Origin of the sequence: Methylorubrum pseudosasae, assembly GCF_029504475.1 — a bacterium.
Taxonomy (GTDB): domain Bacteria; phylum Pseudomonadota; class Alphaproteobacteria; order Rhizobiales; family Beijerinckiaceae; genus Methylobacterium; species Methylobacterium extorquens.
In genome coordinates this window covers 7,501-65,171 of the sequence record NZ_JAQGDU010000002.1, presented here as the reverse complement: position 1 = coordinate 65,171, position 57,671 = coordinate 7,501, and the positions used below count along the sequence as shown (strand labels likewise).

Annotated in this window: 45 protein-coding genes (2 of these 45 only partly in view); 23 read left to right on the top strand and 22 right to left on the bottom strand. The window is 70.3% G+C overall.

Going from position 1 to position 57,671, the window contains the following annotated elements:
- From M2437_RS01140 to M2437_RS01125, 4 genes are all read left to right on the top strand, one after another.
- On the top strand, positions 1-516 hold the 3' end of the coding sequence (locus M2437_RS01140; protein WP_253389164.1) for a carbohydrate porin. Its footprint begins 801 nt before the window's first position; the window shows 516 of its 1,317 coding nt (coding positions 802-1,317); its start codon lies off the left edge, out of view; the stop codon is at positions 514-516.
- A 109-nt stretch (positions 517-625) separates the two neighbouring features.
- Positions 626-2,335, top strand: coding sequence for a methyl-accepting chemotaxis protein (locus tag M2437_RS01135; protein WP_253389163.1), 1,710 nt, complete (start codon positions 626-628; stop codon positions 2,333-2,335).
- 28 nt (positions 2,336-2,363) lie between these two features.
- Complete coding sequence (locus M2437_RS01130) at positions 2,364-3,140, top strand: substrate-binding domain-containing protein (RefSeq protein ID WP_253389162.1); 777 nt, start codon at positions 2,364-2,366, stop codon at positions 3,138-3,140.
- Between the two features lie 24 nt (positions 3,141-3,164).
- Positions 3,165-3,290: a hypothetical protein gene (locus M2437_RS01125; RefSeq protein ID WP_277570177.1), complete on the top strand. Its 126-nt coding sequence runs from the start codon at positions 3,165-3,167 to the stop codon at positions 3,288-3,290.
- Positions 3,291-3,735: 445 nt separating this feature from the next.
- Here M2437_RS01125 and M2437_RS01120 read toward each other — a convergent pair whose 3' ends face one another.
- Entirely contained in the window at positions 3,736-7,230 is a 3,495-nt protein-coding gene (locus tag M2437_RS01120) for a PAS domain S-box protein (protein ID WP_253389161.1), read from the bottom strand.
- Positions 7,231-7,754: 524 nt separating this feature from the next.
- Here M2437_RS01120 and M2437_RS01115 point away from each other — a divergent pair.
- Both M2437_RS01115 and M2437_RS01110 read left to right on the top strand, forming a co-directional pair.
- On the top strand, positions 7,755-9,170 hold the full coding sequence (locus M2437_RS01115) for a cytochrome P450 (protein WP_253389160.1): 1,416 nt from the start codon (positions 7,755-7,757) through the stop codon (positions 9,168-9,170).
- Entirely contained in the window at positions 9,160-11,595 is a 2,436-nt protein-coding gene (locus M2437_RS01110; RefSeq protein WP_253389159.1) for a putative bifunctional diguanylate cyclase/phosphodiesterase, read from the top strand. The genes M2437_RS01115 and M2437_RS01110 overlap by 11 nt, the downstream gene beginning before the upstream one ends.
- 171 nt (positions 11,596-11,766) lie before the next feature.
- On the opposite strand, the gene M2437_RS01105 is transcribed toward M2437_RS01110, so the two are convergent.
- From M2437_RS01105 to M2437_RS01085, 5 genes are read right to left on the bottom strand one after another with little or no spacing between them, the layout of a single operon-like run.
- Positions 11,767-12,606 (bottom strand): DUF1194 domain-containing protein, encoded by an 840-nt coding sequence (locus M2437_RS01105; protein WP_253389158.1) that lies wholly within the window; start codon positions 12,604-12,606, stop codon positions 11,767-11,769.
- Between the two features lie 12 nt (positions 12,607-12,618).
- Positions 12,619-13,599 (bottom strand): FAD:protein FMN transferase, encoded by a 981-nt coding sequence (locus M2437_RS01100; protein ID WP_253389157.1) that lies wholly within the window; start codon positions 13,597-13,599, stop codon positions 12,619-12,621.
- 4 nt (positions 13,600-13,603) lie between these two features.
- Entirely contained in the window at positions 13,604-15,721 is a 2,118-nt protein-coding gene (locus tag M2437_RS01095) for a 4Fe-4S binding protein (protein WP_253389156.1), read from the bottom strand.
- Positions 15,718-16,734, bottom strand: coding sequence for a YVTN family beta-propeller repeat protein (locus tag M2437_RS01090; protein WP_253389155.1), 1,017 nt, complete (start codon positions 16,732-16,734; stop codon positions 15,718-15,720). Before M2437_RS01090 ends, M2437_RS01095 begins: the two co-directional genes overlap by 4 nt.
- A 47-nt stretch (positions 16,735-16,781) precedes the next feature.
- A complete protein-coding gene (locus M2437_RS01085; RefSeq protein WP_253389154.1) occupies positions 16,782-18,008 on the bottom strand; it encodes an ABC transporter substrate-binding protein in 1,227 nt (408 codons plus the stop codon).
- 161 nt (positions 18,009-18,169) lie between these two features.
- On the opposite strand from M2437_RS01085, the gene pedF reads away from it, so the two are divergent.
- The 3 genes from pedF (at position 18,170) to exaF (ending at position 21,530) form a co-directional block, all read left to right on the top strand.
- Complete coding sequence (gene pedF / locus M2437_RS01080; protein WP_003602763.1) at positions 18,170-18,592, top strand: cytochrome c-550 PedF; 423 nt, start codon at positions 18,170-18,172, stop codon at positions 18,590-18,592.
- A 14-nt stretch (positions 18,593-18,606) separates the two neighbouring features.
- Positions 18,607-19,476 (top strand): substrate-binding periplasmic protein, encoded by an 870-nt coding sequence (locus M2437_RS01075; protein WP_253389153.1) that lies wholly within the window; start codon positions 18,607-18,609, stop codon positions 19,474-19,476.
- A gap of 290 nt (positions 19,477-19,766) precedes the next feature.
- Positions 19,767-21,530 (top strand): lanthanide-dependent ethanol dehydrogenase ExaF, encoded by a 1,764-nt coding sequence (gene exaF, locus M2437_RS01070; protein WP_003602767.1) that lies wholly within the window; start codon positions 19,767-19,769, stop codon positions 21,528-21,530.
- A gap of 321 nt (positions 21,531-21,851) precedes the next feature.
- On the opposite strand, the gene M2437_RS01065 is transcribed toward exaF, so the two are convergent.
- Positions 21,852-23,348, bottom strand: coding sequence for an MDR family MFS transporter (locus M2437_RS01065; protein WP_253389152.1), 1,497 nt, complete (start codon positions 23,346-23,348; stop codon positions 21,852-21,854).
- A gap of 182 nt (positions 23,349-23,530) precedes the next feature.
- On the opposite strand from M2437_RS01065, the gene M2437_RS01060 reads away from it, so the two are divergent.
- Both M2437_RS01060 and M2437_RS01055 read left to right on the top strand, forming a co-directional pair.
- Positions 23,531-23,743 (top strand): DUF938 domain-containing protein, encoded by a 213-nt coding sequence (locus tag M2437_RS01060; protein WP_309247845.1) that lies wholly within the window; start codon positions 23,531-23,533, stop codon positions 23,741-23,743.
- Between the two features lie 59 nt (positions 23,744-23,802).
- The gene (locus M2437_RS01055) at positions 23,803-24,045 is read left to right on the top strand and encodes a hypothetical protein (protein ID WP_015821983.1); all 243 of its coding nucleotides are present in this window, start codon (positions 23,803-23,805) and stop codon (positions 24,043-24,045) included.
- Between the two features lie 54 nt (positions 24,046-24,099).
- On the opposite strand, the gene M2437_RS01050 is transcribed toward M2437_RS01055, so the two are convergent.
- From M2437_RS01050 to M2437_RS01035, 4 genes are all read right to left on the bottom strand, one after another.
- Positions 24,100-24,771, bottom strand: a complete 672-nt coding sequence (locus tag M2437_RS01050) for an HD domain-containing protein (protein ID WP_253389151.1) — start codon at positions 24,769-24,771, stop codon at positions 24,100-24,102.
- A gap of 73 nt (positions 24,772-24,844) precedes the next feature.
- On the bottom strand, positions 24,845-25,021 hold the full coding sequence (locus tag M2437_RS01045; protein WP_015950233.1) for a hypothetical protein: 177 nt from the start codon (positions 25,019-25,021) through the stop codon (positions 24,845-24,847).
- A complete protein-coding gene (locus tag M2437_RS01040; protein ID WP_253389150.1) occupies positions 25,018-25,518 on the bottom strand; it encodes a hypothetical protein in 501 nt (166 codons plus the stop codon). The genes M2437_RS01045 and M2437_RS01040 overlap by 4 nt, the downstream gene beginning before the upstream one ends.
- Before the next feature lie 64 nt (positions 25,519-25,582).
- Positions 25,583-26,350: a hypothetical protein gene (locus M2437_RS01035; protein ID WP_253389149.1), complete on the bottom strand. Its 768-nt coding sequence runs from the start codon at positions 26,348-26,350 to the stop codon at positions 25,583-25,585.
- A 61-nt stretch (positions 26,351-26,411) separates the two neighbouring features.
- Between M2437_RS01035 and M2437_RS01030 the strand changes: the two genes are divergently transcribed.
- Positions 26,412-26,738: a hypothetical protein gene (locus M2437_RS01030; protein ID WP_147019658.1), complete on the top strand. Its 327-nt coding sequence runs from the start codon at positions 26,412-26,414 to the stop codon at positions 26,736-26,738.
- An 18-nt stretch (positions 26,739-26,756) separates the two neighbouring features.
- Here the strand turns inward: M2437_RS01030 and M2437_RS01025 are convergent, their stop codons facing one another.
- The 6 genes from M2437_RS01025 to M2437_RS01000 form a co-directional block, all read right to left on the bottom strand.
- On the bottom strand, positions 26,757-27,266 hold the full coding sequence (locus tag M2437_RS01025) for a hypothetical protein (protein WP_003602785.1): 510 nt from the start codon (positions 27,264-27,266) through the stop codon (positions 26,757-26,759).
- The gene (locus M2437_RS01020; protein ID WP_253389148.1) at positions 27,263-29,380 is read right to left on the bottom strand and encodes a M48 family metallopeptidase; all 2,118 of its coding nucleotides are present in this window, start codon (positions 29,378-29,380) and stop codon (positions 27,263-27,265) included. Before M2437_RS01020 ends, M2437_RS01025 begins: the two co-directional genes overlap by 4 nt.
- Positions 29,381-30,408: 1,028 nt before the next feature.
- Positions 30,409-30,807 (bottom strand): (R)-mandelonitrile lyase, encoded by a 399-nt coding sequence (locus M2437_RS01015; protein WP_253389147.1) that lies wholly within the window; start codon positions 30,805-30,807, stop codon positions 30,409-30,411.
- A 33-nt stretch (positions 30,808-30,840) separates the two neighbouring features.
- A complete protein-coding gene (locus M2437_RS01010) occupies positions 30,841-31,587 on the bottom strand; it encodes an SDR family NAD(P)-dependent oxidoreductase (protein ID WP_253389146.1) in 747 nt (248 codons plus the stop codon).
- 119 nt (positions 31,588-31,706) lie between these two features.
- Complete coding sequence (locus M2437_RS01005) at positions 31,707-32,621, bottom strand: LysR family transcriptional regulator (RefSeq protein ID WP_253389145.1); 915 nt, start codon at positions 32,619-32,621, stop codon at positions 31,707-31,709.
- 172 nt (positions 32,622-32,793) lie between these two features.
- Entirely contained in the window at positions 32,794-33,630 is an 837-nt protein-coding gene (locus tag M2437_RS01000; RefSeq protein ID WP_253389144.1) for a 3-oxoadipate:acetyl-CoA acetyltransferase, read from the bottom strand.
- 167 nt (positions 33,631-33,797) lie between these two features.
- Between M2437_RS01000 and M2437_RS00995 the strand changes: the two genes are divergently transcribed.
- On the top strand, positions 33,798-34,610 hold the full coding sequence (locus M2437_RS00995) for a universal stress protein (protein ID WP_253389143.1): 813 nt from the start codon (positions 33,798-33,800) through the stop codon (positions 34,608-34,610).
- The gene (locus M2437_RS00990; protein WP_015822000.1) at positions 34,610-34,936 is read left to right on the top strand and encodes a c-type cytochrome; all 327 of its coding nucleotides are present in this window, start codon (positions 34,610-34,612) and stop codon (positions 34,934-34,936) included. Before M2437_RS00995 ends, M2437_RS00990 begins: the two co-directional genes overlap by 1 nt.
- Positions 34,937-35,011: 75 nt before the next feature.
- Here M2437_RS00990 and M2437_RS00985 read toward each other — a convergent pair whose 3' ends face one another.
- From M2437_RS00985 to M2437_RS00975, 3 genes are all read right to left on the bottom strand, one after another.
- Entirely contained in the window at positions 35,012-35,764 is a 753-nt protein-coding gene (locus M2437_RS00985; RefSeq protein WP_253389142.1) for a Crp/Fnr family transcriptional regulator, read from the bottom strand.
- A gap of 387 nt (positions 35,765-36,151) precedes the next feature.
- Entirely contained in the window at positions 36,152-37,777 is a 1,626-nt protein-coding gene (locus M2437_RS00980; RefSeq protein WP_253389678.1) for an ATP-binding cassette domain-containing protein, read from the bottom strand.
- Positions 37,777-39,420, bottom strand: a complete 1,644-nt coding sequence (locus tag M2437_RS00975; RefSeq protein ID WP_253389141.1) for an ATP-binding cassette domain-containing protein — start codon at positions 39,418-39,420, stop codon at positions 37,777-37,779. The genes M2437_RS00980 and M2437_RS00975 overlap by 1 nt, the downstream gene beginning before the upstream one ends.
- Positions 39,421-39,519: 99 nt before the next feature.
- Here M2437_RS00975 and M2437_RS00970 point away from each other — a divergent pair, with 99 nt between their 5' ends.
- From M2437_RS00970 to cydX, 3 genes are all read left to right on the top strand, one after another.
- Positions 39,520-41,109: a cytochrome ubiquinol oxidase subunit I gene (locus tag M2437_RS00970; RefSeq protein ID WP_253389140.1), complete on the top strand. Its 1,590-nt coding sequence runs from the start codon at positions 39,520-39,522 to the stop codon at positions 41,107-41,109.
- 61 nt (positions 41,110-41,170) lie between these two features.
- A complete protein-coding gene (gene cydB, locus M2437_RS00965; protein WP_253389139.1) occupies positions 41,171-42,325 on the top strand; it encodes a cytochrome d ubiquinol oxidase subunit II in 1,155 nt (384 codons plus the stop codon).
- A 69-nt stretch (positions 42,326-42,394) separates the two neighbouring features.
- Positions 42,395-42,526, top strand: coding sequence for a cytochrome bd-I oxidase subunit CydX (gene cydX / locus M2437_RS00960; protein ID WP_003606082.1), 132 nt, complete (start codon positions 42,395-42,397; stop codon positions 42,524-42,526).
- Positions 42,527-42,562: 36 nt separating this feature from the next.
- Here the strand turns inward: cydX and M2437_RS00955 are convergent, their stop codons facing one another.
- Both M2437_RS00955 and M2437_RS00950 read right to left on the bottom strand, forming a co-directional pair.
- Entirely contained in the window at positions 42,563-43,315 is a 753-nt protein-coding gene (locus M2437_RS00955) for a DeoR/GlpR family DNA-binding transcription regulator (RefSeq protein WP_012252993.1), read from the bottom strand.
- A 167-nt stretch (positions 43,316-43,482) separates the two neighbouring features.
- Positions 43,483-45,066 carry an amidase gene (locus tag M2437_RS00950; RefSeq protein WP_253389138.1) on the bottom strand — a complete coding sequence of 528 codons (1,584 nt, stop codon included), beginning with the start codon at positions 45,064-45,066 and terminating at the stop codon, positions 43,483-43,485.
- 517 nt (positions 45,067-45,583) lie between these two features.
- Here M2437_RS00950 and M2437_RS00945 point away from each other — a divergent pair.
- From M2437_RS00945 to M2437_RS00920, 6 genes are all read left to right on the top strand, one after another.
- The gene (locus M2437_RS00945; RefSeq protein WP_253389137.1) at positions 45,584-48,010 is read left to right on the top strand and encodes a response regulator; all 2,427 of its coding nucleotides are present in this window, start codon (positions 45,584-45,586) and stop codon (positions 48,008-48,010) included.
- 238 nt (positions 48,011-48,248) lie between these two features.
- A complete protein-coding gene (bcsS, locus tag M2437_RS00940) occupies positions 48,249-49,061 on the top strand; it encodes a cellulose biosynthesis protein BcsS (RefSeq protein ID WP_003606498.1) in 813 nt (270 codons plus the stop codon).
- 328 nt (positions 49,062-49,389) lie between these two features.
- The gene (gene bcsA, locus M2437_RS00935; RefSeq protein WP_277570174.1) at positions 49,390-51,870 is read left to right on the top strand and encodes a UDP-forming cellulose synthase catalytic subunit; all 2,481 of its coding nucleotides are present in this window, start codon (positions 49,390-49,392) and stop codon (positions 51,868-51,870) included.
- Complete coding sequence (locus M2437_RS00930; protein WP_253389136.1) at positions 51,867-54,515, top strand: cellulose biosynthesis cyclic di-GMP-binding regulatory protein BcsB; 2,649 nt, start codon at positions 51,867-51,869, stop codon at positions 54,513-54,515. The genes bcsA and M2437_RS00930 overlap by 4 nt, the downstream gene beginning before the upstream one ends.
- Entirely contained in the window at positions 54,515-55,804 is a 1,290-nt protein-coding gene (locus tag M2437_RS00925) for a family 8 glycosyl hydrolase (protein ID WP_253389135.1), read from the top strand. Before M2437_RS00930 ends, M2437_RS00925 begins: the two co-directional genes overlap by 1 nt.
- A protein-coding gene (locus M2437_RS00920) for a hypothetical protein (protein ID WP_253389134.1) crosses the window boundary here: on the top strand, positions 55,789-57,671 show its 5' portion. 169 nt of this gene lie beyond the right edge of the window; the window shows 1,883 of its 2,052 coding nt (coding positions 1-1,883); its start codon is at positions 55,789-55,791; its stop codon lies off the right edge, out of view. The genes M2437_RS00925 and M2437_RS00920 overlap by 16 nt, the downstream gene beginning before the upstream one ends.

The window sequence follows — 57,671 nt, the reverse complement described above, 5'->3', positions numbered from 1 at the left end:
ACCGGCGGCGGCCCCGACCTCTTCCTCAACCGCGACGGCCTGCCCCTGACGTCGGCCGGCGGGCTTCCGATCGCCAACCGCGACCGCAGCGGCGTCTACGGCGTGGCCGTGCAGGAACTCTACCGGCCCGATCCCGACAACGCGCTGCGCAACCTCTCCGTCTTCGTCCGCGTCACGCTGGCGAACGCCTCGACCTCGGTCATCGACCGGCAGGAAACGATCGGCCTCGTCTACAAGGGCTTCTGGGCGGAGCGCCCCCTCGACTGGATCGGCATCGGCATCGGCCAGTCGCATGCCAGCCGTTCGCTCGCTCAGAGCATCCAAACGGCGAACCTGCTCGATGGCGGCTTCCGGCCGGTCCCCGGATACGAGCGCGCGCTCGAGGTCTTCTACAGCCTCGCCCTCTCTCCGGACGTGGTGGTCCGGCCGAACATCCAGTTCATCCACCGTCCCGGCGGCGTCGCCGAACGGGCCGACATCCTCGTCTTCGGCGTCAAGAGCGGTGTCACGTTCTGACCAAGACAGCCATCGGCCCGGCGCAGCAACGTGACCGTGACGACTTCATACAATTCACAGCCTCACAATAACAGCTCAGACGAATACATCTTTCCGAGGATTCACTGTCATGCCGACCGGCAAGAGACTCCGCTCGATCAATCTGCGCTCCATCACATCGAAGATTAGCGGAACGTTCGCGCTCCTCGTGGTGCTGTCCGGCCTCACCGGCGGCTTTGCGATCCTCAAGGTCGATCAGGTCTCGGCGATCGGCATGGCGCTGGCCCGCCAAGTCGAGGCCGTGACGCTGCTCGGCGACCTCGCCCGCCTCAGCCAGCAGCTCCGAGCGCTGACGGCGCTGCAGCACTACGGCCCCCCGGGTGGGACGCAGCGCAGTGCCTATGCGCAGGAAGCCGAGGACAGCCGCATCGCCTTCTCCAAGGCATGGGGCGACTACACCGCCCTGGTCGAGGGCGCGCGCGAGACCCAGCTCGCCGAGACCCTGCGCACCGCCTGGCAGCACTTCCTGGCGGTCGAGGAGGAGATCCTCATCCTCGACAAGGCCGGCCTGACCGAGACCGGAACCGCCGTGCTGCAGGGCGACATGCTCTCGGAGGCTGCCAGCTTCTACGCCGCGGCGCGGGCCGTGCAGGCCTATCGTCAGCAGGAGGTCGAGGCGGCCACGGCCGCAGCCCAGGAGATCCGCACCTCGGCTCGGTTCTGGATCCTCGCGGCCCTGGCCTGCCTGCTAGCGCTCTGCACCCTGGCCGGCTGGCTTCTGACGCTGACGATCTCCAAGCCGATCGGGCGCATGACGACCGTGATGGGCCGCCTCGCGGATGACGATATCGGCGTCGAGGTGCCCGAACAGCGCCGCCGCGACGAGATCGGCCAGATGGCGGTCGCGGTCCAGGTCTTCAAAGACAACATGATCCGCAACAAGGCCCTCGAAGCCGAGGTGGCTGCCCAGCGAGCCGGGGCGGAGGAACAGCGCCGGGTTGCCATGCGGCAGATGGCGGACGTGTTCGATCAGTCGGTCGGCGGCATCGTCACCGCCGTCTCCTCGGCGGCCGTGCAGATGCAGACGACCGCCCGCCTTCTCTCGGTGTCGGCCGAGGCCACCTCGGCGCGCGCCGTGGCGGTCTCCGCGGCGACCGAGGAAGCCTCCGTCAACATTCAATCGATCGCAGGTGCCGCCGAGGAACTCGATGCCTCGGTGACCGAGATCGGCGTCCAGGTCGAGCGCTCCTCGGCGATGTCGCAGGCCGCCGTCCGGGAGGCGGAGGGGGTGAGCACGCTGGTGAACGAGCTGACGGGCGTGGCCACCAGCATCGGCGACGTGGTCGACACCATCGCGAGCTTGGCCGGCCAGACCAACCTGCTGGCGCTCAACGCCACGATCGAGGCCGCGCGGGCCGGGGAAGCCGGCCGCGGCTTCGCGGTCGTGGCCTCGGAGGTGAAGGAACTCGCCAACCAGACCTCCCGGGCGGCTGGCGAGATCACCGCCAAGATCGAGGCGATCCAATCCTCGACCGGCCGCACCGCCTCGGCAATCGGCGGCATCTCGATCTCGATCCGCTCGATCAATGAGACGTCAACCGCCATCGCCTCGGCCGTCGAGGAGCAGGGAGCGGCGACGCGCGAGATCGTTCAGGCCATCGCCCAGGCCTCAAGCGGCATCGGTGAGGTCACCGCCAACATCACCGGCGTGGCGAGCAACGCGGAGGAAACCGGCACGGGCGCCTCGCAGGTGTTGGGTGCCTCGGACGATGTCGCCCAGCATTCCGACCAGCTGCGCCGACAGGTGCAGTCCTTCCTCGACACCGTCCGCGCCGCCTGACGCTCACCGCTCCCCTTCGAGGCTCGCCATGAAGCAACTCACCCGACGTCTTCCCGCCGCCCTGCTGCTGACCGCGCTCGCCGCACCGGCTGCCGCCGCCGAAACAAGAATCGCCCTCCTGATGCCCGAGGCTGGTGACCGTTTTCTCGACAGCCTGCAGGCCTCCCTCGTCAGCACAGCCGCGTCCAAGTTATCCGCCTCGGTCGACGTGGCGCAGGCGGCCGGCAGCAGTGGCACCCAGATCGCTCAGGCCCGGGCCGCCCTCGAGGCGAAGCCGGCGGCCCTGATCGTCAACCCCGTCGACGACACCAGCGCCCAGACGATCCGGGAGATGGCCACGGCGGCCGGAATCCCGCTGGTGTTCGTCAACAGGCGTCCGAGCGGCGCGGTGACCAAACGGATGGCGATCGTCAGCGCGAACCATCTCGTCGCGGGCCGGGTGCAGATGCGGCTGCTCGCGGAGCGCCTCGGGGATCGCGGCAACGTGGCGATCCTGCGGGGCAAGGACAGCGACAACGCCGCCCAGGAGCGCACCGCCGGCATGAAGGAGATCCTGGGGCAACGGCCCAGGTTGAGCCTCCTGGCGGAGGCGAGTGCCAATTGGAACCGGCAGCAGGCGCAGGATCAGGTGAGGGCTTGGCTGCAAAGCGGCCTGAAGCTCGACGCCATCGCCGCCAACAACGACGAGATGGCGCTCGGCGCAGCGGCCGCTCTCAAAGCGGCCGGCCTGTCGGGCAAGGTCCTGGTCGGCGGCGTCGACGGAACGTCGGACGGGATCGCGGCGGTGAAGAGCGGTGAGCTGTGAGTCAGTGTCCTTCAGGATGCCCAGATGCAGGGCTCCCAAGCGGCGATCGACGCCATGAAGCTTGCCCGCGGAGAGTACGTGCAGCCCTATGACTGGGTGCCCCACGGCCTGATCCTGGCGAGCCGCCAAGAGTCGGCAAACGGGCGATAACGCGTCCGTTCGTCGGTATGCGTCCCGGTCGGCGTCCTTTGGGATAGACGGCTCTCGATGTGCGCCTGACCTGCCGCGCTGGGCTTCCGGACGAGGCGAAATCATCGCTCGCGATCGGACTCACAGCGCGGCGTTCAAGCGGCAGGTCGCACAAGCGTATCTCGCGCGGAGCGCTGCGTGGGCTTGCCCAGCGCCACGATCGTTCGCTCGATTTGATGCGAGTCTGGGCGGCGGACGACTTCGAAGAGTGCGTGCAAGCTTCCGACTTCCTGCTCCGACCTGTCGCGCTACGTCAAACCGCCGTGCATGCCCGCTGAGAGCGCATTCCGGCGAAGTGGCCACCGGTTCGTCGAAAGAACGCGCATCAAAACGAAGACCGAGAGACGCCTTCCCGATGCCATCAGGTCGGATACGGCTCTGGGTGCGCGCCGGAAAACGCCGTCGATCAATGTTCGGTCATGAGCTGGGCGAGACTCGAGGCGAGCTCGTCCTTTCGGAACGGCTTGTTCAGCCGCGCCAGGTCTGGGTCCACGCCCTCGCGCTCGGCGTAGCCGGACACCAGCAGGACGGGCATGCCAGGTTTGGCCGTCCGTATCGCGCGGGCCAAGTCGGTTCCGCTCATGCCCGGCATCAGGTGATCGGTCACGAGAAGGTCGAAGTGCTCGCCCGTGTTGACAAGACGGAGAGCCTCCTCCGCGGAGGTGGCTTCCACCACCGCGTAGCCCAGATCGGTCAGCATATCCGCCGTGCTGATCCGCACGACTTCCTCGTCGTCGACGAGCAGCGCCGTTCCGCGCGTCGCCGGCAGCTCGGACGTCCCAGCCGCGGGCCTGACCGCTTCTTGCCCCGCCGTGCTTTGCGGCAGCCACAGCTCGATATTGGTGCCGAGCCCGGGTCGGCTCTGGATCACGAGTGCGCCGCCGAGCTGGGACGCAAGCCCATGCACCATCGAAAGTCCGAGACCCGTCCCCTTGCCGACGCCTTTGGTCGAGAAGAACGGCTCGACGGCGCGCGCAATCGTCGCCTCGTCCATGCCCGTGCCCGTGTCAGCGACCGACAAGCAAAGGTACGGGCCGGGCCGTAGCTTGGTACGATGACCCGCTCTTACGTCTTCCACCCGGGTCGAGATGCGGAGCGTGCCGCCGCCCTCCATCATGGCATCCCGCGCATTCACGGCAAGGTTCAAAAGCGCCATTTCGAGCTGGTTCGGGTCGGCCTTGGCCGGCGGCAGGCCGTCCGGGGCCTCCACCACAATCTTGATCTGCGGACCGGTGGTGCTCGCGACCAGTTCGCCCATGCCGGTGACCAGCTTCGCCACATCGACCGGCACCGGCTGCAGCGGTTGACGACGCGCAAACGCGAGCAGCCGCTGGACCAGCGTCTTCGCCCGCTCGGCCGATTGCATCGCACCGGCGATCAGGCGCTGCTCGCGCTCATTTCCGAGCTGCTTTCGTTGCAGCATGTCGAGCGAGCCGATGATCGGCGTCAGCAGATTGTTGAAGTCGTGCGCGACGCCGCCGGTCAGCTGCCCCATCGCCTCCATCTTCTGCGACTGGCGCAGGGCGTCATGCGCCTCGGCGAGTTGCGCCTCCCGGCGCAAGCGGTCCGTGACGTCGGTCACAAATTGGTAGAAGCCGACCAGCTCGCCGCTTTCGTCGCGTAGGGGCCGGAAGTTCACCTCGTAATAGGGGCGGACACGGGTCGGGTCGCCATAATCCTCAACGAAGGTGACCGGCTCGCCGCGCATGCCCTGGGCCCAGCCAATCCGCACCTGCTCCTGGTGCTCCGGCTGGTCGGCGAGCAGCGCCAAGATGTTGTCGCCTGCCTTCGGGCGTACACCGTAGATGCGCTCGAACTCGTCGGCATTCGCGGCATTGATGGCAAGGATGTTGTAGTCGAGATCGATCGCCATGATCATGACGTCGGTCATCTCGACGAGCTTTGCGAGCATGTTACGCTCGGCAAGCGCCTCGGCGACCCGCCGCTCGAGCGTGTCGTTCAGCTCGCGAAGCCGATCCTCGGCGCGCGCGCGTTCGATGGCGGCTTTGACGCGCTCGCCGACCTCCCGGAACAAACCCTCTTCGGAGGATGTCCAAGTCCGGGGTTTGGCGCTCTGCAAGGCAAGCACGCTCACCCACCGCTCGTGCTCGAACAGCACCACATCGAGGTAGGCCCCGACTTGCCGGGCAAGGAGCCCCGATCGCGCGTCCTCACTGAACCGCAGGTCCGTGCGGACGTCATCGACCTTGACGATCGGGCTATCGTGATAGGCGCGCAGCAGGTCCGGTCCGAACGCCGCCAGGTCGTGCTCACCGACGAGCGAGCCGACCCCCCTCGTATAGTCGCGCTCGACCCGCATCAGGCTGCCGAAGAACTCGGCGTAGAACACCCGGCTCAGGTTGAAACGCTCGGCGAGACGCTCGGCCGCCAGCGAGGCGATGTCCGCCGGCGTCTTGAGCGAGCGCATCGCGTCCGAGAGCGAGAGCAGGAACGCCTGCCTCGCCTCGCTTTCGCGCAAGTTTGCCTGAGCCGTCGTCCGTTCGATCGCGTCGGCCGCTTGGCGGGCGAGCACGTCGAAGAGCTTGAGGTCGCGCTCCGGAGGCGTGTACGGCTGTTTCCAGTGCGTCGAAATCATGCCGATGGGCTTGCCCGAACGTGACAACAGCGGCGTCGTCTGGATCGCGCGCATCCCCGTCCAGCGGTAGGACTGAAGGTCGCCGCTGCGGTGGGCGAGGCCGCTATCCTCCACGTCGGGCACGATCACGCGCTCGCCCGTCGTCATCGCAAGGCCGCACGTGCTCTCGGACCGCGCGTCGACCGTCTGCCAATACGCCGCCGAGCGCGGGTCGTAGCCGCGGTGCGCCAAGAGCTTGAGGTCACCGGCTGCATCCAGCATCTGGATGCTTGCGCATTCGGACCCCATCAGGTCGGCGGCGGCGGTCAGGATCGCGTCGTAGAGCGCCTGCGGAGCCTCATCGCCGACCAGCCGGGTGCTCACCTCCTGCAGCCGCCCGAGCGCCGCGACTTCGGCGGCCAGCGCCGCCTCGGCCTCGTGCTCGGCGGTTCGGTCGCGGAACATGTTGAGATAGCTGCCGCCGTCCGCGTCGAGACGCATCATGAGCCCCGACGCCCAGAACCGGCTGCCGTCCTTGCGCATGTGCCAGCGTTCGTTCAGCGCTCGCCCCTCGCTCCTCGCCCGGTTCAACTCGGCCTCAGTCCGGCCCAGGGCCCGATCTTCGGGGGTGAACAGGATATCTCCGGGCTGCCCGATCGCATCGCGCTCCGTAAAGCCCGTGAGACGCTCCGCGCCCGTGTTCCACGTGGTGATGATCCCGCGATCGTCGAGGCGCACGATCGCGTAGTCTTCGGCACCTTCGACGATCTGTCGGTAGCGAGTTTCGCTCTCGCGCAGCGCCTGTTCGGCGCGGCGCTGGTCTTCTGCGGCTGCCTTGTTGCCGGTCACTTCAGAGAGCGGATGAAAGACACCTTCGACCGTCCCGGTCTCATCATGCAGGGGCTGAAAGCTGCCGGTGAAGAACCGCTGCTCGACACGCCCTGACGGCGTCCGCAGCGGCACCGCATACTCGTCGATCCGGACCGTCTCGCCATCGAACACACGATCGAGGATGGGGGCGAGGAACGCCTCGTAAGCGTCGCTCCAATTCTGGGCCACTGGCTGGCCAAGCGCGTCCGGGTGCCGCTCCGCCGCGATCGGAATGTACGCGTCGTTGTAGATCTGGACGCGCTCAGGCCCCCAGAGGATCGAGACCGGGCCCGGCGACGTGAGCATGATGTTGACCGCGGTCTTCAGGGTCGGCGGCCACCCCTCAATCGGCCCGAGCGGGGTCGCGGACCAATCCCGCGAGCGGACAAGTCGGCCGACCTCGCCGCCGTCGACGACGAAGGCATGCTTGGCAATGGAGGCCAGAACAGAGGCCACGAACGATCCTTTCCGTGGGCGCCCCCGAACAGACGGCGACGGATTGGCTCGACCCTTACCGCAGGAGGATCACGTCGTCATGAGCGAACCTGTCCGGCCGAGCCTGATCGGCGGCACCGAAGCGTGAGCGGACCGTATCGCTTGCCGCGGCGTGAGGAAACGTTCGCCGCCGTGCATCAAGCGAGTTTTCGCCAAAAACTCAATTCAGGCCTTTCACGTTCCGCCCTGATCTGGTGCTGTCCACGATCTTCCACGGCGATCAACAGCACAATCCAAGTTTTCGAAGCGCAATATGCTAAATTATATCCTTGGAGACGCAAGATACCCAAAGCGCACGTCGGGTAAGGTTTCCATCCGGCAGCCGAGCGTAACGTGAGGTTTATTACGGAGCGCAGTGCGTCAATCGAACGTTCATCACATGAATTCGTCGTCGAAATAATGTCCGGTCTGACCGTATCCGCGAGGGACGAACTGCGAAAAACTTAACGATGGTGGCGGAGGGTCGCGACGGAGAGGTTGCCGATATGTCATCCGCAGGAACGTTTCGGGTATGCGAGGCGGGCGGTCCGCCGCTTCAGGAGGCGCTCGCCGAGGCGGTCGCGTTGCCGTCCGTGCTTGCCACGATGCTTCGCAGCCTGATCGAGGCGTGGCCGGACGAGGTTTACACGCGCCCGCTCGTGACAACGCGCTTCCTCGGCCAGCGGACGACGTATGTCTGCGCGCCCGGGCATATCCGCAGCCTGATCGTCGATCAGGCCGGAGCTCTGGAGCGCGAGCCTTTCATGCTGCGGGCGCTGGCGCCCGCCCTCGGGTCCGGTATCCTGACGGCGGACGGCCCGCACTGGCGAGGGCAGCGTAGAACGGCAGCCCCGATGTTCCGGCCGGACCGGGTTAAGGCCTTCATCCCCGCCATGGCGGAGGCCGCCCACGCCACGCGCCTGCGCTGGCTCGGCCAGATGTCCGCTCACCAATCCGCGGATGCGCCCTTCGACGGCGAGCGGGACATCCTGCCGGAGATGATGCGCACCACCTTCGACGTCATCGTCGCGACGATGGTATCGGGCGACAGCCAGTTGAAGGTCGAGCCGTTCGGACGGGCGATCGACGCCTATCTCGGCCAGACCCCCTGGAAGATCGCGCTCTCGATGTTGCGGGCGCCGGCCTGGATGCCGCATCCGGGGGCGCGGGCGGGAGCGAGGGCGGTCCGTTATCTCAGGAGCGAGGTGGCGCGAACGGTCGAACGGCGTCGTGCGCGCGGCGAACCCGGTGCCGACCTCCTCGGCCTGTTGTTGCAGGCGAAGGACCCGGAGACGGGGGAACGCCTGTCCGACGAGAGCCTGATCGACAACCTGCTGACCTTCGTCGCAGCCGGCCACGAGACCACGGCGCTGGCCCTGACATGGACCTTGCGGGTGCTGGCCGACCACCCGGCGGTCGAGGCTCGCATCCTCGAAGAGATCGCAGGCCTTGGTGCGGATCCGGCCCCCGAGGCGCTGGACCGGCTCGCCTTCACCCGACAGGTCGTCCTCGAAGTGATGCGCCTGTACCCGCCGGCACCGCTGATCGTCCGTCGGACGGCGGAGGAGGTTCGCCTCGGCGACACGGTCATCCCGGCCGGGGAATCGGTGCATGTGCCCGTCTATGCCCTACACCGGCACCAATCGCTGTGGGACCGGCCGGATGTCTTCGATCCGGATCGCTTCGCACCGGAGTTGACGGCTTCGCGCGATCGCTACGCCTACCTGCCGTTCGGCGCCGGGCCGCGCGTCTGCATCGGCATGGGCCTCGCGCTGACGGAGTGTCTCGTCATCCTCGCCACGCTTCTGCCAGCCTTCCGCTTCGTGCCCGCGAAGGCGGAGATGCCGGCGACGCAGTTTCGTGTGACGCTTCGGCCCAAGGGCGGCATGAAGATGAAAGTTGTCCCGCGTCATGCCCACTGATCCCGTCCCCGAGATGCGCCGCGACGGCACGACGACATCGGACGACACCACGACATCGACGCAGAGCTTCAGTGCCTTGATCAATCGGCTTCGGCGCATCGACACGCTCGACGGGCTGCCGGCGCGCTACAGCCTGCAGGTTCGCGCCGGATTGCTCGACGAGACCTTGAAGCTCGCCAACTACTCCGCTGTCACCCACCTGATCATCGCGGTCGCGGTCGCCTACTTCTTCTGGGATTCGGCGCCGCGTGCCTATCTGCTTGGTCTGCTCGCCGTCGTCACCGTGGTGATCGCGGCGACCATCTACACGACCTGGCTCTACCAGCGCCTCTACGGCGACGCCGTCACCGAGGTCGGCGTCGGGCGCGGCTACCGGATCTCCGCCGGGCTCGCTCTCGCACTGGGTCTGGCCTGGGCCACCATGCCGGTCGTGCTCTTCTGCTCAGCCAGCAGCGACGAGCGGCTGCTCGTCGTCAGTATCGCCGCCGGCCTGATCTCGGACGCCTACGTGGTCGGGCCGCTCCTGTCGGTCTCCTACCTCTTCGCGATTCCGGTAATCGTCGGCAGCTTCATCGGGCTGGCCCGCAGCGGTGAGCCGATTGCTCTGAGCATCGCCGTCCTGCTCCTCGTCTACGCGACCTTCGTCGGGGTGAGTGTCCACCGGATGAGCCGCCTCTCGCGTCAGCGCATCCTCGACCGCGTCCGCGTCGAGGATCAGAGCGAGACCATCGGCCTTCTCCTCAACGAGTTCGAGGAAAACACGAGCGACTGGCTCTGGGAGACGAACGAAACCGGCCGTTTCCAGCACGTGTCGCCGCGGATGGCCGACGCTCTGGGCTGCCCGATCGAGCAGCTTCAGCGCAGTTCGTTCCGGGATCTGCTCCGTGCCGGGGAGGACCGGGACGAGGATCGGACCACCGACCTGCTCGGCCATCTTCGGCAGGGCAAGGCCTTCCACGAGTGCCTCGTCGCGATCGAGACCCCGACCGGCCTGCGGTGGCTCGCGTTGAGCGGCAAGCCCTTCACCGATCAGCGCGGGACCTTAGCGGGGTTCCGCGGCGTCGGCTCCGACGTGACGCAGCGCCGGGAGGCGGACGCCCACATCGCCTATCTCGCCACGCGCGACCCTCTGACGGGACTGTCGAACCGGGCCGTTTTCCACGATGTGGCGGGGGAGGCCTGCACGGCCTCCATGAGCGGAGGCCCACGCGTCCACCTGCTGTATCTCGACCTCGACGGCTTCAAGAAGGTCAACGACACGGCCGGCCATTGTGCGGGTGACGACCTCCTGCGGCAGGTCGCCGACCGCCTGTGCGCCAGCGTCGATGCGAACGCGCAAGTGTTCCGCCTCGGCGGCGACGAGTTCGCAATCCTGCACCGTGGCCGGGAGAGCGCGGAGGCGGAAATCCTGGCCGAGGCCGTCATCGCGTCCCTGCACCGGCCCTACCTCATCGAGGGCATGCAGGCCGAGATCGGCGTCAGCATCGGGATCGCACGGGCACCGCAGGACGCGACCGAGCTTCAGGACCTGATGCGGAAGGCCGACCTCGCCCTCTATACCGCCAAGGAGGCCGGCAGGGGCCGCTGGCAATGCTTCGAGGCCGACCTCGAACGCCGCGTCCAGCGCTGGCGGGAGCTGGACAGCGCCATGCGGGCCGGCCTGACGAATGGCGAGATGGAGCTGCACTACCAGCCGCTCGTGAGCCTGCAGGACGGGGAGGTCGTGGGATGCGAGGCGTTGCTGCGCTGGACCCGGCCCGGCCTCGGCCCCGTCTCGCCCGCCGAGCTGATCCCGATTGCCGAGAGCACCGGCTTCGTCATCACGATCGGGCGCTGGGCCTTGCGGACGGCCTGTGCGGAAGCCCTGACATGGCCTGTGCCGATGCGGGTTGCCGTGAACATCTCATCGACCCACTTCCGTCTCCCCGACTTCTTCCAGGAGGTCGAGGCGGTCCTCGACGCGACAGGGCTCGCGCCGGAGCGGCTCGAGATCGAGATCACGGAGTCGATCTTCCTCGCCAACACGCCGCATGTCCTGGAAAACCTTCAGGCGCTGCGTGCGAAGGGGGTGCGGATCGCTCTCGACGATTTCGGGACTGGCTACTCGTCGCTGAGCTATCTGACCCAATACCCTGTCGACAAGATCAAGATCGACCGGGCCTTCGTGCGCGACCTGAGCAGCCGGCCGGAATGCCTGGCCGTGATCAAGGCGATCATGGTCATCGCGGGCGACCTCAGGATCGACGTCACCGTCGAGGGCGTCGAGACGGAGCAGCAGGCGGAACTGCTCCGGCTGCGGCGCTGCAACAGCGCGCAGGGCTTCCTCTACAGCCCGGCCCGCCCCTCCGGCGAGGTCACCGGGCTGATCGAGCTCATCCCCCAGGCCGTCAGGCAGGCGCGCCAACCTGTCCGAAACGTCGCCTGACGGGACGGCGCGGGAATGTCGGCCATGGCGGCGGGCTTTTGCCGGCCGCCGACCTTGGCCCCTGGATCGCCCTCGTACCGAGGACCTTTCCTGCTCCGAACGGCAGGGCGTTCCGCGAAATCCCGTTTCGCTTGAACCCGTCGCCTGATTGCGAGCGCTGACGAAACCGGGTCACTCGTCGCGCCGCCCCGGCGCGAGGCCGCTGACTTCGATCACGAACTTCCGCCGCAGGGCCCGCGAGAAGTCGCCGTAGCCTGCCGCTTTCAGGAGAAAGGCGCCGGGACCGGCCACGACGTGGGACCTGTACCACTGCGTCAGATCCGTGCGCTCCTGCGGGAGCGGCGTGGCCCGAAGTCCGTAGCCCGGAGCCCGGTAGGCGCCGGCACCGACGACGTCGTTCTCGCCCGGGACCAGGATCGGCAGGCCGTTGATCGTGGCGCCGGCCGCCAGAAGCGCCGTCCGCTCCGTTTCGAGATTCTCGGGATCGGTGCAGTTGTCGATGCCGTCGCCCGAAACGTCCACGACGATCCGCTCCGCCGGAACCGGCATCGCCGGAAGGACGCTTGCGGTCACGGTGCGGAACATCTGGCCGAGGCAGGTGAACTCGCCCGATTGCCGGGGCGTGACACGGACCTGGGACGCGGCTGCGAACGCGTCGGCACGGCTGGCGATCCGCCGCCAGCCCACGGCGAGGCCCGCGCGGTCGGCCCAGGTGACCATGGCGAAGAGCGTGCCGCCGGGATGGCCGGTCATCGCCGCGATCACGCCCGGATCCTCCAAAGCCTCGGCGATGCCCTCCATCTGCAGAACGAAGCGGCTGTCATCGACCGATTGCGATACGTCGACGGAGACGACGAGGGCGACTGCCGCCGCGCCCGCCGGTTCGGCCCTGGCGCCGTCGGCGGTCGGGCCGATCAGGAGCGCTGTCGTGGCCGCGAAGCCGGATCGGACGACACGGCGAAGCGTCCTTGCAAGGTCTCTGCGGAGGCCGGATCGGAGGGGGCGCATCATCGGTGCTCGCGATCAGGCTTTGCCGACGAAGCGGACGGAGCAGCCCGGCCACTGCGCCACGAGCCGCCCGCCTGCCTCGGGTCCGAGCACCATGCAGGCCGTGGACAGGCCGTCCGCGAGGAGACCGGTTTCGGCCGTGACGGTCACGGAAGCGAGGCCGCGCGGCGAGCGTCCGGTGGTGGGATCGAAGATGTGGTGGTCGGCGCGGTCGGGCGAGAAGCTCATGGCGTAATCCCCCGAGGTCGCGGCAAAGCCCGAGAACGGGGTGAGCGTCGCCGTCAGTGTCTCGGGCCGGCGCGGGTCGGCGATGCCGAGCTGCCACGGCGTGCCGTCGGGATGCGCGCCGATGGCGCCGAACTCGCCGGTATCGACGAAGGCGTCCGTGATGCCCTGCGCCCGCAGAGCCGCCATCACCCGATCGGCGGCGTAGCCCTGGATCAGGGCGTTCAGCGTCAGCGCCGTGCCGGGCTCCAAGACGATACGCTCCGGCCTCAGCGCAACGCGGCGCCAGCCGATCCGGGCGACGGCGTCTTGCAGGGTCTGCGGATCCGGCTGTTCTCCGCGAGCAGCGGCACCGGCCCAGGCCGGCCAGAGCGGCTGCACGGTGGGATCGAACGCCCCGCCGGTCCGCTCCGCGAGGTCGAGGGCGAAGCCCAACATCGCCGTGAGGTCAGCCGGCGGTGCGTCGAGCCGCCCGTCGCGGTTGAGGCGCGAGAGGGCGCTGTCGGCGCGAAACAGGCTCGCGGCGGCCTCGACCGCGCGCATCGCGGCAAACCCGTCGGAGAGGGCGGCGTCGAGCGCGGCCGGGTCGGGACCGGCGGCGGTGAGCGCGACGGTGGCGCCGAAGGCGATCCCGGCGAGGGTGCGGGTCGTCAATCCTCGCTCCGCGGCCAGCATGCGGAAAGCGGCCGGGCCGCCGAAACCCGCCAGGGCGGCGAGCCCGGCCATGCCGAGGAGGACGCGGCGGCGGGGCGTGCGTGCAGTCACCGGCATGGCCTCACTCCGCCGCGACCGGCTGCGGCACGATCCGCTTTCCGCGTCGGCGCGCCAGCACCTCCGGCACGCATTGACCGGGATCGCGGATGATCGTGACGCAATCCATGCACTGGAAGCACTCGGGATAGTCGATCCGGCCGTCGGGGCGGATCGCCCCGTAGCGGCAGCGCACCTTGCAGAGCTGACATGGGCTGCCGCATTCGGCCCTGCGCGGAATCCAATCGAGCAGCCGAAGGCGCCCGAGGACGGCGAGACTCGCGCCGAGCGGACACAGGTAGCGGCAGAACCCCTTGTAGATGAACAGGTTGAGGACGAGCAGGCCGAGCGCGTAGGCGACGAACGGCCAAGCTCGCACGAAGTACAGGGTAATCGCCGTCTTGAACGGCTCGGCCTCGGACAGGCTATCGGCGAGCGGCGAGCCCGCGGCGGCAGCAATGAGGATGCCGGCGAGCAGGACGTATTTCACCTGCCGCAAGGCGCGGTCGAGCCGCGGCGGTACCGCGACCGGCCGGATGCGCAGGGGCTTGGCCAACCACGCAAAAAATTCCTGCAAGGCGCCGAACGGGCAGAGCCAGCCGCAGAACGTGCCGCGCCCCCAGACGACCAGGGTGGCAATGACGAAGGCCCAGAGCAGCAGCGAGGGCGGGTCGTAGAGCAGGAAGGTGAGGTCGTGCGTCACGGTCGCGGCACGCACGAGGCCGACGAGCGTCACGATGGAGAGCTGCGCCTGGGCGTACCAGCCGATGAAGAGCAGCGTGAAGGCGAGGTAGGCGAGCCGGAACACCGGAAAGCGGCGCCGGTCCGCCACGAGGCCGCGCTGGCGCGCCAGCACCGGCACCAGGCCGGCAAGGGCCAGGGTGATCACGCCGAGTTCGACGCCGCGCGCCCGCCACGGATCGGTCCAGCTCGGCCCCGCCTCCGCCGCCTCGCGGATGAACAGCTCGGCCGGGAGCGCGTAATCGGCGGAGAACTCGCGCGCGATTTTTTCCGGAAAGATCTGGCCGCGCTCGCGCACGATCTTCGCGCTCAGCGTCCAGGGCGCGGACGGATCGAAGCCCGCGGCCCCGGTGATGCGAAGGATGGTCCAGGGTCCGTCCGGCAGGCCGGGGGCGGCTCCACGGCGCTCGATCGCCATGTCGCGCGCGTTCACGGCGAGGCCGCCTTGCGTCACCGTCAGCCGGTCGGGGATTGAGCCGAGCACGAACTCGTCCCCGAGCGGGTTCTCGGCGCCGTGGCTCACCACCAGCACCGCGTGATCGCCGGGCCCGAGTTCGCGGGTCAGGGCGGCGAAGCGTTCGGCCCCGAACAGGGTACGGCCGATCGCCGGCACGTTGAGGTCGGCGAAGCTCAGGTCGACCAGCGGCGCCTCGACCGGGCCGTCACCCCCGCCCGCCACGCCCGCGTCGCGGAAGGCGGTCTCGGCCTGTTCGTTGGTGACGGTCAGCCGCCGGAGCCAGCCGCGCGCGGTCAACTCGGCCACCGTCAGGGCTTCGCCGGTATCGGGCCGCGCCTCGACCTTCAGGCCGAGATTGGCGGCCCCGAAGCCGAGCTTTGCCCGCGCGACCGCGAGGGAGGCGGCGAGGATCGATTCGTTGATCACCCGCGTCGAGGCGGTGGCCATCGAGATGCCGTCGACCGTGGTCTGCGGCGCGGCGCCCGAGCCGCGGGCGTTCGGGCGCCCGACCCGGATCGGGCGGCGGGCGGACAGGCCGACATACTGCTCCACGAAAGCGAAGAGCGGCTCCGAGCCGAGCCCTTCCAGAAACACCGGCTCGTGGTGGGAGATCACCTTCACGTCGCGGAACGTGCCGTCGGGAGCGAGCGCCACGAGGAGGTCGGGGGGCGTGCCGCCGAAGCCGGGGATCGGCGCAAGGTCGATCGACTCGAAGGCGTAGGCGAAGACTTCGTAGCTGCCGGCCTCCTGCTTCAGGATCGGCCAGACCGGCAGCGTCGCGTCGCGCTCGCCGACGACGAGCGGCGCGGGAAAGTGGCGCTCCATCCCGGCCCGGTCGAGGGTGCCCGCCGTGGCCAACGGGACGGCCAGGAGCAGGGCAAGCAGTGCGAGCAGCGCTGACCGCAGGACGTTCGATGCGATGTCGCCGCGTCCAGATCGCGTCACGGGGCGGCGCCCGCGGCCCGCTCGGGCGTGCCGGCGGCCGGGCGCACGGCCACGCCCCAGGGGAAGCGGCCGACCTTGACGCTGCGGATCGGGCGCTGGGTCGCCACGTCGATCACGGTGACGTCGCCCGAGACGCCGTTGGTCGTGAACAGCCGCGACTCGTCCGGCGTCATCGCAAGCTGCCAGACCCGGCGTCCGACGAGGATGTAGTTCAAGACCTTGTAGGTCTTGGCGTCGATCACCGCGACGCGGTCGGAGGGGCCGAGCGCGACGAAGGCGAAGCGCCCGTCCCGGGTCAGGGTGATGCCCACCGGCTGGAGCCGGTCGGCGGCAATGCCCTTCACCGCGAATTCGATGGTCTCGACCACCTTGCGGCTGGCAGTGTCGATCACCGCGACGGTGCCGCCGATCTCGGAGGAGGCCCATAGCATCCGTCCGTCCGCCGAGAAGGCGGCGGCGCGCGGGCGCTGGCCCACCGGGGTCGCGTCGGTGGCGCTCAACGTCGGCACGTCGATCCAGTGGACCATGTTGGTAGTCTCGGAGGTGGTGACGGCGATCTTGCCGTCCGGGCTCACCGCCATGCCCTCGGGCTCGATGCCGACATCGATCTGGGCCAGAACCTTGCGCGTCTGCGCGTCCACGACCGTGGTGGTGGCGTTCTCCTCGTTGGCGATGAACAGGGTGCGGTCGTCGGGCGCCAGCGCGAACTGCTCCGGATCCTCGCCGGAGGGCAGGTTGTGGCGTAGCGCCCCCGTCTCGGGGTCGATCACCTGCACCGCGTCGGAATCGCTGGCGCAGACGTAGAGCGTGCGGCCGTCGCGGGAGAAGGTGAGCCCGCGCGGGCGCCGGCCGACGGAGAAGAAACGGACCACCTCGAGCGAGGTCCCGTCGATCACCGAGACGGTGTTGTCGCGCTCGTTCGAGACGAAGATTTCCTCCGCCCTCGCCGATCCCGCCGCGAGGCCGAGCAGGCCGGCGCAGAGGAGAAGGCGTACGGTCCAAGCGCGGCTCATGCAGAACCTTCCGTTCTCGTATGCGGCGTCAGCGGATGGCACGCGCATCAGCCCGGTTTCCGGAAAGCCCGGCACGCGCTTTCCGGCTCGTCGGGGCCGAGCGTGTCGAGTTCGGTGCGGTGGTGCTGGAAGCCCTCGATCGGCGCGGTGGCGGTCACCGCGCCCGGCCAGAGCAGGAAGACCGGCTGGCGCAACTGCCCGTCCCAGGCGCGGAAGCTTAACGGGCGCCCCTTGAAGCCGCCGACCTCGAAGCGTGGCGACAGCATGAGGGCCGCCACCGTGTCGGGATCGGTGCTGCGCGCCTGCACCGCCGCCTCGCCGAGCGCGTGCACCGCCATCCAGCCGGCATAGTCGATCGGACGCATCGCCCGCCCCGCGAGCCGCCGAAACCGGGTCTGGAGCTGCACCGCCGCCCAGGCCTCGACCGGACGGCCCCAGGCCGCAGGCGTGAGCCCCTGCGTGCCGACCACGGGCCGGGCTGCGGCGGTGTTGTAGACGAGGTTCGCCCCGAACGCCCCCGCCTCGTCGGCCACCGCGACCACGTCGTGCTCCGGGCCGCGGGTGGGCAGCACGAATTCGCGCAGAGCGGTGTCGCGGGTGTCTCCCCCCTGCGGGTCGAAGCGGGATTCGGCGACGATCCGCGCGCCGAACTTCTTGGCGCTCCTCTTCAACGCTTCGGCGTAGAGCGCATCCGCCGGAGCCGGGCCGGAGAGCAGCAGGATGCGGGTCCAGCGCTTGTAGGCGAGGAACTGCACCAGCGCGTCGGCGAGCATTGCCCGCGAGGGCAGGACGTGGAGCAGTCGAGGCCGGCAATCGGCCTCGCGCAAACGCGAATCCGGCGCGCCGACATTGAGGAACACGGTGCCCTTGGCCTCGGGCATGTCGGCGAGCGCCAGCACGTCCTCGGCCGGCACATTCAGAACGACGAAGCGGGGTTTTTCGCCCAGCGCGCGGAAGGCGGCGCGAAGATCCTCGTCGGGCTCGACGACGCGGCTGTCGAGGCGGAAGCCGAGGGACACGAACCGACCGGTGGCGTTCGAATCCTTGAGCCCGAGTTCGGCCCCCTTCAGCCCCTCGTCATCGGGGATTGGGTCTTCGTTGTTGAGGGGCGTCGGGCGCTCGATGCGCCGCTCGAGGTAATGGATCGCCAGCGGCTCGGCCTGGGCCGCGACGGGCAGCAGGCCGAGCAGAAGCAGCCCGACGCCGCGCGCCCTGCGCCGCGGCTTCGTTGCCCGAAGCGGGCCGCCGTGCCGTTTCCCGAGCCGCGCCAGCATCGCGCTCTGCTCGCCTCCCGATTGTTGTTGGGAGAGTGATACGTGCGAACGGGGCAGTCCCGGTATTGGACCAAGGTGCTACCGACCGCCCCCCACCAAAGCACAATGGGTTCGGCCGGGCGCGCTTGCTAACCCTCCCTTCAAGAATGGGAGGAATGAGAATGAAGGCTGCACCCCTCAAGGGCGGGCTCCTCGCCGTCGGCCTTGTCCTGTCCGTCTCCGCCGCCCTCGGCCACGGCGATGTGCAGCCGCAGCCCGTGGATACCGCCGGGCTTGCGCCTCTGGGCGAGACGTGGCGCGAGGAGAATCCCTATCGCGGCGACGCGAAGGCGATCACCATCGGTGATTCCGGGTTCAACCAGAACTGCGCCCGCTGCCACGGCCTTCAGGTGATCTCCGGCGGTCTGGCGCCGGACCTGCGCTACCTTCCGCTCGGCAAGGAGGGCGACGAGTACTTCGTCGAGCGGGTCCGCCACGGCGCGACCACCAACGGCGTGATGAAGATGCCGGCTTTTGAGGGCGTGCTGTCGCAGGAGGCCCTGTGGGCGATCCGCACCTACATCGAAGCCAAGCACGAAGAGTAGGACACCTGTCGCCGATGCGTGTCCTGTCCCGCCGCGGCCTCGCCGCCCTCGTCTGCCTGACCGTCGCCGGAGCGTTCGCGGGCGGGCCGGCGCTCGCGCGTCCGCTCGACGAGGTGACGGCCTCCGGCGTCCTGCGCGTGGCGATCTACGACGACAACCGGCCCTTCTCGGAAGCGGGGAAGGCCTCGCCCCGCGGCATCGACGCCGACATCGCCCAGGCCATCGCCGAGCGGCTCAAGCTGAAGCTCGACCTGCGGGTGGTGGATGCGGGCGAGAATGTCGACGGCGATTTCCGGCTGAACCTGTGGCGGGGCGACCTCGCCGGCACGCCGCTCGCCGACCTGATGCTGCACGTGCCCCATGACCGCATCCTGGCCACCCGCAATGAGCAGATCTTCCTGACCAATCCCTATTTCGAGCAGCGGCTGGCCTTCGCCTATCACCGCGGCCGGATCGAGGGGTTCGAGGGCGTGCGCGACCTGGAGGGCCACAGCGTCGCGGTGGAGGGCACGAGCGCGTCCGACAGCCTGCTGATGAACGCCGAGGGCGGCCGTTTCCGCGGCAATGTCCGGCATTTCCGCAGCTTCGACGAGGCGGCGAAGGCCTACCTCGCCGGCGAGACTCCGATCCTGGCCGGAACCCGCGCGGGAATCGAGGCGGCGCTGGCGGCGGCCGGCGCCGCGGGGGAGGACAATCCCGTGGTCGAGGTGCCGATCCCCGGGCTCGTGCGGACGCGCTGGGATCTCGGCGGCGCGGTGCGCAGCGATTCCCGCGACCTCGCCTACGCGGTCGGCGATGCCCTCGCCGCCCTGGCGCAGGAGGGACGCCTCAAGGCGATCTGCGCGACCTACGGCGTCACCTACACCGCGCCGCAAGGGTACTGATCTCCCCGCCGGTCTTCGCCAGCGCAGGCAGCCTCGCCCTGCAAGCCCCGAAGGCTGTCGGCCTGTCCGTTCGCCAGCGTCTTCGTCCTGCCTCGAAGGCGGGGCGGAAGGTGCTGCTCGCACAGACTACGAGCGGATCAGGACAGCGTTCGACCAAAGGCCAATAAGAGTTTGCTGAGAAGCGCTCTAGGCTTCGTCTCCAAGAGGCAGCCGGCCGAGTCGGTCAGGACAGAGAAGCCTCGCAGTCCCTGAAGAACAGGGGCCCCTATGATCCACGGAGGACACGCCACATGAGAATGCGGAACCATTTCCTGACGGCGGTGGGGCTCGCCGCCCTCAGCGTCGGCCTCGCCCTTCCCGCGATCGCAGAGGTGACCGAGCAGGACATCCTCAACGACGCCAAGACGACGGACGACGTCGTCACCTACGGCCTCGGCCCGCAGGCGCAGCGCTTCAGCCCGATCAAGACGCTCAACCGCGACAACATCAAGGGCCTCGTCCCGGCTTGGTCGTTCTCCTTCGGCGGCGAGAAGCAGCGCGGCCAGGAGAGCCAGGCGCTGGTCAAGGACGGCGTGCTCTACGTCACCGGCTCCTATTCGCGCCTCTACGCCGTCGATGCGCGCACCGGCGAGAAGAAGTGGGAATACAACGCCCGCCTTCCCGAGGGCATTCTGCCCTGCTGCGACGTGGTGAACCGCGGCGCCGCCCTCTACAAGGACAAGGTCTATTTCGGCACGCTCGACGCCAAGCTCGTCGCGCTCGACCAGAAGACCGGCAAGGTCGTCTGGCGCAAGGATATCGACGACTTCAAGTCCGGCTACAGCTACACCGCTGCGCCGATGATCGTGAAGGGCAAGATCATCACCGGCGTGTCGGGCGGCGAGTTCGGCGTGGTCGGCCGCGTCGAGGCGCGCGATGCCGAGACCGGCGAGGTGGTGTGGAAGCGGCCCGTCATCGAGGGCCATATGGGCGAGCTGAACGGCAAGCCCTCGACCATGACCGGCAAGGCCAACGAGTCCTGGCCCGGCGACACCTGGAAGTTCGGCGGCGGCGCCACCTGGCTCGGTGGCACCTACGACCCCGAGCTGAACCTGATCTATTTCGGCACCGGCAACCCGGGCCCGTGGAACTCGGCGCTCCGCCCGGGCGACAACAAGTGGTCGGCCTCGCGGCTCGCCATCAACCCCGACAACGGCGAGATCGTCTGGGGCTTCCAGACCACGCCGCATGACGGCTGGGACTACGACGGCGTCAACGAGTTCGTGCCGTTCGACATGCAGAAGGACGGCAAGACCGTGAAGGCCGGCGCCACCGCCGACCGCAACGGCTTCTTCTACGTCCTCGACCGCACCAACGGGGCGTTCCTGTCGGCCACGCCGTTCGTGTCCAACATCAACTGGGCCAAGGGCATCGACGAGAACGGGCGCCCGATCTACGACGACGCCAACCGCCCCGGCGACCCGGCCAAGTCCGAGGACGGCAAGAAGGGCAAGTCCGTCTACGCGACGCCGGGCTTCCTCGGCGGCAAGAACTGGAACCCGATCGCCTACAGCCCCGACACCCGGCTGTTCTACGTGCCCTCCAACGAGTGGGGCATGGATATCTGGAACGAGCCGGTGAACTACAAGAAGGGCGCCGCCTATCTCGGCGCCGGCTTCACCATCAAGCCGACCTTCGAGGACCATATCGGCTCGCTGAAAGCCATCGACCCGGCGACCAAGAAGGTCGTGTGGGAGTACAAGAACAAGGCCCCACTCTGGGCCGGCGTGCTCACCACCGCGGGCAACCTCGTCTTCACCGGAACGCCCGAGGGTTTCCTGAAGGCGTTTGATGCCAAGACCGGCGAGGAAGTCTGGAAGTTCCAGGTCGGCACCGGCGTCGTCGCCTCGCCGATCACCTGGGAGCAGGACGGCGAGCAGTGGATCGGCGTCGCGGCCGGCTGGGGTGGCGCGGTGCCGCTCTGGGGCGGCGAAGTCGCCAAGACGACGGCTGGCATCAACCAGGGCGGCAGCTTCTGGGCCTTCCGCCTGCCGAAGGCGCTCGCCTCCCGATAGTTGGGTTTCCAAAAGGATCATCCTTTTGGCGGGGAGCCGGGGCAGAGCCCCGGCTTTCCTTTATCCAGGGCTCTGCCCTGGACCCGCGAAAGGACTTGTCCTTTCGAAACCTGAGCCCTCGGTTGCACCGAGACGCGCGACCAAGAGCTCGCGTGACGCGGCGACCCTTGCGACATCACGGACGGGTGACGGGGTCAGGCAGGCGGCGCGCCGCATGAGACTGCCAATGCACGCCTCAGGCTCGGGCTGCATCGACACGGACCATGCGCCGGTCGAAGGGCCGGCGGCCGATCCCTCTCGCTCGCGAAGAGGCAGGATGAGTCAGTCCCTCTGACCGCGCCCGTCGCGCCCATGGCCGACGGTCTCCTGCAACGGGCGCTCCTCGACCAGGCTGAGGCAGCCGAGCGCCAGAACGAGGCCGAAGCAGGCGGCGAGGAAGACGAGGCGGAAAGTCTGCCCGAGCTGGCTGGCATCGGCTCCCCGGATCAGCGCGGCCATGTCGTGCACCGCGCTTTCCCCGGCCCCGCCCGCCCCGCCAAGCACGAGGGTGCCGAAGATCGCGACGATCAGGGCGCCGCCGAGCGAGCGGAAGAAGTTCATCGAGGCGGTGGCGATGCCGAGCTGCTGCGGCGCGACGGCATTCTGGACCACGATCGTCGAGAGCGGCAGCACCGTGCCGATTCCCATCGAGAGCAGCACGAACAGGATTTCGGTGAACCAGAGCGGAAGCTCGGGCCCCATGAAGGCGAGCAGCCCGCAGGCGCCGACGCTCAGCGTCAGCAGCGCCAGGGGCAGGCGCTTGTAGTGCCGGAGATAGGCCATCGAGCGGCCCGAGAGGGTGGCACCCACGACGGTCCCGACCATCAGCGGCACCATCGCGAGGCCCGAGCGGCTGGGATCGAGCCCGATGACGCCCTCGAGGAAGATCGGGACGTAGATGCTGAGCCCGATCAGGGTGCCCATGGCGAAGCAGGCGGCGAGCGTCGCGCTGGTGACGACGCGGTCGCGCAACACGCTCAACGGGATCAGCGGTTCACCCGCGGTCGCGAGGCGAGCCGCGAAGGCCACCCCGCTGAGTAGACCGAAGGCGGCGAGCCCGAGCACCGGTGCCGAGCCCCAGGGATAGCGGACGCCGCCCCAGCTCAGGGCCAGCATCAGGCTGGTCGAACTCACGACGAGGAGCGCCGCGCCCGGATAATCGACGCTGTGCCGCCGCTCGTTGCGGGGCAGGAGCTTGAGCTTGTCGTTGGTGAGGATGAAGGCGGCAAGCCCAATCGGCAGGTTGATCCAGAAGATCGCCGACCAGTGCAGGTGCTGGGCGAAGAAGCCGCCGAGCAGCGGGCCAGCCACCGAGGACAGGGCGAACACGCCCGCAATGTAGACCTGATAGCGAGCCCGCTCCTTGGCTGAGAGGATGTCGGCGAGGATGATCTGGGACAGCGCGATCAGGCCACCGCCGCCGATGCCCTGAAGGCCGCGGGCGAGCGCCAGCGCAATCATCGTCGGGGCGAGCGCGCAAAGCAGAGAGCCGACGCTGAAGGTCGTGATCGCGATCAGCAGCATGATCCGCCGGCCGTGGATGTCGGAGAGCTTGCCGTAGAGCGGCGTGACGGCGGTGGAGGCCAGGAGATAGGCCGTGACGATCCAGGGCAGGTTCGCGGCGTCCCCGAGTTCGAGCCCGATCGTCGGCATGGCGGTCGCCACGATGGTCTGGTCGAGGGCCGCGAGCAGCATCGCGGCGACGAGGCCGATGATGATGGAGCGGATCTCGGCCGGGCTGAGGCGCGGCGCTGTGTCGGCGCGATGGGGTGCGTTCAAGACCGGTTTGCCTTGGGTGGAGTAGAAGTGCGTCGTCGACGTCCAGGCCGCGGGCTCGCGGGTGAGGCGGTGCCGCCCTTTCGGTCGAGCCACACAGGGCTTGATTGGGGCGGGAGGGAGGCGCACGGACGGATCGCCCTGTCAGGCCGCCGACCGGTCCAGTGTTCGCAAGGAGAGGCATCGTGAACGGCGAGCGTGCCGCCGACGCGGCTCTGTTCGCCCCGGCCGCCGCCCGCAACGGGGCGGTCAATCTCGATGTGCTCCGAGATGTCCTGCCGCGCCGCGATCGGGTCCTGGGGGTGGCGAGCGGGCCGGGCGAGCACGCGGTGCGAACGGCAGGCGGTCACGCGCCGATTCGCGCATCCGGGCTGGCTGGCTCCGGCTGCCGAGAGTAGGGCATTCCGACAGGAGCGGCCGGAGCGCGGCTCGCCCCAGCGACAGGAACAGCCACACAATGCCGATCAAGGCCCTGAACGATCGTAAGAAGCTGTCCGGCGACTTCAACGAGGCCAACGACGCCTTCATCGACGCGGTGCTCACGGCACTCCAAGCGGGCGAGATCCCGCTCGATCTGGCCCGGGCCTACCTCGCGCATCCGGTTGCCATGATGCATGCGGATGGCGCGCAAGCGGTGGCCAACTACTTCGAGCGGATTCTGTCGCAGAAGCCCAAGATCAACTGGACACCTGGCGATTGAGCCTCAGGCCTGCGCCGCTGACCGGACCGGGCCGAGGGAGACGATCTGCCCGGATCAGAGTGCGGTGAAGTCAACAAGACGAGCCCGGAGCGTGTCCGCCTCGGCCGCGAGGTTGGTCCGGGCGGCTGTTTCGAAGCGGTCGCGAAAGGGGCGGGTCTGGTAGAGGCCGGGCCGGGCGAGGAAGCGCTCAAGCACACCCGCGCGGCCGAACCGCCATGCCGCTTCGGGAACCGCAGCGTATTCGCGCCGGATCGCCGCCGCATAGGCCTCGTAGACCGGGCGGGGTGCGCCCAGCACCGCGAGATCGAGGTCGAGCATCAGCCGCATGGCCGTGTCGTCGCTCGGCGCGTGCGCGGCGGTCGCGCGGATCATCGCCTCCGCCGCCCGGATCGGGCCGGATTCCGCGGCCGGTCCGGCGTGGGTCAGCAGCAAGGCGGCGCTGCACCACTCGTTGTCGGTGCGGGCGGGGTCGTAGGCCGCATCGTGAAAGAAGATCGCGAGATCGATCGCGTCGTGATCGAGCGCGGCGAAGTCCGGAAGCGCCCGCACCGCGTCGTGCCCTTCGAGCAGGTCCGCGATGTGGCGCCAGCCGTGATAGTAGCGCCCGGCCTCCCCGTACCCGGCATCGAGCGCCCGCCACGCCGCCTCGGCACCGTTCCCCCGCACCGTCCGACCCCAGAGTTCGCCGAAGCGTGCGCGCAAGGGGGCATTCATACGGTCGTTCATGCGCTCGTTCACGGCGGGCCTCAATTCACGCGGTGGGCGGGCCTCTGCCCGCGGAGGGATCGGCCGCGGCGCTTCAGGGCGCGGCGGCCAGGGCGAGGTCGGCCTCCGGCAGCCAACCCGCGACCGGCTTCGCGCCGCGCCGGTAGAGCGCCCGCACCCAGCCGTCCCGCCGCTCCAGAATCGCCACCGGATCGTGGCGCACGAGGTAGGCACCGCGCTCCGGGGCCGGACCCGGTTCGGGCCGGATCACAGGTTCTTTTCCAGCACCTGCACCACCGCCGCCACCCGGTCCTTGAAGTCGGCGACGTTGGAGAAGGGCCGCCAGTTCACGTCGAGGACGCCGCCATCGAATTTCAGACCGTTCGGGTAGTTCGAGGCCGGCGCCGTCTTCTCGTCGAAGCGGATGCGGATCGACTTCAGCTTCGCCTGCAGCGCCTCGCGGCCCATCTTGTCCTTGCCGACCTCCTTCAGCCCGGCCGCGATCGGCTCGAAGATGGTCTTCTCGAAATAGCCTTCGTCGGCATAGTATTTCGCGTCGCCTGGCAGGGTGATCTGGTCCCACGCCACCTCGACCGGCACGGGAAAGCCCGCGGCCTCCTGGATCGCCTTCTCCTGCGCCGGGTAGCGGCTCTCGCGGTAGGCGGCGATCGCCCGGCGTTCGGCGAGCCCGAGCGTCGGCTCGGCCCAGGCCGCGGAGGCGCAGAGCAGGGTCGCGGCGGCGGCGAGCGCGTTGCGGCGTGAGATCATGCGGCGGTTTCTCCTCGAAGGGCGGCCCGCATCGCGGGCACGGGGGTAAAGAGCGGGTGCGCCGTCACGGCGTCGGCAGGCATCGCACCGGGCCGTCGGCCTCGATGGCGAGACTGCCGGTCCAGACGAGCCGCACCGGGAAGGAGACGATGCTCGGGGTATCCTTAGGAGCCTTGCCGGCGCGGTAGGCTTGCGCGCAGGCCTTGGCCGGCACCGGCAGGGCCGCGACCGGTGCCGGGATCTTGTCCTCGCGCACGATCCGCGCCCAGCAGGCCGCGCCCCCTTCCGGGATCGAGCAGGGGGCCTGCACCCCGCGGCGGAAGCCGAGCCGCAGCGTCGCGCCCTTGGCCGCGAAGCTGTCGATGCCGTCGTAGGTGGTCGTGTCGGTGAACAGCCTGCGGCCGGTTCCGGCATCGATCACCGCGAAAGGCATGGTGCCGTTGGTGCTCGCATCCTCGAACACGAGAAACCCGTCCGCCCGCCCGATGAAGCGCTGGCCGCCGGTTTCCAGCGTACGCGCGCTCGGGCCGGGCGCGGCGCGGCAGGCCACGGGCGGGCCGCCGCGGATCGGGATGAGCGCCGCATCCCCGGGCTCGGGCGTGCCGGTGTCGCTCTCGCGGATGACGAGATCGGGATAAAAGGTGCAGGTGATTTCCCGGCCCTCCGCATCCGTGGCGGTCTCGACCTTGGCGGGCGGATCGAACCGCGCCGCGTTCCAGCCCTCGGCCGCGGCCGGGGCGAGGAGCCCGACCGAGAGCGCAACGAAGAAGCCGGTCGAAAGCCCGACAAGGGCGGCGCAGGAGGATAGAGGCTGTGCGCGTCCGGGCGTCATCTCAGTCTCACGTCGAATCCCTGCCGAGCGGGGCCGCAACCATGAAGGGAAGAGTGTGACGATGACCCGATCGTGGACCGCCGCGCTTTTCACCGCACTGATGCTCGCGCATCTGCCCGCCCCGGTGCGGGCCGATCCGGCCCTCTCGCCCGCGGAGAGAAAGAGCCTGCCCGCCGAGGTCGTGACCTATCTGGATCGGCATATGGGCTGCAACCACTGGTCCGGAGAGGAGGCCTATGATGCGGCCCGCGGCCGGCAGATCGCCGCCGCCGTCAAGACGCTGCGCTGCAACGCCATCGAGGCGGACGCGAAGCGGCTGCGGCAGCGCTACGGCCGCGATCCGGCGGTGCGGAAGGCGCTCGATGCGGCCGCGCATGCGGAGGGCTGATCCGGCCGGGACCGCCCGTTACCCGGCCGCACCGGAGGCGGCGCGCCGGTTGCGCACCAGCGAGAGGAGCGCCCCGACGATCGCCGCCGCGAGCGCGGCCATGATCACCGCGAGGGTGATCGTGCGGTTCCACAGCCGGTCGAGGCCGAGATCGGTGGTGATGAGATCCGGGCGCGCCGGATCGGCCATCGGCCCGGCGCCGAAATCGCCGACATGCAGGCCGGCGAACACGTAGTTCACCCGGCGTGTCACGGTGCCGGTGGGTCGGCGCAGGCTCAGGGTGAGGTCGCAGATGTGGATCGCGATCTTGGAGCTGCATTTGCCGTCGCTGATCCGGGCCTCCGCCACCGGCTCGGCCGCCGCGCGGACCTGCCAGTCCGAGACCAGGGCCGGCGCGGTGTAGAGGGCGCAGGCCCCCAGCAGCGCCGCGAGCGCCACGACGCCGAACAGCACCCAGAAGGTGGCCATCCAGCCCTGGCCCTGGGGCGGCAGCCGCAAGGGTTCGGCGCGATCGGGCGATGCGGTCATGGAGCCTCGGCGCGTTGGGGGTTGGAGGAGGATCGCTGCGCGCTGGCCGCGGTCTCGGCGAGGAGGCGCCGGGCCTGCGCGGCCATCTGGTAGCGGCCGATCAGCTCGGCGAAATCCCGCGGCTTCATCCCACGCGGCAGGCCGATCGGAAGCGTGACGACGCGGCGCTTCGCGTCGAGCTTGATCCCGTGCCGGCCGGGGCTGCGCTGCGGCCAGTCCGCCTCGGGCGGCAGCAGCAGACGCGTAAGGATGCCCGTCTGGTTGAACGTCATGTCGAGGTCGGCGATGGCATCCCACGGGATCGTCCGGTCGAGCCCCGGCGCCTTCAGCCCCTCGGGGCTGAGGATCAGCGTCACGGGCTCGCCCCGGCGCAGGATGAGGGCGCCGGCCCCGCCGAGGAGCACGGCGAAGCCGAGCGCGATTGCGAGGACGACACCGTTATCCTTCGGCGAAATCCCCGGCACGCCGAACACCGCAATCGCGAGGGCGATGACGGCAAAGAGGCCGCCGCCCACCGCGAGCGCGATCCCCCGGGAGCGGTAGTTCGCGCGCAGCACCCGTTCCTCGGTGCCGACCTCCGCCGCCGTCGCTTCGAGATGGGCGCGGTACGCCGCATCCTGCGCCCGCAGCGCGGCGAGGAAGTCGTCGGTCGCCGCCCGGCTGAGCCCGGCCGGGTCGGCGAAATAGGCGGCGAGCTGCCCGAGCGCGTGGGGCGGCGGCACGGCGCCGGCCGCGGCCAGGAGGTCCGCGTCGATGGCCCGCCCTAGGGCGGCGACGCGCTCGCGGGTCGGCGGGTGGGTATCGGTCGGGTGGGCCTGCTCCTCCTGCCAATGCGCCGCCGGGTCGTCGAGCCCCTGCGCAATCGCGCGGTCGAGCGCGGCGGCCACGAGGTCGGGCGGTGCGGCGTCGGGTGCGTCGGCGGCGGCCTGGAGCGTCTCGAAGATGCGCGGCCCCACCGCGCCGGTGCGCAGCAGCGCGCGGGCCGAGGCATCGATCGAGGTCACGCTCGCTCCCGCCGCGTCGGCCGCGAATTCCCGCGTCCGGCTCCAGTGGCGCACGGCGAGGTGGAAGCGCTCCATCACGAAGACGCCAAGGCGCAGCGACGGCCCGAGCAGCCCGAGCGAACCCTGATGGCCCTCGGCCACCGCATCGAGGGAGCGCTCGACGCCGGCATAGATCGGCAGGAAGCGCTGGCTGTAGGTGGTGTCGCCGCCGGCATAGTGGGCGAGTTCGTGCCCGATGATCGCCGCGACCTCGTCGCCCCGCATCAGGGCGAGATAGGGCAGCGGCAGGTAGAGGATCCGGCCTGTGACCCGCGCCCCGCCGGGCTCCAGCACCGCCGGCCCGGCGCTGACGAAGAAGCCCTCGGTGAGCCCGACCACCACGGCCTCGGGCTTCAGCGCTCCAAGCCGCGCGGCAAGCCCTTCGAGGAGGCGCCACAGCCCCGGCGCCTGTTCGGGCGTCACCGTCCGGCCGATGATCGGCAGCGGATCGGGCTCGAAGGCACCGAGCGCCCGGCGCAGGCCGAGCACCGTGCTGCCGGCGACGACGACCACGGCCCCAACCGCGACGACGGCGATCGCCAGCAGCTTCAGCGCGCCGCCGTCGAAGCCGCCTTGGAGGAGAGCCGCCGCCTCGAAGGTCACGGCGGCGACGAAGCTCGCCGTCGCCGCCAGGATCTGGAGCGAGAGCGTCGCGGGAAGCAGCCGGCGCATCAGCGAGAAGCCGCGCACCAGGGCATCGCGCGAAGCGCGGCCGAGGCGGCCCAGGACGGCGCCGGCGAGCAGCACGAGCAGGGAGAGCGCGGCGGCCAGCGCGCCGCCCGCGACGACGACCGGCGGCAGCACGCGGCGCCACTCCATGAGCCTGGCGAGGAACCCGGCCTCGTCACGGGCCTCGCGCGCCTTGTCCAGGGCGAGCGGCCCGCCATAGGTCCGGCCTTCGTAGCGGAACTGAAGGCGGGGATCGAAGCGCCCGTCCCGCGGCGCCCGCGCCTCCATCTGCGTCACGAGACCGGCCAGCCGTTGCTGTTCGGCCTCGAACGCGGCGTGATCGTCGGCGCCGCGCTGCACCTCCCACAGGCCGAGCAGCAGGAGAACGAGCGGCAGCAACACGGTGGCCGCGACGAGGCGCGCCAGGGCACGCGGACGCGAGCGCGCGGGCGAAGTCGTTGCTTCGGGGATGCTCGGCCTCCTGAAGCGCGGGCGGGCGACGGCAAGGCCCGCAGGCGCAAGGCTCGCAGGCGGATGAGCCGGACATGCGAGGAATGCCGGCGGACGACAGCGATGACGACTCCGCAGATGTCGTCAGTTCCAGGCTATTAAAGTTGTGCGCAAGACAGGAGAGGCCCGGATCGCTAGGATTTCTACCCTGCTGAGCCCATAGGTCAACCGAATGTTGTCCTGCCAGCGGAGGAGCCTCGACCCGGTGGGATCTCACGCCGGCCGGCGGGCGGATCAGGCTCGAAAGAGGCGCCGTGGCCGCCCGTTACCGGTTGACCGTCAGTCGATCGCCGGGCTAGCCTCGCACCAGCAGAGTATTGCCGTGGCGCAGCTCCGTCGAGGCATGGCCTTTTCCGGGCGCACACCATGATCATAAGCCGGGTAAAGAGCGCCGAGCGGCCCTTAAGTCAGACCTTTCTCTTAGGAAAGGGGCAGAGACGGGCATGTGGCGCCGGGGCAATATCTTCATGCGCGCGATTTCGGCCGTTCCGCAGGAGGCCGCTGCCGCGTACCGTGCTCGCGCATAGCGAGCTGACCGGCCAGAGCCACCGCGTCGTCGATCCCGCCGCGCGGTTCGCCGGAGACGGCTGTTTCGACCTCGACCTGCGCGCCGACCGGGCGACGGCGAGGTCCGCCGCTGCCACATGGTTCCGGCCCGGATCGGCAACCTCTACGATCCGGATTTCCATGCCGCCCTGACGCCGCGGCCCTGCCCGCTGGCGCAGTACTGCGGCCATCTCAGCGTCCGCGAGCGGTTCGGGGCGGGACTGCTGAAGCGGGCGCTTCCGCCCCCTTCAACGCCGCGGCGGGCACGCCCGGCCTCGCGGGAGGTCGGGCGCGGATCGAAACGCACTCTGCGCGACCAGACGAGGAGCCGCTCTCGGCGTCGTCTCGCCGAAAGCGGATCTGAGGGTCGAAGTTCACGGCCCGGCATACTGCCCTTCGGTGACTGGCTCCATCCATGTCACGGCCTTGCCGTCCAGGCGCTCTTGGATCGCGATGTGCGTCATCGCTGTGGTCGCCGTGGCCCCATGCCAGTGCTTCTCGTTCGGCTCGAACCAAACGACGTCGCCGGGCGCGATCTCCTCAATCGGGCCGCCTTCGCGCTGAACCCACCCACGGCCGAACGTAACGATCAACGTCTGGCCGAGCGGGTGCGTGTGCCACGCCGTCCGCGCGCCCGGCTCGAACGTCACGCTCGCCATCGCGACGCGGGCGGGGTCGGGCGCATTATGGAGCGGGTCGATCCGAACCGCGCCGGTGAACCACTCGGATGGCCCCGGGCCTGAGGCCTGGCTTCCGCTGCGCTTGATCTCCATTCGATCTCTCCTCTGTCGTTTCGGAAACGCCGCTCAGAGCGACCAGCCGCCATCGACCGAGATCGACGCGCCGGTCACGAAGGCACCGAGATCCGAACACATCCAGAGGACGGCCTCGGCGATCTCCTCGGGCTTGCCCAGCCGTCCAACCGGCTCAAGGTCGATCGCCTTCTGGATGTCGCCGCCCGTGAAGCGCTCCATCATCGGCGTCTCGATGTTCCCAGGCAAAACGGCGTTCACCCGGATGTTCGCCTTCGCGTAGTCGAGGGCAGCCGATTTGGTCAGGCCGATCAGGGCGTGCTTCGAGGCGGCGTAGCTCGCCCCTCCCGCTACGCCTCTGACGCCCGCGCCGGAGGAGGTGTTGACCACCACGCCACCGCCCTGGCGCAGCATCTGCGCGATCTCGTGCTTCATGCATACGAACGTGCCGCGCAGGTTGATGTCGAGGATCCGGTCCCATTCGTCGAGGGCGATCTCGTGGACGGGGGCAGCCTTGTTCTCGACGCCCGCGTTGTTGAAGGCGCAGTCAAGGCGGCCGAACCGTTCGACGGTCCGGGCGACCGCAGCCTCGACGTCCTCCGGCAACGATACATCGCACCGGATCGCGATCACCTCGCCGCCATTCCCCTCGATCTCGGCGCGCAGGCGTTCCAGACCCTCCTCCGTGCGGTCCGTGATCGCGACCTGTGCCCCCTCCTTTGCGAACGCGATGGCGGCGGCGCGGCCGATGCCGCTGGCCGCGCCCGTGATGAATGCGACCTTCCCGTTGAAACGGCCCATGTCTCGATCTCTCGGCTGATGTTCCTGAGGAGCCTGACGTAGACATCGGGCGAGCCGCCGATCAGGCGTGTGTCCCTCAATGGAACGATGAGCAGAGTTCATCGTCGGACGTGCAGCCGCTACAATCCGAGCGGCTTCACCTCCCGGATTAGGTCGGTGAGAAGCCGCAATCCGGTCGGCAGTTGGCGACGTCCGGGATAGTAGATGTGGAAGCCGGGCCCGATTGGCCCCCAATCCGCCAGCACGACGCGAAGCTCGCCGCGGGCGACCGAGGGTTCGACACAGGGCTGGGGAAGATAGGCGAGCCCGCCTCCTGCCAAGGCAAGAGACAGCCCAAACTGCGTGTTGTCGATCGTCACCGCACCGGGAACGTCCATCGCGATCTGCTCGTCCGCTCTCTCGAACTCCCAGCGGTAGAGACGGTCGTCGCCCAAGCGGATGCGCAGGCATCGGTGAGCCGCGAGGTCGCGCGGATGGTCAGGAATCCCCTGCCGATCGAGATAGGCTGGAGCGCCAACGACCACCCAGCGCAGATCGGCAGACAGGCGCTGTGCCACCATATCCTGAGGGACCGTTCCGCCATATCGGATGCCGGCATCGGCTCCAGCGTCCACGACGTCGAGCAGATCGTTGGACACCCGGACATCGATCTCGACCTGCGGGTGGCGCGCGTGGAAGAGGGGCAGCACGGGGGCGAGCAGCAACGTGCTTGCATGTTCGAGCACGTTGAGGCGGATCCGCCCGGTCGCTGCCGTCGGGTCTCGGTGCTGGTCGAGTACGTCGAGCGCGGAGCCGATCGCCGCGAATGGGGCGTCCAGCGAAGCGAGCAGATCTTCCCCTGCTGCGGTGAGGGTCACACTGCGGCTGGTGCGGTTGATGAGGCGGACGCCGAGGCGCGCCTCCATCGCCTTGAGCGCGTGGCTGAGCGCGGAGGCGCTGACGCCAAGCTCCAGGCCCGCCCGCCGGAAGCTGCGGTGGCGCGCGATGGCGAGGAAGGTCCCGAGGTCGGCCAATTCGGTTCGATTGATCCGCATCGGGGCAATGGAGTGTCTGCCCGCGGGAAAGCAATCCGTTTCGGGGGCATGACCGCTTCCGGCCGGTGGCGGAACGCTCGCTTCGAGGCGGAAGGCCAGGTGCCGCTCCCCACCCTCAGCAGCCCTGAGCCGGGTCGAGCCAAAGGGGTTTCGACTCTCGGGATCGCCGCCGTCAGGCGGGGAGGCCGAGGGCGGAACGGGCCTGCGCCGGAGTCGCGACGCGGCGGCCGTGCCGGGTCACCGCCGCGACCGCGAGGCCGACCAGTTCCGCGTTGCTGGCCGCCAGCCGCTCCCGGGTGATCCGGATGTTGTCCTCCAGCCCGGTGCGGACCGCATCCGCCCCGCGGGCGAGCGCCCAATCCATCACGCGGGCCTGCTCGCGCCCGATCCCGGCGGCGGTCCAGGTCGCCTGCGGCAGCAGGCAGCGCAGTTCCCCGAGCAGGAGGTCGAGCAGGTGCTCCTGCGCCGGCAGCGCGTTCTGCACACCCATGACGAACTGCACGTGCGGGCGCGCATCCATCAGCCCGGCCTCGACGAGGCGCTTGGCCCCGTGCAGGTGCGAGAGATCGAAAATCTCGACCTCCGGCCGCACGCCGTAACGCTGCATCTGGCCGGCGAGGTCGGTCACCAGGGTGGTGTGGTTCTCGTAGACGATGGTCGGGAAGTTGACCGAGCCGGTCGAGAGCGAGGCCATGTCGGGCCGGTGCTGCAGTGAGAGGCCGCGGCTCGCCGGGTCGCGGCCGCGCCCGCCGGTCGAGAACTGGACGATCATGCCGGGGCAGTGCTTGCGCAGGCCCGCCTGCACGGCGGCGAACTTCTCCGGATCGGACGAGGGGGTCTCGTCGTCGTTGCGCACGTGGATATGAGCCAGCGCCGCCCCGGCCTCGAAGGCGGCGTGGGTCGATTCGATCTGCTCGGAGACCGTGATCGGCACGGCCGGGTTGTCGCGTTTGCGCGGCACCGAGCCGGTGATCGCGACCGCGACGACGACGGGGGGCTGGCCGGTCATGCTGGTCTCAAGCCTCGCAGATGGACGCGGCCGGCCGCAGGCCGGCGCGGCGCGGGCCCCCTCGACCCGCCTTGCGCTGGATCAAGGCACCCATACCGGCCGGCGGCAAGGATGCCCCCACGAAGGATGGCCCCACCGAGCGGAGGGGGACGCCCCGGGAGGCGAGCATGGCTTACGCGAACATCCTGGTCTCGGTCGACCTCGACGAGGCCGCCGCCGACCGCATCCGGCTGGCGGCCAGTCTCGCGCGGCGCTTCGAGGCGACGCTCACCGGGGCGGCCGCCTGCAAGGTGCCGGCGCCGGATTACGTGCGCGATATCGGCGAGATCTACGACGCGGATCCGCATTTCGAGGAGAAGGCACGCGCCCTGCTCGCACAGGCGCACGCCCTGTTCGAGCGCTCCACCGAAGCCCCGCTGCGCCGCGACTGGCGTGAGGCCCTGGCGGGCCCGATCTCCCATCTCGTCGAACAGGCGCGGGCAGCCGACCTCCTCGTGGTGGGACGCCGCGGCTCGGACGACATCCCGCTCGGAACCCTCGGCGTGTCGCCCGGCCCCGTCCTGATGGAGGCCGCCCGTCCGGTCCTCGTGGTGCCCCCGCGCGTCGAGCACCTTCGGGGCGCCCGGATCGTCGTGGCCTGGAAGGACGGCTCGGAGGCGCGCCGGGCCGTCTCGGCCGCGCTGCCCTTCATCCGCGAGGCAGATCAGGTCTTCGTCGTCAGCACCGGCGAGGGCGCCCGCAACGAGGGCGCGGAGGATGTCGCCGGCCATCTGGCCCGCCACGGCGCCGCCGTCACGACCCACCTGCTGCGCACCGTCGTGAGCGACGGCGACGAACTCCTGCGCTTTGCCGTCAAACAGCAGGCCGACCTCATCGTGATGGGCGCCTACGGCCATACTCGCCTGCGCGAGTGGCTGTTCGGCGGCGTCACCTACGAGATGCTGCACCGCAGCCCCCTCCCCTGCCTGATGTGTCACTGATGCGTATCGCGACCACCCTCCCGATCCTGGCCGCCCTGCTGATCGCCTGGCCGGCCGCCGCCCGAGCGCTCGATCCCAGCGCCCAGCGCGGCGAGACCATCGCGCGCACGAACTGCGCCCGCTGCCACGCGATCGGCCGCGTCGGCGCAAGCCCCTTGGCGGACGCGCCACCGTTCCGCGAGTTGCACCGCCGCTACCCCGTGACGGATCTGGCCGAGGCGTTGGCCGAGGGCATCACCACGGGCCACCCGACGATGCCGGAATTCCGGCTCGATCCCGACCAGGCACAGGCCCTGATCGCCTACCTTCAGACCCTCGAACGGTGAGGCGCCCCGCCGAAGTCCGGTCGATCCCTTCGGGATCGGGGCGTTCGGCTTCCGCTTCGATCAGGGGTGCCCGTCTCAGCTCGCCGCGATGCGTTCGAGCCGGGCAAGGTCCAGCAGGCGCACGCCGCCAGGCACGATCAGAAGCGCCTTCTCCCGGTCGAGCCGGGTCAGCATCCGGCTCACCGTCTCGATGGTGAGACCGAGATGGTCGGCCATGTCCTGCCGGCCCATCGGCAGCTCGACGGTGATGGAATCGCGCCCGATGCCGGCGTAGCGGGTGCGCAGGCCGAGCAGGAAGCTCGCCACCTTCTCCTCGGCGGTGCGGCGGCCCAGCAGCATCATGTGATCCTGTGCCAGCGTCAGCTCATGGCCGGCCCGCTCGTAGAGGCGTTGCAGCAGGTGCGGCGTCCGCGCGACGAGGCCAGCGAAGGCCCGCTTCTCGAACCGGCAGAGCGTCGTCGGTGACAGCGCCTCGGCGGTGACGGTGAAGCGCTCGGGCAGAGCGAGGCCGAGGAAATCGCCGACCATGGCGAAACCCATCACCTGCCGCCGCCCGTCCGGCAGAAGCCGCGACAGGCGCAAGGCCCCCTCGGTGACGTTGTAGACGGCGCCCGCCCGGTCTTCCTGCTGGAACAGGGCTTGGCGCGGATCGAGATGGACGGGCTGGCTCAGCGCCTCCAAGCCGGCGAGTTCCTCGCTCGTGAGCGCCGCGCAGACGCTGACGAGGCGGACCTTGCACGCGGCGCAGCCCCGCTCCGAGCGGTCGTGCGCGCAAGGCGGCTCGGCTGGGATCGGCTCGACACCGGCGCTGTTGCCAGAGCTTTGCATCGCAAGCCTCCCGTCCCGCACCCCGCCCCAGATGACTCAATAGCCTGCCTCCGCACGACCTGTGAAGTCGAAACCGGGCAGGGCCGAAGCGAGCGGATAATGAAGGACGACCGAGGAGGCGCATTACGGCGGCGCGGGCGGTGTCTTCCCACTGAGTGATTTCTTCCGCGGCCGCATCTTTATTCTGATCTTCTCAGAATTCTTGATCGGAACGGATGCCGTGAAGGGATCCAGGCCGATTCTCGCGATGGCGACAGCTTCGAGAGAGGGGGCGCATGGCTGCCGCGACGGCGCCTGGCCGCACAGACCGGCCGGCACCGAGCCTCGCCGCGGCCCGAATCTCGGCCGAGCGTAATGGGGAGTCTCAGCGTTCGGGCCGGGCTTGCCTCAATCCAGCCCGAGCGAGACCCGGCGCCCGGGCAGTCTGAGATCCGGGCGGTGGCTCGTCAGCACGACGATGCGGTCGTGCCAGTGCGCGAGCAGGCGCCCGAGGATGCGCGCGGCCTGATCGTCGCCGAGATGCTCGGCCGGCTCGTCGAGGAGAATGACGGGGGCCGGGCTCAAGCTGGCGCGGGCGAGGTTGAGGCGCTGCGCTTCGCCCAGCGAAAGGCCGCCCTCGGCGATCCAGGCATCGAGGCCGCCAGCCGCGCGAATGCGGGCGTCGAGTTCGACGGCTTCCAGCGCTGCCCACAACGCCGCGTCGGAGGCGGTGGGCGCGAACAGGTTTTCGCGGACGGTGTCGGACAGGATCGCGGCATCGTGCAGGCTCAGATGCGTCAGCGCCCGCCGCTCCGCCGCCGGCCGCACAGTCCCGCCGAGCCGGATCGTCTCGCCGGGGCGCTCCGCGCTCCAGCCGGCGAGCGCCTTCAGCAGGGTGGTCTTGCCGCAGCCGCTGGCGCCGACGAGGGTCAGCGGCGTGCCGGGCACGATGGCGAGCTCCGGCGCCGGGCCGAGATCGCGCCCGTCCGGCGCCCGCAGGCGCAGGCCGTGCAGGGTCAGGGCACCGAGGGCCGGACCGGGCCGGGGGTCAGGCTCCGCGGCGGCGCCCTCCTCCACGGCGAGGGATTGGCGGGCGAGGCGGGCGCGGACGGAGCCGAGCAGCGCCCGTGGCAGGGACAGGATCGGCTCCGCGAGGGCGAGCCAGGTGAAGGCCAGGAAGGCGGCGGGCAGGAGCCCGGTGCCGCGGGCGCCGGCGCTCCAGGCTGCGAGCAGCACGGCCAGGGCGAGGGCGGGACCGGCCAGCGCCAGCACGGCCTCGAGCCGGGCGAGCGCCCGCTTTCCGCAGGCGGCTTCGCGTTCGGCATCGCGCAGGGGATCGAGGGCGATCCGCAGGGCCGGGCCGCGCCGCCCCTCGGCGTCGAGGGGCACCGCGCCCGCCAAAGCCGCTCCGAGATCGGCCGCGGCGGTGCGCCGTGCGCGGCGGACCCACGCCTCGATGGCCGCGAGCCGCGTCAGCGCGTGGCGGGCCACGAGGCCGCCCGCCAGCGCGAGCGCCGCGACGGGGAGGAGCGCGAGCGGGGCCACGAGGGCGGTGGCGAGCACGAGACCGGCAAGCGCCGCGCTCGTCATGGCGAGGGGAAAGCCGACGCGCAGCCGGGCGTAGTCGATGTCGGCCACGTCGTCGATGAAGTCGGCGAGCCGCTCCGGGCGTCCGAGCTGCCAGCCGGCGCCGCGGCTCTCCGGCGCCCGCGCCAGGGCCGCGAACAGGCCGGCGCGGCGGCGGATCTGATCGGTCAGCGCCGCGCGGTGGCCGGCCATGCGCTCGCCGTAGCGCGCGCCCGTGCGCAGCAGCGCGAACAGCCGCACCAGGGCGGCGGGATGGTGGAAGTTGAAGGCGAAGGCCGCCGGCCCGGCGCCGGCCAGGGCCACCGCCGCCAGGAAGCTCACGGCGGTGCCGGCGAGCGCGAGGTTTGCCGCGAGCGCCAGGGCCGCGAGGGCGAGGGCGAGGGTCCAAGCTCGGGACGTTTCGGCGCGGCCGGGACCGGGGGGCGTCGTATCGGAGCGGGTGCGCATCACGCGGCCTGCCTCTCGGAAAGGGTGGCACCGAGGACAATGCGCCGGTCGGCGAGCGCCGCCAGCGCGGGATCGTGGGTCGCCACGATGACGAGGCGGGTGCGGGCGGCGCAGGCCAGGGCTTGGCGCACCCGCGCGGCGTTGGCGGGATCGAGCTTGGCGGTTGGCTCGTCACAGAAGCCGGTGCCCGGCCGCAGCAGCAGCCGCGCGACGGCGACCCGGACCCGCTGGCCGCCGGAGAGGTTTTCGGCGCCCGCCAGAACCGCGGCGTCGAGGCCGCCCGGCCAGTGCGGATCGTCGCTCAGGCCGAGCGACGCGGCAGCCGCCGCCACGGCCTCGGGCGTCGCGGTCGTGCCATCCGCGATCGCGGCGGCGAGCGTGCCCGCCGGGATCGGCGTGTCGAGGGAGACCCAGGTCGCAGGAAGGCCCGGCGCGGGCAGGCGAAAGGCCCCGGCAAGCGGCGCCTCGACGCCGGCCAGAACCCGCAGCAGGGTCGATTTGCCGGCCCCGCTCGGCCCGGTCAGGGCGACGAGCCCCGTCTCCGGCAGATCGAAATCGGCGACGGACCCGGCATGGGGCAGGACGAGGCCGCGGGCGCCCGGCGCCGCCGAAACCACGCCGCGTTCGGGCCTCGTCTCGGCCTCTTCGGAAAACACCCAGGCGAGCGCCTCGGCGGCGGCCTCGCCCTCGGCCTTGGCATGGTAGAGTTCGGCGTAGCGGCGGAACGGCAGGAAATATTCGGGGGCGAGCAGCAGGATCAGCAGGCTCTGCCACAGTGCCAGATGGGCGAAACCCGGAATCTCGGCGAGGCCGAGATGGCCGAGCCCGAGGAACACCGCCAGGATGGCGATGGCGAGCGAGGCGAAGAAGTCGAGCACGCCCGCGTTCAGAAAGGCCACCGCCAGCACGCCCATGGTGCCGTCGGCATAGGCCTGGAGCCGCCGGTCGAGCTTGGCCGTCTCGCGCGGCAGGCCGTGGGCGGCGAGGATCGTCGGCAGCGTCCGCACCCGGTCGGCGAACTGGGTGGCGAGGCGCCCGAGCGCCGCCTCCTGCGCCGTGGCCCGGTCGCGGATCAGGCCGCCGACGAGGGCGAAGAACACGATCATCACCGGTGTAGCGAGGAGCAGCGCCAAAGCCGCCTGCCACGAAACGACGGCGACCGCCCCCGCCGTCAGCACCGGCCCGACTCCCATCATCCGCCGTGCCGCGGCGTGGCCGACGACGAGGCGGGCGAGCGCGCCGGGATGCCGCTGCAATCCGGCGATTACCGCTCCGCGCGGCAGGTCGGCGGCGGCGCGGGCCGGCATCACGGCGAGCCGCGCCTCGGCGGCATCGATCAGCGCGACGGCGACCTCCGCCTCCAGGGCGGCGCCGCGCGTCTCGATCAGGCTCCCGAGCCCGGCGCCTGCGAGCAGGCAGGCCCCGGCAAGGCCGAGCGCGAGCCCGTCGAGCCCGCCCGTCTCGATAAGCGCGCCCGCGAGCCGCGCCAGCGCCACGGCCAGCCCGAGCGTCGCGACGCAGCGCAGGACCTGGAGTCCGTGGAGGCGCGACAGGCCGGCCCGCGCCGCCCCGCGGGCGAGGATGAGCGCCGCGGGCTCGAGGGCGGCGCGGCCGGATCGGGCGCGGGGGGATGGTCGGGTCATGCCGCCTTGTGCGGCGGGGGCGGCGAAAGCGGCTTTGATCTGCGTCAAGGATCGCCAAGCGCGGCGGCGCGAGAGGCGATGTCGGACAAGGAGCCTCCCATGACCGATCCGCTGCTCGTCGATCTGTCGCGCCTGCAATTCGCGCTGACGGCGATGTACCACTTTCTGTTCGTGCCGCTGACGCTCGGACTTTCGATCCTCGTCGCCATGATGGAGACGGTCTACGTCATGACCCGCCGCAAGATCTGGCGCGACATGACCAAGTTCTGGGGTCTCTTGTTCGGGATCAACTTCGCGCTGGGCGTCGCCACCGGCCTGACCATGGAGTTCCAGTTCGGGATGAACTGGGCCTACTACTCGCACTATGTCGGCGACGTGTTCGGGGGCCCGCTCGCCATCGAGGGCCTGATGGCCTTCTTCCTCGAGGCGACCTTCGTCGGGCTGTTCTTCTTCGGCTGGGACAAGCTTTCGGCGCTCGCCCACTGCGTCGTCACGTGGCTGATGGCGCTCGGCACCAACTTTTCCGCGCTCTGGATCCTGATCGCCAACGGCTGGATGCAGAACCCGGTCGGCTCCCTGTTCAACCCCGACACGATGCGCATGGAGGTGACCGATTTTGCCGCCGTGATCTTCAATCCGGTGGCGCAGGCGAAGTTCGTCCACACGGTCTCGGCCGGCTATGTCTGCGGCGCGGTGTTCGTGCTCGGCGTCTCGGCCTTCTACATCCTGCGCGGGCGGCATCTCGAACTGGCCAAGCGCTCGTTTGCCATCGCGGCGGCCTTCGGCCTCGCCTCGGCGCTCAGCGTCGTCGTGCTCGGCGACGAGAGCGGCTACGCCGTCACCGACCACCAGAAGATGAAGCTCGCCGCCATGGAGGCGATGTGGCACACGGAGCCCGCTCCTGCCGCCTTCACGGCGATCGGCGTCCCGGATCTGGCGAACCGCACCACCCGCTACGCGCTCCACATCCCCTATGCGATGGGCCTGATCGGCACCCGCTCGCTGACGACCGAGATCCCCGGCATCACCGAACTGGTCGGGCACGCCAAGGACCGCATCCGCAACGGGCTCGTCGCCTATTCCGCGCTGGAGCGGATCAAGGCCAACCGCACGGATGAGGCGGCCCGCGCCGAGTTCGCCCGGACGCAACAGGATCTCGGCTACGCGCAGCTCCTCAAGCCACTGATCGGCGATCCGCTGAAGGCGACAGACGCGGATATCGACCGGGCGGCGTGGTCCACCGTGCCGCACGTGCCCTCGCTGTTCTTCACCTTCCGGGCAATGGCGGCCTGCGGCTTCCTGCTGATCGCCCTGTTCGGGGCGGCGCTCTGGTACACCGCCCGCGAGGCCGAGGCGCCGCGCTGGCTGTTCCGGGCCGCGCTCTTCGCCCTGCCGCTGCCCTGGATCGCGATCGAGTTCGGCTGGTTCGTCGCCGAGTTCGGCCGCCAGCCCTGGATCATCGAGGGCGTGCTGCCGACCGCGCTCGCCACCTCCGAACTCGGCATCCCCTCGCTCCTCATCACCATCGCCGGCTTCACCCTCGTCTACGGCGTGCTCGCGGTGATCGAGGTGCAGCTGATGCTGCGCGCCATCGCCAAGGGGCCCGAGACCCTGGCCGAGGACCCGACCGCCCTCTTCCCCGGCGCCGGCGCGAACCGGAACGCCGCCGGCCTCGTCGCCGCCGAATAGCCCCTCCCCCCTTCGCCGGCCGACCCCGTCGTCGCGCCGGTTCCCCGAGGAGTTCCCCTCCATGCTCGCCCTTCTCTCGGACTACGAAAGCTTACGCCTGATCTGGTGGGTGCTGCTCGGCGTGCTGCTGATCGGCTTTGCCGTCACCGACGGCTTCGATCTCGGCGTCGGCGCCCTGCTGCCCTTCGTCGGCCGCACCGATGTCGAGCGCCGGGTGGCGATCCACACCGTCTCCGCCACATGGGAAGGAAACCAGGTCTGGCTGGTGCTCGGCGGCGGCGCGATCTTCGCCGCGTGGCCCGCGCTCTACGCGCTGAGCTTCTCCGGCTTCTACCTCGCGATGTTCCTCGTGCTGTTCGCCCTGATCCTGCGGCCGGTGGCGTTCAAGTACCGCTCCAAGCGGGCGAGCGCGGCTTGGCGCTCCCGCTGGGATTGGGCTTTGTTCGTCGGCGGCGCGGTGCCGGCGCTGATCTTCGGCGTCGCCGTCGGCAACGTGCTCCAGGGCGTGCCCTTCCACTTCACGGGCGACCTTCGCCCGATCTACGGGGGAAGTCTCCTCGGCCTGCTCAACCCGCTGGCGCTGCTCTGCGGCCTCGTCTCGCTGGCGATGCTGGTGGCGCACGGCGCCGCGTGGCTCGCCTTCAAGGCCGAGGGGCCGGTCGCCGAGCGCGCCCGCGCCATCGGGCTCAAGGCCGCGCTCGCCACCGCCGCCCTGTTCGCCCTCGGCGGCCTCCTGATCTGGGCCGGCGCCTTCGGCGGCTACCGGGTGGTGAGCCCGCTCCCCGGCGACGGCCCGTCCAACCCGCTGACCAAGGCGGTCGTGGCGGATGCGGGCGCGTGGCTCGCCAACTTTTGGGCCCATCCCGCGCTCGCCGTGGTGCCGCTCCTCGGCATCGCCGGCCCGCTGCTGGCGGCTTTGGGCTTCCGCGCTCGGCATGTGGGGCTGACCTTCCTGGCCTCCAGCCTCGGCATCGCCTGCATCATCGCCACCGTCGGCCTGTCGATGTTCCCGGTCATCCTGCCCTCGAACACGCATCCGGGCCACGCGCTGACCGTGTTCGACGCCTCCTCCAGCCGGGCGACCCTGCGCAACATGCTGATCGCGACGGTGATCTTCCTGCCGATCATCCTCGCCTACACCGCCTGGGTCTACCGGGTGCTGTGGGGCAAGGTCTCGGATCGCGACATCACCGCCCCCGGCTCGGCCGCCTACTGACGCTCCCGGCCCCGGCGCCGCCGGGGCCGGCTTTCCTGGCCCCCTGCCCTCGCATCAGGACGCACGACGATGTGGTACTTCGCCTGGATCCTCGGCCTCGGACTGGCCGCCGCGGTCGGCGTGCTCAACGCCCTCTGGTACGAACTGCGCGCCGTGCGCGAGACGCCGCCCGAGGTCACGCCGCCGCTGCCGACGCCGTGAACCCATGATCGAGGCGCCGTCTCCAAGCCACCGGCCTCACCCGCAGATCAGGTCGACGTCGTGCCGGCTGAAGCGCTCGGCGAAGGGCTCGGGCGGCGGCCGGTCGGTCACCACGGTGAGCGGCGCGGCCAGATCGAAGGTCTGGAGGTTGGCCTGGCGCCCGAACTTGCGGGAATCGGCGAGCAGCACCGCCCGCCGGGTCTGGCCCCGCAGCGCTTGGCGCAGGACGGATTCGTGATCCTCGTAGTCCATCCAACCCTGCGCGAGGTCGCAGGCGGCGATGCCCATGATCGCGAGGTCGAAGAAGTGGCGCCGGGCGTAGTCCACGGTGTCGTAGCCAACGAGCGCGTTGTCGTTCGGGCGCAGCCGGCCCGGCGTCAGGTTCACCCGCGCCGGGCTGTCGGCCAGCAGCAGCGCGAGGTCGATGGAGTTCGTCGTCACCGTGAGCTTGCGGGTGGTGAGCCGCCGGGCCAGGGCCAGCGTGGTGGTGCCGGTGTCGATGAAGATCGACATCCCGTCCTCCACCAGCCCCTCGGCCAGTGCGGCGACGCGGCCCTTCTCGCGGCTGTTGAGCCCGCTGCGCTCGGTGAGCGGGCGCTCCTGATCGAGGCGCGGCCGCACGGCGCCGCCGTGGATGCGCCGCAGCAGCCCGCGCTCCTCCAGCATCTTCAGGTCGCGCCGGATCGTCTCGTCGGAGACCGCGAGGGTGGCGGCGATGCTGGTGACGCCGACGCGCCCCGTCTGCGCGAGCTGCGAGAGAATTTCCTCGTGGCGATGATCGGTCAGCATCCCGGCCCTGTCCCCCTTTGAGATCAGGATAGCGCCGCGGACACAGAACGGTCGCGCACAATTTCCACGACGTGCACAGGGCACGATAACCACAGGGTGCAAGCGCAGTCAGCAGGCCTGCCCGGCCCCGTGGGAGCTGGGCAGGCTTGTGTCCCGATTGCGAAGAATCAGGCGTCGAGGGCCGGGGCGCGGCGGTGATGCGTCGCCTGCTCGTAGGCGTAGGCGTAGGCGAGCAGGTCGCCCTCGCTCCACATCCGGCCGACGAAGATCAGGTTGAACGGCGAGCCGGAGGCGTAGGCGCCCGCCGGCAGCGTCACCCCCGGCAGGCCGGCGATGTTGATCTCGCAGACCGTGGCTTCGAGCAGCGTGCCCGGGCCGTGCAGCGGCGGCAGCTCGGCCCGCATCTGCGGGAAGACCAGGGCGTCGAGCCCGTGCTCCGCCATCACCCGGTCGAACAGGGCGAGATAGGCCTCGCGGGCGGCGAGGAAGTCGGAGAGATCGGGCGGACTCGCCGGGTCGGCGAGGCAGGGAGCGAGCCCGGGCAGGTTGGTGATCGGGTGCAGCACGCCGCCGGGCGCAAAGGCGTCCTCGGCCTTGGTCGCCTCGGCAAAGGCGGCAAAGCTGCGGATCGCCACGTCCGGCCCCATCCGCTCCAGATAGAGCTGGAGGTCGTAGGGCGCGGATTCGAAGCCGCGGGCGTCGAAGTAGACGAGGCCCGGCGTCGGCTCGGCGATGGCGGCAAAGCCCGTGCCGGCGAAGGGATCGGCCACCAGGGTGGCGCCGGCCGCCTCGAGTTCCTTCTGCGTACGTGCGTAGAGGGCGCTCGCTTCCTCCGAGAGCGGCAGGTCGCGCCAGCCGGGCCCGTAGAGACCGAGGCGCTTGCCCGCCAGCGCGCCCGCATCGAGCCCCGCCGCGTAGCCCGCTTCTGGGCGCTTGCCGATGCCGGCTACGGTTTTGGGATCGGCCGAGGAATAGCCGGCGAGCGCGTCGAGGGTGAGCGCGGCATCGCGCACGCAGCGGGCGATCGGCCCGACCACGTCGCGGGTGCTGCCGGCCAGCGGCATCACGCCGGCATTCGGCACGAGACCGAAGCTCGGCTTGATGCCGACCAAGCCCTGCGCCGAGGCCGGGTTCTGGATCGAGCCGCCGGTCTCCTCGGCGAGCCCGAGGACGGCGAGGCTGGCGGCCACCGCCGTGGCGGTGCCGGCGCTGGAGCCGCCGGGGATGCGGTCGGGTGCCGCCGGGTTGAGGGTGGGGCCGGCCCAGGAATCGTTGGCGTGGCTGCCGGTATGGCTGAGCACCGGCACGTTGGTCTTGCCGAGGATGACGCAGCCGGCCTCGCGCATCCGTGCCGTCACCGGCGCGTCGGTGGCCGGGATCAGGTCGACGCCGCCGGCCTCGGCGCTGAGGAAGTGCCAGCCGCCGGTGCTCGGCAGGCCGGCCATGTCCATCGTGTCCTTGATGACGACGGGCACCCCGGCGAGCGGCCCCAGCTCTTCGCCGGCCGCGCGGCGGGCATCGATGGCGCGGGCGTCATCGAGTGCCTGCGGATTCATCACGATGAGCGCCTTGTAGCGCGGGTTGTAGGTCTCGATCCGCGCCAGGAAGGCTTCGGCCAGCGCCTCCGCGGTGACGCTGCCCTCGGCAAAGGCACGCTGGCAATCCTCGACCGTCATCTCGATCAGTCGCTCCGCCAGCGCATCCTCGGTCATCTCGGGGGCGACGGCGACGGAAAGGGCCATTGCGTTCATCTCGATCTCGCGCTCCGCATCCTTGAAGACGGCGAGGCCGATTCCGTCCCGTTGGAATCGCTCACGCGGGCCTTCCGCGTGGGGGCAACGCGGGGGCTCACGTGCTCGCCGTCACCGGCCCTCACGACCGGCGGACAGGTCCTAGCAACGCCTATGCCACAAAAACCACAAAACCCTCGAAAGGCGGTCGGACGACGTCGCGTCCGATTCGAGGAGGCTGCCGGTTTGCCGGCCCGCGGCAAAGCTTTCGATGTTTCTTGCGTGCCAGGCGAGGCACTCCCGGACGACACCTCGAGCGCATTCCGACGACGTGGTCACCGGTTTGTCGAAAGAAGGCGCGTCAAACCAAAGACCTAAAGGCGCCGGACGGATGCCATCCGGTCGGATACGGCTCTCAGCCAGCCGGCGATGCCGCCAGCATTAACCGGCCCTTAAGCGCTTCGCGGCCTCGTCTAGAGGGCAGGACGACCAATCCCGGTTTCCTGCGGCCGGCAAGCTGTGCCGGCGGAGCCCCCGCATGCTGGATTCCGTCCGGATCTCGCTCAAGGTGCTGAACGCGGCCCAGCTCGCCCTGATCGCGGCGGCGGCGCTCGGGCTCGCCTGGATCGGGACCGCTATGTTCGGGGCCGGCCCCGCCGCGGACGGCGCGCAGCGTGCCGCGATGACGGGCGCGCGCGCCTTCGCGGACGCGGTCGATGCGGAGCTGCATGGCAGCGTCGCGGATGCGCGCACCGTCGCGCTGCTGCTGCGCCCCGGCGATCCGACGCTGGGTGAGGCCGAGCGTTCGACCCTGCTGCGGGACTGGCTCGCCCTCAACCCGCGCTACGGGGATGCCGCGCTGATCGGTGTCGATGGCAGCGTGCGCGCCGCCGCCGACCCGCGCCGGCCGGGCAGCAGCGTCGCCCGGCAGCCCTGGTTCGCGCGGGCCCGCAACGCCGAAGTCGTCATCGCGACCCAGGGGGACGAGACGGCGCCCTTCGATATCGTCCTCTCCCTCGGAATGCCGGGACGCTCCGACCGGATCCAGCTTCGCGCCGGCCCGGCCTTCCTCGAGATCGGCCCTCGCTTGCGCCGAGCGCTCGACTTGCCCGAAACCATCGCCTTCACCGTGAGCGGCGCCGACGGGCGGCTGCTCGCGGGCACCGCCTCCGCGCCCTGGGGCGAGCACCGCTCGGCCTCCGCGCCGGTCCAGGGCGGGCGTGAACTCAGCTCGCCCGGCTGGGTGGTGACCGCCTACGCGCCGCCCACCGTGACGGCGGGTCTGCTGCCCGACGGGCGCCTCCTGGCACTGGCGCTCGCCGTGGTGGGTGCCGCCGCCGGGCTCGGCTACGCCATGGGGGGCCGCGCCGCGCAGCCGCTGCAACGCCTCGCCCAGGGCGAGGCCGGCCCGGACGAGGCGGCAGCCTCCCCGGTGCGCGAGATCGCGGCGCTGACCGAGGCGGTGGCCGGCCGCTCCCAGAGTCGCGAGGCGGCGCTGGCGCTGGCGGGAACCGGCCTCGACCGGATCAAGGGCCGGCTTCAGACCTTCGAGGCGATGTCCGGTTGGACCTGCTGGGAGATCGACCCGGAGACGCGCCAGGTCGTCTGGTCGGATTCCGACCGGACCGGCACGGCGACGGCCTCGGACCACGCCACCGACCTGTCCGATCTCGCCGAATGGTTCGAGCCGGAGGACCACGCCCTCCTCGACCTCACCCTCGACGCGGCGCGCCGGGCGGACGGCCCGCACGACGTGGTGCTGCGCGCCCGCGCCGACGGCGCCGAGCCGGTGCCTGAAGCGGAGCGGCGGGTGCTGGTGCGCTTCCTGCGCGCGGCGGGCGACGGCAGCCGCATTCACGCCCTGAGCCGGGCGATCGAGGGCGGCGTCTCGGAGACGCCCTCGGGCCTGAACGAGCAGCGGCGCAACGCGATCCTGCGCCGCGTGACCGACGGCATCGTCCACGACTTCAACGACGTGCTCACGATCGTGCACGCCAACCTCGCGACCGTGCGCCGGCGCCACGGCCTGAACCCCGAGCCGGCACGCCTCGTCGATGCGGCGCTTGCGGGCGCCACGCGCGGGGCGGCGCTGACCCGGCGGATGCTCGGGCTCGTGCGCGGCGAGAGCGAGGCTTTGGCCGAGTGCGACGTCGCCACGAGCGTCGAGGCCGCCCTCGCCTTCATGGGGGCCAACGTGCTGCGCGACGTGCCGGTCATCAACCGCGTTCCCGGCGACCTGCCGAAGGTGCTGTGCGCCGAGCGGATCCTCGAACTCGTCCTGCTCAACCTCGCCTTCCACTTCCGCGATCACGGGCTGCACGGCTTCGCGGTCGGGGCCGCCGAGGAGGTGACCGAGACCGAGACGGGCTTCGGCCTGCCGCCGGGCGCTTACGTGCGCCTCCTCGTCGCCAGCGGGCAGCACGAGCCCAGCCGGACGGCGCGGACACCCCGCCCAGGCTCGCTGGAGACGGTGGCCCGGCTCCTCGAAGAGATCGGCGCCGGCTGGCGCCCCGTCTCCGACGGGACCGGCGAGGACGCCTTCGTCGCCGAGATCTGGCTGCGGGCCGCCGAGCGGCCGCCGGAGCAGCCGGCCCTCTGGTACTCTACCCTGCGCATCCTCCTGGTGGAGAGCGACAGCCTCGTCCGGGCGAGCCTCGCCGAGGCGCTGGCCGATCTCGGCCACGACGTGGTTCAGGCCGCCTCGGGCGAGCATGCCCTCGCGCTGCTCGGCGAGAGCGCGGATTACGACGCCATGATCGCCGACCAGTCGATGCCGGTGATGACCGGCCTCCAGCTCGCCGCGACGGTGGTCGAGCGCCATCCCGACATCCGGATCATCCTGGCGAGCCCCCACGGGCATCTGCCGGCCGCGGCGCGGCAGTTCCTGCAACTGGACAAGCCGTTCCGCCCCGACGATCTCGCGGCGGTGCTGAGCGCGGCGGCCCCGCAGGCCCGAGCGGCCTGAATCCGCCCAGCATCGGGAACGCCTGATACGGTTTCCGCTTGATCAAAGCGGGAACCGTATCGGTCAGCCCGCGCGGCGCTTGAGCGAAGCCCAAATCCGCCATCCCGAAGGGATCAAACGGATTTGGTATGACAAGATCTCGGCCGAGATGAATCAGGCTTTCCTGGATTCGGGGAGGCTCTTGTTAACCCTGGACCCTGATAAATCGGTGCGTAGCGTGTGCGTATCCGAGGATCGAATGGCTGTGGTTTCTCGCAACCATCAACGGGCTCCCGGGAATCTCTGTATTCTTGTCTGCGGGTGTGCGGCCGTGTTCGCCGCCCCGGCCCGAGCCGCCGACCTGCCGGCACCGGCCCCCGCGGCGGCCAGCGTCGATTGGTACACCGGCGCGCAGGCGCAGGCGGTGGACGACAGCTGGGCGGTGGCCGTCGATGGCTCGACCAGCATCACCTCCAATTCCTCGGCCTTCGGCTCCGTCACCGTGACGACGGCACTCGGCAGCCCGCCGACGGTGAGCGGCGCGCGCGTGCGCGTCGAGGCCGTGGCCGGCACCTACTCCTATCCCGGACAAGGCGTCGGCGCCCGCGTTACCGGCTACCAGCAGGAGGGCTCGCTGCTCACCGGCTACGAGTGGATCTGGCGGGAGGCGGCGCTCGCCGGCTATGTCGGCTTCAACGTCCGCAGCAACCAGCTCTCGATCCCCGACCCCGGCAACCCGGTCGTCGGAACGGGTGTGGGCCTGAAGGTCGCTGGCAACTTCTACGCCACGCCGACCGACCGGACCATGGTCTCGGCCTACGGCTCCTACTCGACCAAGTTCAACGCCTACTATTCCCGTTTCCGGGTCGGCTACATGGTTGCCGACGGCGTCTATATCGGCCCGGAGGCGCTGTTCCTCGGCGACGACTTCTTCCGCCAGTACCGCGTCGGCGCCCATCTCTCGGGCCTGAGCTTCGGCCCCGTCCAGATGTCGCTCGCGGCCGGCTACGTGCGGGACCGCGTCCAGGGCACGGGCTACTATTCCAGCATCGAGGCACGCGCCAACTTTTAGAGCGCATTCCGACGGCGAGCGGGCCGCCGGTCGCGGCGGCGGCCGAAGTCAGGCGTTTGGATCAATGCGGACAATCCGCCGCCTTGTCCCCGCGTCTCACGGCAAAGTACTGCTGTTCCAAGCGAAGAATGGCTTTCATATCAGGAAGACATTCCTCGCCATCGCATGTCATTTCCGCGAAATTCCTGCCGAATCTTCGGACATTTTCTACGGATGACGCTACGCTCTGCATCGCAAAATCAACCTTGTTCGCAGAGCGGGACGGCGGCGTCGTGAACGCATCCGGAAATCGTCGTATTTTAATGATGGATCCGTCCACGAGGCAGGGGTGGCGAGTGTGATACGTGCGCTGCGGTGGCTGGCCTGGATGGGGACGACGGTTGCCGGCCTCATCCTGCTGAGCCAACCGGTCGGGACGCAGAACCAGCTCGCCATGAGTCTCGCCGCCATGGCGGCGATGATCGTGCTTTGGCTGTTCCTCGACGGGCCGCGCACCCGCTTCGTGTTCCTGGCGCTCGGGAGCCTCGTGGTGCTCCGCTACATCCTGTGGCGGGTCACCGATACGCTGCCCTCCCCCGGCGATCCGGTCAGCTTCGGCTTCGGCCTGCTGCTGCTCGTGGGCGAATTGTACTGCGTCTTCATCCTGTTCGTGAGCCTGATCATCAACGCCGACCCGCTCAAGCGGGCCCCGCCCCCTGTCGCGCGCGCGGCCGAGTTGCCCACGGTCGACGTGTTCGTGCCGAGCTACAACGAGGACGCCGCCATCCTGGCGATGACGCTGGCGGCCGCGCGCCAGATGAACTACCCGCCCGACAAGCTCACGGTTTGGCTTCTCGACGACGGCGGGTCGGACCAGAAATGCGCCGACCCCAACCCCGAGAAGGCCAAGGCCGCCCGCGACCGGCGGCGCGAGCTGACGGTGCTGGCCGAGGAACTCGGTTGCCGCTACCTCACCCGCGCCCGCAACGAGCACGCCAAGGCGGGCAACCTCAACAACGGGCTGGCCTTCGCCAGCGGTGAGATCGTCGTCGTGCTCGATGCCGACCACGTCCCGTTCCGCTCGTTCTTGAGCGAGACGGTCGGCTACTTCGCCGAAGACCCGAAGCTCTTCCTCGTCCAGACGCCGCACGCCTTCCTCAACCCCGATCCGATCGAGCGGAACCTGAAGACCTTCGAGCGGATGCCGTCGGAGAACGAGATGTTCTACGCGGTGACGCAGCGCGGGCTCGACAAGTGGAACGGCTCGTTCTTCTGCGGCTCGGCCGCCCTGCTGCGCCGCACCGCGCTGGACGAGGCTGGGGGATTCTCCGGCATCACCATCACCGAAGACTGCGAGACCGCGTTCGAGCTGCATTCCCGCGGCTGGACCAGCGCCTATGTCGACAAGCCCCTGATCGCCGGTCTCCAGCCGGAGACGCTCTCGGCCTTCATCGGCCAGCGCTCGCGCTGGTGCCAGGGCATGTTCCAAATCCTGCTCCTGAAGAACCCCGCGTTGCAGAAGGGGCTCAAGCCGATCCAGAAGATCGCCTACCTCTCGAGCATGACGTTCTGGTTCTTCCCCGTGCCGCGGCTGATCTTCATGTTCGCGCCGCTGCTGCACATTTTCTTCGATCTGAAGATCTTCGTTGCCAGCGTCGATGAGTCGATTGCCTATACGGCAACCTACATCGTCATCAACCTGATGATGCAGAACTACGTCTACGGCAAATTCCGCTGGCCCTTCGTCTCGGAGCTCTACGAATACGTTCAGGGCCTCTATCTGTCGAAGGCCATCGTCTCGGTGATCTGGTCGCCGCGAAAGCCGACCTTCAACGTCACCGACAAGGGCATCAGCCTCGACCACGACCATCTCTCGTCGGCCTCGCTCCCGTTCTTCGCCGTCTACGGGCTGCTGGCGGCGGGCTGCGCGGTGGCGACGTGGCGCTACCTATTCGAGCCGGGCGTGACCAACCTGATGCTGGTGGTCGGGCTGTGGAACTTCTTCAACCTGCTGACCGCGGGCGCGGCGCTCGGGGTCTGCGCCGAGCGCCGACAGCTGGAGCGGACGCCCTCGCTTGCCATCAACCGGCGCGGCCAGATCACCTTGGGCGGCCGGGCCATCGACGTGTCGATCGAGCGCGTCTCGGCCGAGGCCTGCACCGTGCGCCTGCCCGCGGCCCTGCTGCCGACCGGGGGCGGACACCGCAAGCTCACCGGCGCGCTCACCGTCGTCCCGGTGGCGGGCGCGCGCCCGGCCGGCGCCCTGCCGGTGACCTTGGAGCGGATCGACCGCACCAAGGACGAGGCTTTCGCCCGCCTGAGCTTCGGCCGCCTGCGCCCGCAGGATTACGTGGCGCTCGCCGGCCTGATGTACGGCGACGCGGAGGCGATGCGCCGCTTTCAGATGCGCCGCCGCCGCCACAAGGACATCCTGACCGGCACGCTGCAATTCATCTGGTGGGGTCTGTCCGAGCCGTTCCGCGCCGTGCGCTACGCCTTCGCCGCCGATGCGCGGCCGGCGGTGGCGCCGCTGATCGACGGCACCTCGCCGATCTACGATGCGCCGGAACGGGCGCCGACCGGGGCGAACCTGCCCGAGCCGCTGCTTGCGCCAGCGGTGCCGGCTCACGCGTTTCAGGCCGCCCCGCAGGCGCCGAGGGCGCTTGTGCCGGCCGAGGCGCAGAGCCCAATCCCGGCGGCTCAGGCCCCGGCCAACCCCTCTGCCAACCCGCCGGCCCGCGCCTCGAACGATTGGGTGCGCATGATGCTCGATTACGAGAACGAGCGCGCGCTCGCCGGTCGGACCGGCCGCGGCACCGGCACGGCATGAGCGCGATGGCGGTGCGGCCTCTTCCACGACCCGGCCTCGGACCCGCGCGCCGGGCTGCCCGGGCGCCGACCCTGGCCGTCGCGCTCGTCTGCGCGCTCATGGGCGGGGTGCCGGCCCGCGCGCAGAGCTTCCTCGGGACCGGTCCGGCCGAGCGCCTGACGGTGCCGCCGACCGGAGACGCCCTGCGAAAGCAGAGCCCGGCGCCGGCTCAAGCCCCTGCGCGCGCGCCCACGTCGTCCGCCGCCCCGGCGCCGACAGCGCAAGGCCGCCCCTCGGCCCCCGACAGCGCCGACGGCGGACGCCGTCCGCAGATCCAGGCGACCATCGCCCCGGCCCGCCGCCTGCCCGCCGGCACCCGCGGCTTCCGCCTTTCGGGCGAGGAGGACGTGCTGCAATACCCGGTCTACCTCACCGAGGGGCAGGCGCGGGGCGGGGCACGGCTGCGCGTCTCCTACCTCTCAGCGATCTCGGTGGCGCCGGAGGGCTCGGAACTCACCGGCCTCGTCAACGGCACCAAGGTCGGCTGGACCCGGATTCAGGCCCCCGGCGCCGTCAAGGTCGTGGAATTCGCGATTCCCGACGGCGTCCTCAAGGCCGGCTACAACGCCGTGACACTGACGGCGAGCCAGCGCCACCGGGTCGATTGCGCGATCGAGGCGACCTACGAGCTCTGGACCCAGATCGATCCCTCGCGCTCCGGCCTGGTGATCGCGCCGGCCGCCGACCTCGACCTGAAATCGCTGGCCGCCCTCGAACCCGACGAGAGCGGCGCCCTCCCCATGGGCGTGCTGCTCAACGAGAAGCCGACCCTGCCGCGCCTGGAGCGGATGATCGGCGCCGTGCAGGCGCTTGCCGTCGTGAGCCGGCTCGCCCGGCCCGCGGTCAGCTTCGGGCCGCCGCTCGCCGGCCGCAGTGGCGTCAACCTGCTGGTGGGGACCGCCGCCGAGATCCGCGGCACGGACGGCGTCGAGGATCTCGGGCCGATCACCGGGCCGCGGCTCGCCCTTTTGCCGCCGCGGGGCAACCGCGCGCCGACGCTCGTCGTGACCGGCCTCGGCCCGGACGACGTGCGGGCGGCGACCGCTCAACTCGCCGCGGCCGGCGATGCCGGCGGCAGCGGGCCGGGCACGGCGCTCGCGCCCCTGATCCGGGGCTACGAGGTGCAGGGCGGCGAGCGGCTCGAATTGCAGCGCCTCGGCGTCACCAGCCGGGAGTTCAACGGGCGCCTGCTGCGCACCCGGATCGAGCTGCGCTTTCCGCCCGATTTCGTGCCCGCCGATTACGGCAAGGCCATGCTGCACCTGGCCGGCGGCTACGCGGCCGGGCTCGATTCGAGCGCCCAGATTGTCGTCGACATCAACGGCCGCAACGCCGCGAGCGTGCCGCTGCCCTATGCCCGCGGCGAGGTGTTCGACGATCAGGCCATCCCCCTGCCCTTGAGCCTGTGGCGGCCGGGCCTGAACAGCGTCGAGATCAGCGCGCAGTTGCCCAACGCGGCGGACAAGGTCTGCGACACCCTCTCGCCCGCGGCGCGGCAGCCGCGCTTCCTCTTCCTCGACCGCACCCGCCTCGAAATCCCGTCCCTGGCCCGGGCCGTGCGCAGCCCCGATCTCGCGGCGGTCAAGGCGGGGGCCGTGCCGTTCACCGCGCCGGGCCCGCGCCCGCGCCTCGTGCTGCCGGTCGCGGACCGCGAGACGGCGGATGCCGCCGCGACGCTGGCCGCCCGCCTCGCCATCGCCGCCAAGCGCGTCATCGATTTCGAACTCGTGCCCGATGTCGGCGGCACCGAGAGCAGCGCGAGGCTCGTGGTGGCGCCCGCCCGCGCCCTCAATCCGGTGACGATCCAAGAGGTCGGGCTCGATCCCGAAGAGATCCGCCGCATCTGGGGCGGGCGGGCCGAGACGGTGGCGACACCGGGCCAGTTCGGCCCCGAGGGCGTGCTGACCCTCGACCGGCTGCGCCGCAACCTGCCGATGCGCTGCGCCCTGCCGCCCGCCGCGGTGCCGGTCAGCGTGGCTGCGGCCCCCCCGTCGACGTCCACGGCCGCCCCCGCCGCTGCGGCGGCGCCCGCACCGCGAAGCACGCCGCGGCCGGCGGCCCCGGAGACCGACGAGGAACTCGTGGCCCGCTGGGATCAGACAATGTCGGGCGCGGCCTTCGTGCCCAGCGTCCTGCGGGAGGGCTGGACCCGGCTCGCGAACGGGGCGCTGCGGCTGCGCAGCGGCGTGACGGGCCTGATCGCGGCACCGGCGGCAGACGTGCCGGTCAATCCCCGCGCCTCGCTGATCATCGCTGAGGACAGCGGCGACACCCGCCTCGGCGAGACCACAGTGCTCGTCACCGCGCCGAACCCATCGATGCTCAAGGCTTCCGTCTCCTGCCTTGTCGATCCCGTGGTCTGGACCCGCCTCGTCGGGCGCGCCGCCTTCCTCGATGCCTCGGACGGCACCCTCACCACCGTCCAGCCCGATCGCGTCGCGCTGATCGAGACTCGCTCGTGGTCGCTGGCGAACTTTCGGCTCGTCTCGGCGGCCTGGCTCTCCCTCAATCCCGGCTACTATGTCGGCATGACCCTGTTCATGGCTCTGTGCCTCGGCCTCGCCACTACGGGCCTCGTGCGCCAACTCGGTCGAAGGAATTCCTGATGCGGCCCCCCCGCACCCCGCGCCGCTCTTGCCGCTCTTGCCGCCCCGGCTTCACCGCTCCGCGTATCATCGGATGGGCACTTGCCTCGGCGCTCGCCCTCGCGGCGGCCGGATCCGCCGCGGCACAGACGACCCCGCAGCCGGCATCCCCACAGCCGGCCTCCCCGGAGACGTCGTCCCAAGTGCCTCAGCCCGCGCCCCAGCAGACGGAGGCCACCACGGTGCCCCCCGCCACGGCCCTGCCGGGCCCGCCGCGCGCCGAGACGTCGGCGCGGACCGATTCCGGGCCGCTGCTGGCCAACACCCTGGGCGACGATGCGGCGTGGCGCGCCTACCGGTCGCGGTTCATCACCGAGCAGGGCCGGATCGTCGATACCGCCAACGGCCTGATCAGCCACAGCGAGGGCCAGGGCTACGGAATGCTGCTCGCGGTCGCGGCCGGCGACCGTCCCACCTTCGAGCGGATCTGGGGCTGGACCCGCGCCAACCTCATGGTGCGCTCCGACGAATTGCTGGCATGGCGATGGGCGCCCGACCACCGCCCGGCGGTCTCCGACATGAACAACGCCACCGACGGCGACATCCTCGTCGCCTGGGCGCTCACCGAGGCGGCGGAGGCCTGGGGCGAACCCTCCTACCGCACCGCCGCGCGCCGCATCGCCGTCGAGTTCGGCCGCAAGACCATCCTGTTCAAGGACCCGCACGGGCCGGTCCTGCTGCCGGCCGTTTCCGGCTTCTCGGCCCGCGAGCGCGCCGACGGTCCGCTCATCAACCTGTCCTACTGGGTCTTCCCCGCCTTCCAGCGGCTGCCGATCGTCGCCCCGGAATACGATTGGGCCTCGCTGATCCGCAGCGGCGTCGATTTCCTGCGCCAGTCCCGCTTCGGACCGAGCAGCCTGCCGACCGAGTGGATCTCGGCCAAGGACAGCTTACGCCCCGCCGACGGCTTCCCGCCGCTATTCTCCTACAACGCGATCCGGGTGCCGCTCTATCTCGCCTGGGCCGGCGTCGGGCGGCCGGAGGATTACGCGCCGTTCAAGACGCTCTGGGGCGGGATCGAGCGCGAGCGCCTGCCGATCGTCGACACCCGCGACGGGCAGCCGGTCGAGTGGCTGAGCGAGCCGGGCTATATGGCGATCTCCGCGATCACCGCCTGCGCCGCGGACGGAACACCCTTTCCGGAAGCCTTAAGGACGGTGCAGGACAATCAGAACTACTATCCCGCCACCCTCCAACTCCTCTCGCTGATCGCCGCCCGGATGCGGTATCCGTCATGCGTGAAATCCTGACGCCCCCGCGGCGTCCTGCGCCGAAAGGCCCGGCGGCCCGGCGGACGAGACCGCGCCGGGGTCTGACATCCCGGCCGTTCGCGACGGGCGCGCTCCTCGGCGCGCTCCTGGTCGCCAGTGCGGCGCCCGCGATGGCCCAGGGCAGCGCGGCACCGGAATCAGCCACGCGCCTCATCTACGGCGACGGCGCCCGCGCGCCCGCGATCGTGGTCGATCCCGAGACCGGGGTCACGCCCGGCATGGTCGATGAGAGCGCGCTGCGCTACTACGCCTCGCAGAAGCAGACCGCCCGGATGAAGGCCGAGATCGCGCGGCTGAAGCGGCTCTATCCCGGCTGGACCGAACCGGGTGATCTCGACACCCTGCAGCCGAGCCCGCCCGAAGAAGCGCCGCTGTGGGATCTGTTCACCGCCGGCCGCTTCCAGGATCTGCGTGCGGCCATCGCGGCGCGCCGCTCGCTCGAACCGAACTGGCAGCCCTCGGACGAACTCGCGCGCAAGCTCCGCCGGGCGGAGTTCCGCGCCAGCATCAAGGCCACCGCGGAGAAGAGCGGACCGGGCCGGAATGCCGACGAGGTGGTCGCCCTCTACCGCGCCGATCCCAGCGCCCTCGACACGACGGACCTCGAAAGTCTCTGGATCATCGCCGACGCGCTCGCCACGACGGGGGCGGGCGAGGACGCCTTCGACCTCTACAAGTCGGTCCTCGATGGCCCTGCCGATGCAGGCGCGCGGCTCGCCACGATCCAGAAGGCGATGAGCCATCTCAAGATGGATCAGGCCGAGCGGCTCATCGCCATGGGACGCACCAACCCGGAGGGCGCTTCGGAATTCGACGCGATCCGCCTCGACATCACCCGCGCCCGCATCGCCGCCTTCCTGCACGACGAGCCGGCCCAGACGCCGACCCTGGCTGACCTCACCGCCTTCCAGACCTACGCCCGCAAGAGCGGCGACCCGAGCCAGACCGGCCTGCTCGGCTGGTACGCCTACAAGCGGCGCCAGTTCCGCGAGGCTCTGGAATGGTTCAAGCTCGCCATCGGCCGTGGCGGCGACGCCATGGTCGCCCACGGCCTCGCCCATACCCTGCGCGAACTGAACATGCCGCGCGAGGCGGAGGAGGTCGCCTATGCCTGGCGCGACCGCTTCGTCGGCAACGAGCTGCTGTTCATCGACGTGCTCGAACGCAAGCTGACGCTGGCCAACCCGCCCTTCATCGAGCCCGCGCGGATCGAGCGCTACGCCAAGGTCGTGATCGCCTCCGCCTCCGGCGAGGGGGCGCAAGGCTTGGCGTGGTACGCCTACAATTCCTGCCAGTTCGACACGGCGCTCGAATGGTTTCAGCGCGCCGTCGCCTGGATGCCGAGCGAGACCACGGTGTTCGGCTACGCCCTGACGCTGCAACGGCTGAAGCGCCAGCGCCCCTATCTCGAAACGGTGAACCGCTACGACGGCCTGTTCCCGAAGGTCGTCGACATGCTGTTCCGCGAGGATACCGGCGGGCCGCCACTGCCCTGCGCCGCGCCGCAGCCCCCGCGGTCGCCCGCGCGGGCGGAAACGCGACCGGAGCCGAAACCCGACGCGCCCTCCTACGGCCGCGTACCCCGGCCGGACGCGGCCACGATCGGCGCCCAGACCGGAACGGTGCCGGCGGCGGTCCAGCGCAATGAGTTCCCGCTGAGCGTGCCGCTCGACAATCCCCTGCGCTACCCGCCATCCTCGCTGCAGCGGGCGCTCACCGAGCCGGTCGCGCCCGGCAGCTACGCCCGCGAGCCCGTGACCGCGCGGCCGCCCCTGGTGGCGCGGCGCGTCAACGGGGCCGGCGCCATGCCCTACGAGCGCTACGGCTTTGCCCTGCTGCCGGGCTA

What these genes read in the sequence shown, in the direction of transcription:
- M2437_RS01025 (WP_003602785.1), bottom strand. Translation starts at nt 27,266, where the DNA reads ATGACCGCATCGCCCGATCGCGCCGAACCCTTGCGGCTGCCGCCCCAG.
- M2437_RS01105 (WP_253389158.1), bottom strand. Translation starts at nt 12,606, where the DNA reads ATGATGCGCCCCCTCCGATCCGGCCTCCGCAGAGACCTTGCAAGGACG.
- M2437_RS01015 (WP_253389147.1), bottom strand. Translation starts at nt 30,807, where the DNA reads ATGGAGATCAAGCGCAGCGGAAGCCAGGCCTCAGGCCCGGGGCCATCC.
- M2437_RS01050 (WP_253389151.1), bottom strand. Translation starts at nt 24,771, where the DNA reads ATGAACGACCGTATGAATGCCCCCTTGCGCGCACGCTTCGGCGAACTC.
- M2437_RS00950 (WP_253389138.1), bottom strand. Translation starts at nt 45,066, where the DNA reads ATGAACGCAATGGCCCTTTCCGTCGCCGTCGCCCCCGAGATGACCGAG.
- M2437_RS00985 (WP_253389142.1), bottom strand. Translation starts at nt 35,764, where the DNA reads ATGCAAAGCTCTGGCAACAGCGCCGGTGTCGAGCCGATCCCAGCCGAG.
- M2437_RS01135 (WP_253389163.1), top strand. Translation starts at nt 626, where the DNA reads ATGCCGACCGGCAAGAGACTCCGCTCGATCAATCTGCGCTCCATCACA.
- M2437_RS00970 (WP_253389140.1), top strand. Translation starts at nt 39,520, where the DNA reads ATGACCGATCCGCTGCTCGTCGATCTGTCGCGCCTGCAATTCGCGCTG.
- M2437_RS01100 (WP_253389157.1), bottom strand. Translation starts at nt 13,599, where the DNA reads ATGCCGGTGACTGCACGCACGCCCCGCCGCCGCGTCCTCCTCGGCATG.
- M2437_RS01055 (WP_015821983.1), top strand. Translation starts at nt 23,803, where the DNA reads ATGCCGATCAAGGCCCTGAACGATCGTAAGAAGCTGTCCGGCGACTTC.
- M2437_RS00980 (WP_253389678.1), bottom strand. Translation starts at nt 37,777, where the DNA reads ATGCGCACCCGCTCCGATACGACGCCCCCCGGTCCCGGCCGCGCCGAA.
- bcsS (WP_003606498.1), top strand. Translation starts at nt 48,249, where the DNA reads ATGGCTGTGGTTTCTCGCAACCATCAACGGGCTCCCGGGAATCTCTGT.
- M2437_RS00975 (WP_253389141.1), bottom strand. Translation starts at nt 39,420, where the DNA reads ATGACCCGACCATCCCCCCGCGCCCGATCCGGCCGCGCCGCCCTCGAG.
- M2437_RS01035 (WP_253389149.1), bottom strand. Translation starts at nt 26,350, where the DNA reads ATGACGCCCGGACGCGCACAGCCTCTATCCTCCTGCGCCGCCCTTGTC.
- cydX (WP_003606082.1), top strand. Translation starts at nt 42,395, where the DNA reads ATGTGGTACTTCGCCTGGATCCTCGGCCTCGGACTGGCCGCCGCGGTC.
- cydB (WP_253389139.1), top strand. Translation starts at nt 41,171, where the DNA reads ATGCTCGCCCTTCTCTCGGACTACGAAAGCTTACGCCTGATCTGGTGG.
- M2437_RS00945 (WP_253389137.1), top strand. Translation starts at nt 45,584, where the DNA reads ATGCTGGATTCCGTCCGGATCTCGCTCAAGGTGCTGAACGCGGCCCAG.
- M2437_RS01005 (WP_253389145.1), bottom strand. Translation starts at nt 32,621, where the DNA reads ATGCGGATCAATCGAACCGAATTGGCCGACCTCGGGACCTTCCTCGCC.
- M2437_RS01075 (WP_253389153.1), top strand. Translation starts at nt 18,607, where the DNA reads ATGCGTGTCCTGTCCCGCCGCGGCCTCGCCGCCCTCGTCTGCCTGACC.
- M2437_RS01085 (WP_253389154.1), bottom strand. Translation starts at nt 18,008, where the DNA reads ATGCTGGCGCGGCTCGGGAAACGGCACGGCGGCCCGCTTCGGGCAACG.
- M2437_RS01115 (WP_253389160.1), top strand. Translation starts at nt 7,755, where the DNA reads ATGTCATCCGCAGGAACGTTTCGGGTATGCGAGGCGGGCGGTCCGCCG.
- M2437_RS01090 (WP_253389155.1), bottom strand. Translation starts at nt 16,734, where the DNA reads ATGAGCCGCGCTTGGACCGTACGCCTTCTCCTCTGCGCCGGCCTGCTC.
- M2437_RS01010 (WP_253389146.1), bottom strand. Translation starts at nt 31,587, where the DNA reads ATGGGCCGTTTCAACGGGAAGGTCGCATTCATCACGGGCGCGGCCAGC.
- M2437_RS00925 (WP_253389135.1), top strand. Translation starts at nt 54,515, where the DNA reads ATGCGGCCCCCCCGCACCCCGCGCCGCTCTTGCCGCTCTTGCCGCCCC.
- exaF (WP_003602767.1), top strand. Translation starts at nt 19,767, where the DNA reads ATGAGAATGCGGAACCATTTCCTGACGGCGGTGGGGCTCGCCGCCCTC.
- M2437_RS01040 (WP_253389150.1), bottom strand. Translation starts at nt 25,518, where the DNA reads ATGATCTCACGCCGCAACGCGCTCGCCGCCGCCGCGACCCTGCTCTGC.
- M2437_RS01000 (WP_253389144.1), bottom strand. Translation starts at nt 33,630, where the DNA reads ATGACCGGCCAGCCCCCCGTCGTCGTCGCGGTCGCGATCACCGGCTCG.
- M2437_RS00990 (WP_015822000.1), top strand. Translation starts at nt 34,610, where the DNA reads ATGCGTATCGCGACCACCCTCCCGATCCTGGCCGCCCTGCTGATCGCC.
- M2437_RS00995 (WP_253389143.1), top strand. Translation starts at nt 33,798, where the DNA reads ATGGCTTACGCGAACATCCTGGTCTCGGTCGACCTCGACGAGGCCGCC.
- pedF (WP_003602763.1), top strand. Translation starts at nt 18,170, where the DNA reads ATGAAGGCTGCACCCCTCAAGGGCGGGCTCCTCGCCGTCGGCCTTGTC.
- M2437_RS00955 (WP_012252993.1), bottom strand. Translation starts at nt 43,315, where the DNA reads ATGCTGACCGATCATCGCCACGAGGAAATTCTCTCGCAGCTCGCGCAG.
- M2437_RS00930 (WP_253389136.1), top strand. Translation starts at nt 51,867, where the DNA reads ATGAGCGCGATGGCGGTGCGGCCTCTTCCACGACCCGGCCTCGGACCC.
- M2437_RS01125 (WP_277570177.1), top strand. Translation starts at nt 3,165, where the DNA reads ATGCAGGGCTCCCAAGCGGCGATCGACGCCATGAAGCTTGCCCGCGGA.
- M2437_RS01110 (WP_253389159.1), top strand. Translation starts at nt 9,160, where the DNA reads ATGCCCACTGATCCCGTCCCCGAGATGCGCCGCGACGGCACGACGACA.
- M2437_RS01130 (WP_253389162.1), top strand. Translation starts at nt 2,364, where the DNA reads ATGAAGCAACTCACCCGACGTCTTCCCGCCGCCCTGCTGCTGACCGCG.
- M2437_RS01030 (WP_147019658.1), top strand. Translation starts at nt 26,412, where the DNA reads ATGACCCGATCGTGGACCGCCGCGCTTTTCACCGCACTGATGCTCGCG.